Below are 56,180 nucleotides of genomic sequence, written 5' to 3' on the forward strand. Positions count from 1 at the left end.
TCGCGGGAGATGGACGAATCCTGGAACTCCTGGGGTGTCGCGGGCAGGTAGATGCCGAGTTTCTTGGCAACTGTTGCCGGCTTCATGGACTGGGAGTTCGAGGACGTCATGCTTCAAGGGTATCTGGCCGGTACTGTGAGTGTGTGCCAGCCGCTGAAGAATCCACTGAAATACCCGAGACGCTCGTCGAGCTCCGCTTCGCCTATGTTGCGGGTGTGACCCCTGGGAAGTGGATCCGACGCTGGGAGGAACGCATGCCTGACGTTCCGCTGCACGCTTTCATGTCCGACGACGGTGCACAGCTTTCGGTCCTGCGTGACGGTTCCGCGGACCTTAGTTTTGTTCGGTTGCCGGTGGACCGCGAGGGCCTCAATGTCATCCCCCTCTATGAAGAGCAGCCCGTAGTGGTCGCTCCCAAGGGGCACGAGATTTCCGTGTTCGAGGAAGTCGCTCTGGAGGACTTGTCCGAGGAGAACTTCCTTGACGTCGAGGAAATGGGTGGACCGGACATGGCCCTGCAGGTGGTGGCGTCCGGTGCGGGCCTGGCCATCATGCCCATGTCCGTTGCGCGCCACCTGAACAACAAGCAAACCGTCATGCGCCAACTGACGGGCGCGCCTGGGACGCAGATCGGCCTGGCCTGGTTGGCCGGAACAGACAGCCCGATTATTGAAGAGTTCATTGGGATCGTTCGCGGGCGGACGGCCCAAAGCTCACGCCAGCCGTCGGCCCAGCAGGAGAAGCCGAAGAAGGTGCCCAAGCCGGATCGTCGTGGAACGGGTGCCAAGAAACCAGCAGTTGCCCAGCGGTATGCGCCGAATCCCGACAAGGGTCGCGGTAAGGGATCCCGCAAAAAGGGCAAACGCTGACGTTCCTGCCCGGTTAGTGGGTGGATTTGCCCTTCTGGGGGCCTGAATCGCCGCGTTTTCCTGCTGCCGGGCGGAGTAACCGGGAAGGAGCGCTGCCTATCCCGGGCTACTCGCCGTGAATCGCGGCCTGTTGCTGCTCGGAACGGTTGAGGTAGGCCAAGAGGAGGTCTCCGGCGCGTTCGAGTTCGCCGGATTCCAACGCTGAGCAGATCTGCTCGTTCTCCGCGAGCCAGTCGCTGTAGAAGTGCGCGTTGACAGTGGCCTTGTGAAAGTACAGGCGCATCTCCGCCAGGATTTGGGCCATGATCGTGTTCAGTCGGTTGCTCTCCGCGAGACCAACGATTGCGCCGTGGAAATGCTGGTTCGCGCTGCCCAGTCCGTCGTTGTCCTCGGCCGCGGCTGCGCGCTTTCCCTCTTCGACGGCGGCCCTGACGGCGGCGATGCGTTCGGCGGAACCGCCCCCGCGGATGGAACTGACCTCGATGGCACGGCGGACTGTATAGACGTCGTGGATATCGCCGGCTTCAAGAGTTGCTACATACACGCCGCGGTTTGGCTGCCGAACAAGCAACCGCTCGCTGGCCAACTCGGCAAACGCTTCGCGGACGGTGTTACGGGAGACGCCCAAGTCCTCGGCAATGGTGGCTTCCGTGAGCTTGGCGCCCGGAACCAGGAAACCCTCGGCCAACTGGTAGCGCAACTCTTCCGCCACACGTTCTGCAACAGAAGGGACCCGCATGCGCATCCGGGCACTGCTGATGCCAGCGTGTTCGCTTAATCCCTGATCTGCACTGGCCATGATTCAAAATTTACACGATCGCCGAAAATTAGGATTGCTGAATTGTTGAACAATCCAACACTTTGGTGCATCCTAGATGTAACGCACTTCATGAGACAGGGATCACACCATGGCAATCATCGACCTGAACAGCGACGTAGGTGAGTCGTTCGGACGCTGGACTCTCGGCGACGACGAAGCCATGTTCCAGTCCGTCTCCAGTGCCAACGTTGCGTGCGGATTCCATGCTGGCGACCCCACCGTCATCCGCGCCACCTGCAAAAAGGCGGCCGAGGCCGGCGTCGTCATCGGCGCCCACGTCGGCTACCGCGATCTGGCGGGCTTCGGCCGCCGCTTCCTGGACATCGATCCCGTGGAACTGGCTGATGACGTCGTCTACCAAATCGGTGCGCTGCAGGCGCTGGCCGCAACAGCCGGCGCAACCGTCCAGTACGTCAAACCCCATGGCGGCCTGTACAACGCGATCGTCAAGCACACCGCCCAGGCACGTGCCGTCGTCGACGCCGTGAAATCGGTTGACCCCAACCTGCCGATCCTCGGTCTCCCCGGCTCCGAAGTCTTGCGGCTTGCAGACGAGGCCGGCCTTCGCGGCGTGGCCGAAGCGTTTGCCGACCGCGCCTACAACCCGGACGGAAGCCTCGTCTCGCGCTCCCAGCCCGGCGCCGTCCTTCACGACCCCGCCGAAGTGGCGGAGCACGTGCTGCGGATGGCCACCGAACAGTCCGTCAGGACGATCGATGGTTCCATCCTGAAGATCCGCGCAGAAAGCATCTGCGTGCATGGTGACTCACCGGGGGCCGTTGACATGGCCACTGCAGTGAAGTCCGCTCTCGGCAACGCCGGTGTCAGCATCGGCTCGTTCGTCCAAACCCGTTGAACCAGGCTCAGCAACATCCCTCATCCCCCCGGAGGAAACCATGACCAGCACCAACAAGGCAGCAAAGGCCGTGACAAGGAAGCCACCGGCCGGCGCCCTCAAGGCGTACATCGCCAGCCTCACCGGCACCTCGCTTGAGTACTACGACTTCGCCATCTACTCGGTGGCATCCGCACTCGTGTTCCCCAAGATCTTCTTCCCGGGCAACGATGAGTTCGTCTCGCTCATTCTGTCCTTCTCAACCTACGCCGTGGGCTACTTCGCCCGCCCGATCGGTGGCGTGATCTTCGGCCGCCTGGGCGACAAGATCGGCCGCAAGTACGTCCTGGTCTTCACCCTGCTTCTCATCGGCGTCGCAACCGTCCTGATCGGTGCGCTGCCCGACTACTCCGTGATCGGTATTGCGGCCCCCGCCATCCTGGTCCTGTTGCGCCTTGCCCAGGGCATCGGCGTCGGCGGTGAATGGGGCGGCGCCGTCCTGCTGTCCAGCGAGTTCGGAGACCCCAACAAGCGCGGCTTCTGGTCCTCCGCTGCCCAGATCGGCCCGCCTGCCGGCAACCTCATGGCCAACGGCGTGCTCGCCATCCTGGCTGCTTCACTCAGCAACGAGGCCTTCCTTTCCTGGGGCTGGCGCGTAGCTTTCCTGGCCTCTGCACTGCTGGTGGTCTTCGGTTTGCTCATCCGCCTCAAGCTGGAAGAAACCCCGGTCTTCAAGGCCATCCAGGCTCACGGCGACCGTCCCAAGGCACCCATCAAGGAAGTCTTCACGACCCAACCCAAGGCCCTGGTTGCTGCTGCACTTTCCCGCATTTGCCCTGACATCCTCTACTCGCTGTTTACGGTGTTCGTCGCCGTTTACGCCACCAAAGAGCTGGGCATGACCACCGGTAACGTCCTTTCCGCCATCTTGATCGGCTCCGCGTTCCAGCTCTTCCTGATCCCGCTGGCCGGCGCAGTCACGGACCGTTTCAACCGTCGCCTCGTCTATGGGATTGCTGCAGCAGGAACGGCGGCCTACATCCCCGTCTTCTTCCTGATGATCCAGGGCAAGTCCGTTGTCATGCTGATCATTGGAACCGTGATTGGCCTGGCCTTCCACGCGTTCATGTACGGTCCGCAGGCCGCCTTCATCACCGAACAGTTCCCGGCCCGCCTTCGTTACGCCGGCAGCTCCCTGGCGTACACCCTGGCTGGCGTGATCGGCGGCGGATTCGCCCCGGTGATCTTCACCTTCCTTTATGGTGGCGGTTCCGGCGGCTGGTACCTGATCGCCGGGTACATCCTCCTGGCGGCCATCATCACGATCGTGGGCATGTTCCTCGGCCGGGATCCGAAGCCTGAAGAGGAAGAGCGCCTGCTGCAGGAGTCGCGCGCCTAAACGGCCGCGCACTGGAAAATGGAGACCGTGATGCAGACGACCACCGCGAAAAAGGTCCGCTCCGTGCGACCCGTTGGCACCCGTGCCGTCCTCGCCGAGCTGGACGGACTGCAGGACGTTCTCGCCCTGCAGGACATGCTCTACAAGTCCCCGCTACCCGGCCAAGTGGACGTGCTTGCCGCCGCAGAAACGGTGATGGTGGTGGGCGAGTCCGCTGCCGCCACCCGAGCCATCGGCACACGGCTGCTTGAGTTGGAACTCTCTGCCCCCGAGGTGGGTGACTCCGCGCTGGTGGTCATCGACACCGTGTACGACGGCGACGACCTCGCCGACGTCGCGGGGCTCACTGGACTGAGCGTGGAAGGCGTCGTGGCCGCCCACACCGGCCAGATCTGGACCGTGGCCTTCGCCGGCTTCGCCCCCGGATTCGGCTACATGGTGGGCGAAAACGAAGTCCTCACGGTGCCTCGGCGCTCCTCTCCGCGCACCGCAGTTCCAGCCGGCTCTGTGGCGCTTGGCGGCCAGTACTCGGCCGTCTACCCGCGGCGTTCGCCGGGTGGCTGGCAGCTGATTGGCCGGACGGGAGCCCGCATGTGGGACCTCGACCGTCCGCAGCCAGCGCTGGTCCGCCCGGGCAACCGGGTCCAATACCGGGCGGTCCGAGAGGTGGTGACGGCCGCATCGGCGCACGTTGCCGACGCCAATGATTCGGACAGCGCGGGTGCTGCAACTCCGGGCTCCGGTCTTCGGATTCTGAACCCCGGCGCCCAGAGCCTCATCCAAGACCTGGGCCGCCGGGGCTACGGTCCACTGGGCGTCTCCGCGGCGGGCGCCTTGGACCGGGCATCACTGCGCAGGGCCAACCGACTCGTCGGAAACAGTTCGTCCGCCTCAGCCATCGAGTCCGTCAACGGTGGCCTGACAGTGGAAGCCGTCGGCGATCAGGTGATTGCCGTGACCGGTGCGCCGACCACGCTGACCATCCAGTCGCCGTCGTACGTTTTGTCCGTTGAGTCTGACGCCTATGGTGAGAACGACCCAGAGTTCGACGGCGGCGTTCAGCCGGGCGCGCGGCGCACCGTCCCGATGGCCGCACCGTTCGCGTTGCTCGACGGCGAAGTGCTGACCATCGGCGCGCCGGAGTCCGGGTTCCGCAACTACTTGGCTATCCGTGGCGGAGCGGACGTCCAGGAAGTCCTGGGCAGCCGCTCGGCGGACACGATGTCCGGCATTGGACCGGCGCCCTTGGTGATGGGTCAGATCCTCCCGGCTGGCGACGCGACAGCGTCCACCGCGGTGGGTAGCCCGGAACTGCAGCCCGAGTTCCCCGGCGACGGCGTGACCGTGCTGGACATCGTCCCCGGTCCGCGTGCCGACTGGTTTGACCAAGCCGCGATCGACTCGCTGTGCAGCCAGGAATGGCTGGTTACGCCGCAGTCCAACCGAGTGGGCATGCGCCTGGACGGTACGCCGCTCCAGCGCACCCGCGAAGGCGAGCTTCCCAGCGAGGGCACCATGGCCGGCGCCCTCCAGATCCCGCCCGCGGGACTGCCGGTGCTCTTCCTCGCCGACCACCCCATCACTGGCGGCTATCCGGTGATCGGAGTGGTGCGCGACGAGCATCTGGACCTGGCCGCCCAAGTGCCGATCGGTGGCAAGATCCGCTTCCGGCTTGATTCAACAGACTTTCCCCAGACCCCAGAAAAGTGAGTATTTGATGCGCAAGGTCCTGATCGCGAACCGCGGAGAAATCGCCGTCCGCGTCGCCCGAGCCTGTGATGACGCCGGGATTTCCTCGGTAGCTGTCTACGCGGACATCGATGCCGACGCCATGCACGTTGGCGCCGCCGACGAAGCCTACAGCCTGGGCGGTAACTCTCCGGCTGACACCTACCTGAACATCGGCAAGCTGCTCGCAGTGGCGGACCAATCGGGCGCTGACGCCGTCCACCCCGGGTATGGCTTCCTGTCCGAGAACGCGGACTTTGCGCAGGCAGTGCTCGACGCCGGACTCGAGTGGATCGGTCCCTCGCCGGAGTCGATCCGACAGCTGGGCAACAAGATCACGGCCCGCGAAATCGCGGTCCGTGCCGGTGCGCCCTTGGTGGCCGGCAGCGACGGACCGGTTGCCACGGCAGCCGAAGCACGCGCTTTCGCTGAGGAGCACGGGCTCCCAGTGGCCATCAAGGCTGCGTTTGGCGGCGGGGGCCGGGGACTCAAAGTGGTCCGCGAGCTCGTTGAGGTGGAGGAAGCCTTCGATTCCGCCGTGCGCGAGGCCGTTGCCGCCTTCGGTCGCGGGGAATGCTTCGTGGAGCAGTACCTTGATCGGCCCCGGCACGTCGAGGCGCAGGTTATCGCGGACATCCACGGCAATGTTGTTGTGGTGGGCACGCGCGATTGCTCGCTCCAGCGCCGACACCAGAAGCTTGTTGAAGAGGCGCCCGCACCCTTCCTTAGCGACGCGCAGCGGCAACAGATCTACGATGCCTCCAAGGCGATCGTCCGCGAGGCCGGCTACTACGGTGCCGGAACCGTCGAATTCCTGGTTTCGGCTGACGGCGCCGTGGCCTTCCTTGAGGTCAACACCCGGCTCCAGGTTGAGCACCCCATCACCGAGGAAACGGCGGGAATCGACCTCGTCCAAGAGCAGTTCCGCATCGCCGCCGGGCTTGCGCTGAGCATCTCCGAGGACCCGGCCCCGCGGGGGCACTCCTTCGAATTCCGGATCAACGCCGAGGATGTGGGACGCGGCTTCCTGCCGTCCCCGGGAACTGTTGCCGCGTTTGAAGCGCCCACTGGACCTGGCATTCGCCTGGACACCGGCGTTCGTTCCGGCTCGTTCGTGGCACCCCAGTTCGATTCGCTGCTCGCCAAGCTGATCGTCACCGGCGCAGATCGGCAGCAGGCCATTCGCCGCGCTCGTCGCGCCCTTGCTGAAATCAACATCACCGGCCTCGCGACGGTTCTGCCGTTCCACCGGGCCGTGCTTGAGTCCCCTGACTTCACGTCCCCCGTGGGCCTGAGGGTCCACACCCGCTGGATCGAGACCGATTTCGCAGACCGGATCCCGGTGGATTCCGAGTACAGCGTCGCGGCTCCGAGCGGCGAACGGCGCACCATCACCGTGGACGTCGATGGCAAGCGGCTGGCTGTGGGACTTCCGGCAGACCTCCTCGATGGCTGGGCGCGCTCCGGCCAGGGATTGCCCTCCGTGTCTGAAGTTAGCGGGCTGCCTTTGGACGGTTCCGATGGTTCTGCCAGCGCCGCTGCCAGCGCCTTGGTCTCCAGCATGGCCGGCACCGTGGTGAAGTGGCTTGTTGAGCCCGGCGCTTCGGTGGCCGTCGGTGATCCCCTGGTGGTTCTCGAGGCCATGAAGATGGAGACTCAGGTATCGGCACATCGGACGGGCACGCTCTCGTCCATCCTCTCCGCTCCTGGTGGCGTGGTGACGGCGGGCGCCGTGCTGGCGCACATCGAGTAGCCCGGCTGACTCAGCCCGAACGGCGGTCCGGTCCCAGTGCGGGGAGCCGGGCCGCCGTCGTCGTCGTTCCTGTCTTTTTGACAGCCAATAAGTTGCTGGTCCGCAGTTGCGTTGCTGCCCAGCGATGAACTAGCGGCCCAGCAACGACGTTGCTACGCAGCCCTGGCGGCACCCAGACCCAGAACGCTGTCCAGGAGGCCGTTCCGGAACTTCCCCGTGGGGTCGCTCGCTTGGACGAGGGCGCGGAAGTCCTCGAAACGAGGGTAGAGTGCGGCGAAGTCGTACAGGCCGGGCGTGAAGATTTTGCCCCAGTGCGGGCGTGCGCCGAAGGGGCGAAGCGCTTCCTCGAGTTCCGGGAGCACCGCTTCCACGTCGTCTTGCAGCGGCTTCCAGGTGAAGTGCAGCGCGACGCTTTGCTGCTGGTAGAAGGGGCTGAGCCAGTATTCGTCGGCGGCGATGGTGCGTACCTCCGAGATGAACAGCAGCGGAGCGAGCTTGTCGGCGAGACCGCGGACGGCCTGCAGCGCGGCTGGCGCGTGATGAATCGGCAGGATGAATTCGCTCTGCAGCTCCTCACCATTGCTCGGCGTGAACTCGTGGCGGAAGTGCGGCAGGCGGTCGAGCCATTTCCCAACGACGTCCAGCTGCTCCGTGCAATTCTCGGCGGACATTCCGGGGAGTGGGTGCAGCGCGACAGTGGCGGCCGTGGCATTGAACAGATCCGGCAGTGCAGGCTCGGAGTCCAGGGCTTTGAACCAGACCTGGGGGATGGCGTTTCCGGTGTAGTCGGTGAAGAAGCTGACGCTGTACGCGCTGGACGCAATGTCCTCGAAGTTTGCCAGGGTACGGTCCCACGGCAGATCGGTGAGGACGCGCTGCCGCATTCTGAAGCTCGGGCGGACTGCGAGCTCCAAGCCGGTCACGATGCCCAGCGCACCGAGACCCACCACGCTGGCGAGGAATTCGTCGTCGTCCTTGGTGATGGTGACCAGCTCGCCGTTGGCGCGCACCACATCAAGACTGACGACGGCGCCGGCCAGGGAGGGATTGTTGACTCCACTGCCGTGCGTGCCGGTTTGGATCGCTCCTGCGACGGAGATGTGGGGGAGGGAGGCGAGGTTGTGGATGGCGTACCCCTGCTCTTCCAAGGCTCGGCAGAGGGCGCCGTAGCTGATGCCGCCGCCGACTTTGACGGTGCCCTTGTCCGCATTCAGCGAGATCTCCTGTGCGAACGCGTCCAACAGGATGTGCGTGCCGTCGGTGTCGGCGACCTTGTTGAAGGAATGGCGGGACCCGAGGGCCTTGATTCGGGTTGCGTCAGCCACCAGCTGTTGGAGCTCCTCAACGGTTTCCGGGCGGTGGACTTCAGCGGACGAGTACTCAAGGTTTCCTGCCCAGTTCTTCATTGAATGATCTTCCCACTATCGGTGTTTGCGTCTGTTTGAGTCTTTGAAGCATTGTGAGCGCTCACAAATGGCGACGTCAAGGGAGGTCCATTGGTTGAAGATAGAGTGCTAGAAACCCGCCAACCATCAGGAGCAGCACGTGAGCAAGGGATCCAAGCCCACTATCCGGGACGTTGCCCTGGCGGCCGATGTTTCGCTGACCACGGTGTCGTACGTCCTGTCGGGCCGGCATGGGGGCACCACGCGGATTAGCCAGCCAACCCAGGATCGCGTCCTGGCGGCCGTGAAGGAACTGGGCTACGTGCCGAACCAGGCCGCTCGGGGTATGCGGCGGGGCAAGACTGACGTCGTTGCAGTGGCTATCGGTAACCTCGAATGGCCGTGGGACCGCGCACTCGCCACAGCTGCCGCCCGCATCCTCCCTCAGCACGGCCTCCAACCAGTGATCCTGCTGGGTGACGATTGGCGGAAGTTCATGATGTCCGGGGGAGCAGACGGTGTCATCATCGGCTACTTCCCGGAGGCCAAGTCCGCTGACGAAACGGTCACCGAGCTCGCCCGACGCGGTGTAGCACAGGTAGTCATTTCAGAAACCATGGAGCCTGCAGGATTCGATGTCCTGGCACCGGAGTCCACCGCTGGTCTGGCGGAATGCATGGACTTCCTGACCTCTTCGCACAGCAGGATTGCGTGCATCCGACGAGCCTCTCCCGCTGGCCGGCCTTCCAGCCGTTATGGGGCCTATACGGCCGGGTTGGAGAGGGCAGGCATTCCACTGGATGAGGATCTGGTCCGGACCTCGCACCACCGGCGTGACACCGCCTATCAGTCGGCCCTGGAATTGATGCAGCTTCCTGACCGGCCCACTGCAATCTTTGCCACGGACGACATGGAGGCATTGCAGGCCATCCGTGCCGCTTACCGTTTGGGCCTCCGCGTGCCCGAGGACATCCAGATTGTGGGCGTGGGCAACTCTACCGAGGGCCAAGAATACGATCCTGCGCTGACAACCGTGGGGCCGGATCCCATCTTTGAGCAAGTGGTGGGCGTGTTACTGGACCGATTGGCCGGCGCCACACCAGCCGAAGGCCTGCGGATTCCGTCGCCGTGGAAGCTGCATCGCCGCGGGACCACGCTGGGGTAGCGGCGCTAGTCCTTCAACGGGCGCCGGGCCAGGAAGGCCGCCACGATCGCGCCGGAGATGTTGTGCCACAGCGAGAATACTGCCGACGGCAGGGCGGCCAGCGGAGTGAAATGGGCCGTGGCCAACGTTGCGGCGAGGCCGGAGTTCTGCATGCCGACTTCGAAGGCCAGGGCACGGCGTGCCTTGTCGTCCAGCCGACCAAGTTTGCCCGCCAAGTAACCAAGTCCTAGCCCGAATCCGTTGTGCAGGACCACTGCCAGGAACACGATGCCGCCGGCGGCAATGATCTTGCTGGCGCTGCCAGCCACAACGATCGCCACAATCAGCGAAATCACCACAGCGGATGCCCACGGAAGGGCCGGCAGCACCTTCGCGACGAGATTCGACAGGAAGAGGCGCGCAAGGAGGCCCGCAATGACGGGCAGCAGGACAGTCTTGACGATGTCCAGAACCATGGCACCGGCGTCGATGTGAAGGAACGAGCCAGCCAGAAGGAGTGTCAGCGAGGGGGTGACGATCGGTGCAATCAGCGTGGACACCGAAGCGACGGCGACGGACAGGGCAACATCACCCTTGGCCAGGAACGCCATGACGTTCGACGCCGTGCCGGACGGAGCACAGCCAACCAGGATCAAGCCCACCGCCAACTCGGGTGGCAGTTGGAGAAGGACAGCGATCAGCCACCCTGCGCCGGGCATGATCACGTAGTGCGCCACGATTCCCAGTGCTACAGCCCAGGGCCTGCGGGCTACGGAGGCAAAGTCCGGCGGTGTCAGGGTGAGGCCCATGCAGAACATGATGACGCCGAGAAGGTAAGGAACCGCGACGCCCATGGGCTTGAACAGATCGGGAATAAGGAACCCGAGGACTCCGGCAACCACCACCAGCAGCGGGAACACCGTGACGGCGATGCGCGCAATTTTGGCCTCGGCGGCGAGAGCGGCGTTGACAGGGGCCGCGGTGGACTCCTGGGTTTCTGACGGGGAATTTGTTGCCTCAAGCATTCATCCATGCTCACACTTAGTCCCGAGCCGCACGAGTTCGTTACATTCGCAATCGTGTATATGTCAGATGACTGTTGTTTCCCCGCCCAAGCAGGGGACAACAAACGTTCCATGGGGACAGGTGTTGTTGTCCAGTTTGGGAGAACTGAACGGGTTAGCCGTTGAGCTTGCCCGCCAAACGCTCACGCATCCGGATACTCGCCTCGTTGAGACCGATCAGCTCCACCTCTCGGCCGTGGTTCCGGTACTTCTCGGTGACCGAATCCAGCACCGCAATGGTGGAGGCATCCCAAAGATGCGAGGCATGCAGGTCAATAACAACGCGATCTATGCCGTCCGAGGAATCCTTCGCGTAGTCGAACTGGGTGTACAGATCATTGGACGACGCAAAGAACAGCTCACCATCCACCGTGTACGTCGCCACCGTTTCGCCGTTGAGCTCAAGCTCGGCCCGCTCCACCGTTGCGAAGTGGGCTACCCGGCGCGCGAACAGCACCATGGCGGTCAAGACGCCGACGCCGACACCCACCGCCAGATTGTGCGTCGCCACCACAGCAGCAACAGTAATGAGCATGACCGCGGTCTCCGACTTTGGCAGCCGCCGCAACGTGGACCAGCGAATCGAGTGCCAGTCGAAAGTAATGAGGGAAACAAAGATCATCACGGCCACCAAAGCAGCCATCGGAATCATCCCTACGACGTCGCCCAGTACCACCACCAAAATCAGCAGGAAGACGCCGGCCAGGAACGTTGAAAGGCGGCTCCGCGCACCGGATCCCTTCACGTTGATCATGGTCTGTCCGATCACCGCGCAGCCACCCAGTCCACCCAGGAAGCCCGTGACAATATTGGCCACGCCCTGACCCCAGGAAACCCGGGTCTTGTTGGAGCGGGTATCAGTGATGTCGTCCACCAGCTTGGCCGTCATGAGTGATTCCAGCAGTCCAACCAGCGCCATGGACAGCGCGAACGGGGCAATGATCTGGAACGTCTCCAGGTTCAGCGGAACATGGGGAAGGAAGAACCCGGGAAGGCTGTCTGGCAGTTCGCCCTTGTCGCTGACGGTTGGAACGTCGATGTTGCCCAGCGCGGTGATCAACGTGATAGCGACAATGGCCACCAAAGGGGCCGGCACAGCGGTGGTCAGGCGTGGCAGCCCGAAGACAATGACCAGCCCAACCGCCACGATCGGGTAAACCATCCACGGCACGTTGAACAGCTCCGGCATCTGGGACATGAACACCAGGATGGCCAGCGCATTCACGAAGCCGATCATCACGGACCGGGGAATGAACCGCATGAGCCGTGTGACGCCAAGGACCGCCAGAATGATCTGGAAGACGCCCGCCAAAATGATGGTGGCGATCAGGTAGTCCAGGCCATGCTCTTTCATCACTGGAGCAATCACCAACGCCACGGCACCCGTAGCTGCGGAGATCATGGCGGGCCGGCCGCCGACAAGGGCCGTCACGACGCCCATGGTGAAGGACGCAAAGAGCCCGATCCGCGGGTCCACGCCAGCGATCACTGAAAACGCGATCGCCTCAGGAATGAGTGCCAGTGCTACCACCAGGCCCGCAAGGGACTCCGTCAGCAGACGGCGGGGCGAGCGGAACGTCGCCCGCAGTGACATGAGTTGCTCGGGAGTCATGGGTCCTTAGAATGCAGTCTGGCGGTAACGCTCAATCTGCTTAAGACGCCGCAGGAGGCTGTCGCGCCGCGGGTGCGGAACGACGTCGGGCGCCTCAGCGGTGAGATCGATGTGTTCGGTTCCGTACTGCCACAAAAGGAGGTCATCCAGCAGGCGGTCGGGACCGGGGGAATAACGATGGTCCAAGGCTTTGCGGACCTCTGTAATCCTGTTAGCGCTGAGCAGTCCGGCAAGCTCCACGGTCTTGGTGAGTCCGTGGGCCGCAAGAAGCTCGGCAGCCCATCCCCAGTCGTCGTCAACTTTACGGTCAACGTGCGGCAGGAGCGTACGCCAAACGTCACGAACCCGGTTGGGGGTAAGTGGCATTCCGCCCTCGCCTTCCAGGTCCCAGTATCCGCGGACTTCCTCGTAGCGCTCGTGAAGATCCGCGAAAGCGCTCTCCACGGTTTCCAACATTGCCGCTGTGGCCGTGAACTGGCGGTCGAAGTGCGGCGTCCAAGCGCGCGGGTCCTCGGCCTTGAACCGGATGTCGTGCTCGATCTCGCTCCACGCGTGAGCGAAGACAGTGCGAATCTGGCATTCAAAGAAATAGCTGCCGTTGGCGGGTAGATCAGGGTTGAAGGCCTGCTGGTACTCCTTGACGGCCTCGTTCTGGATAGTGCGCAGGATGAGGTGCCGGCTGGAATATCCGTAGGTTCCGGATTCGATGGAGCCGATGTCCTTCTCGCGGTCTCCCCGGCAATCGAACAACTGCCGCTGGCGCTTGATGATGTTGGCCACCGCGGCGTTCTCAGCAGGCAGCTTCGTGATGACGCGGATACCCACCATGTCATTCAGAGTGCGGAAGGGATCCGGGAACTTCAGCACGCGCGGGCCGCCGGGCTCCAAAGGCTCGTCCGTGCGGGAGATTTTTTCGCGGAAGGATTCCACGGTTTTGGTGCGGCCGGTGACGAACAAAGGAGTGACTTCAGCATCGTTCAACATGTCACGCAGGGTCAGCAGGACATCCCGTGTGACCCGCTTCAGGGCAGGGCGAACACGCTCGTAGAGTGCCACGTTCGCTTCTACCGCTTCGCGCTGATCAGGGTCCAGGCTGTCCCAATTGCTTGCCATGCCCCCAGCTTACGGGGCGGGTCCGACACTTTAGCGGGGCACCGCCGTCGGGTTCCCCTGGCACCGCCGTCGGGGTGCCCCTACCCGAACTTCTGAAAGCTCGCGATAGGCTCGGTACAAAGGAGGGCGCAATGTTGCGGCACAAGTACTACTACGGTGAACACCCCAGCCAGTGGGGCGAACTCTTCATTCCTGAACCGACGTCAGGAAACCATCGCGGCGCGTCAGCGCTTGCAGGCGGAATTGCAGTAGTGATCCATGGCGGCTATTGGCGCTCTCAGTACGGTGCCGAGCTTGGCGAACCCCTTGCCCGCGACCTCGCGGCCCACGGAATCACCACCTGGAACCTCGAATACCGGCGCGCCGGAAACGGCGGTGGTTGGCCCCATACTTTCGAAGACATCCTCGCGGGCATCGACCATCTATCCGAAATTGCGGAACAGCACGACCTCAAACTCGGCAAGGTGGTGGCACTCGGCCACTCGGCCGGTGGGCACTTGGCCGTGTGGGCTGCCGGCCGTCAGCGGCTTGCGACCATTGGAACGCCCGATGCAGACCGGCAACTCGTGCGCGGACCGGAAGAAACGGCTGTGCACCTCACCGGTGTGGTCAGCCAGTCCGGTCTCTTGAACCTGGCGGCCGCGGAGCGCCTAAACCTCAGCAATGGCGCCGTCTGCAACCTGATGGGCGGCGATTCCGCTAGATTCCCCAAACGGCATAAGTATGCGGACCCCATGAGTTCGCTGCCGATCGATGTTCCCGTGTATGCCGTTCATGCCACGGAGGACGAGGATGTTCCGGCGAGCCTGTCGGAGGCCTATGTGGCAGCCTCCACGGCATCCGGTGGGGCGGCCCAGTTGCTGCGTGTACCCGGCGACCACTTCGACCTCATTGATCCCAAGGCCGTCGCCTACAAGAAGTGCCGCGAATTGGTGCAGCGCCTGCTCTCCTAATCTCTGGTGGGCGGTACCTCTCCTCTGGCAGAGTGGTCCCATGTTGACTGTGATTGGCGAGGCCTTGGTTGACGTCGTGCAGCGCCCCAACGGAATCGAGGCACATGTTGGCGGCAGTCCGCTCAACGTTGCCGTCGGTTTGGCGCGCCTGGATCACGCGGTCCAGTTCATCGGCCGCTTCGGGCAGGACGCGTATGGCGATTCAGTGGCCGCGCACCTCCGCTCCAGTTCGGTGATGGTGCCGTTGCCGCCCGACGACAAACCCACCAGCGTGGCCACTGCACTGATCGACGACGCCGGCGCCGCCACCTACACATTCGATCTCGACTGGGAATTGCCCGGACTTGGGGCGCGGTTGTCCCACATGCTGCAAGGCGCCACCATGCTGCACACCGGCTCCATTGCCACCGCGTTGGCGCCCGGCGCCGCGGACGTGCTTGCCGCCGTCGAGCATGCCCATCCGAGCAGTACCATCAGCTTTGACCCCAACTGCCGGCCCAGCATCATTACTGATCCCGAGTTTGCCCGTCGGCAGGCTGAGCGGTTTGTGGTGCTCTCGGACGTAGTGAAGGCCTCGGACGAGGACCTCGAGTGGCTCTATCCGGGTGTCGATCCCCTGGAGTCCGCCAGGCGCTGGCTTTCCCTGGGCGGCACGGAGGGGCCTGCGCTGGTAGTGGTGACACGTGGTGCGCGCGGACCGTGGGGAATCACGTCCGCGGGCGAAACCCAGGTTCCCGCGCCATCGGTGACCGTGGTGGATACCGTGGGTGCCGGCGATTCGTTCATGGCCGGGCTGTTGTCCGCGATTGTGGACCGGGGCCTGGACGGGGCGCAGAACCGTGAGGAACTGCGCGCCATGCCTGCTGAAACGCTCGCGGCGATCATGGAACACGCAACCCGGGCGGCGGCGGTCACGGTATCACGGGCCGGCGCCAATCCACCCACCCGGGCGGAGCTCAACCACAACGCGGCATCCTAACCAAAAGATCGGATGGTTGCCATGAGGGGCACGGATCCCTACGCCTCGAACCCTGTACCCGCGTTCCAGGTCACCAGCGAGTCCTTCAGGGACGGTGACACCTTGGCCCCGGACCAGCGAAGCGGGATCTTCCGTGCCGGTGGCAAGGACATTTCGCCTCAGTTGAGCTGGATGGGCGCCCCACCGGACGCCCGGAGTTTCGCTGTCACCATGCTGGACCCGGATGCTCCCGACCCTGGTGGTTTCTGGCACTGGGCTGTAGTCAATATTCCGGCCAAGGTATCGAGTTTGCCGGCAGACGCCGGAACGGCGGATGGCCGCTTCATCCCTGCAGGCGCCTTCCAGTTGAAGAACGACGGCGGTTACGTCGGGTACTTGGGGGCGGCGGCGCCGAGAGGCCACGGACCACATCGATACATGGTGGCAGTACATGCATTGGACGTTGCCGACCTGGGTCTCACCGTGAATTCCGCACCGAGCATACTTGCCTCAACCCTCCCGAAACACACTCTGGCACGGGCCCTCATTACCGGTCTGTTTGAACGCTAGTTGTGGCTTTTGGGAAAAATGGCACATCGTAGACTGACATGATGCGGCTCGTAGCAAGTGACATTGACGGAACCATCCTCGGACACGACGGCAAGATCAGTGACCGGACCATTCGGGCGTTCCAGGCGTGCCGCGACGCAGGCGTGGAGCTCGTTTTTGTCACGGGCCGTCCGCCGCGCTGGTTGTACCCGTTGCAGGAGCAGCTCGGCCACAGCGGGATCGTCATCTGTTCCAACGGTGCCGTTGTCTGGGACCTTGAGACCGAGAAGCCACTTACGTCTTGTGCGTTGGACATGGAATCGGTTTTTGAGGCCCGCCGCATCATCAAGTCCCTCCGTCCGGACGCTTTGTTCGGGGCCGAGACACTCACCGGATTCCACCTTGAGCCGGGTTTCATCGAAAACGAGACCAGCGAGCTCCTGGCCGAGTTCACCCCCGCGCCGCTGACCGACACGCTCACGGCGGATGACGCCGTCATAAAATTCCTGGCCATCACGCGCAACGGCACGCCGGACGAATTCCTCGCCGAGGTCCAACCGGCCGTGGCGCATTTGGTAGCCACAACGCATTCGGCTCCGCGGACTGCCCTGCTGGAGATGTCAGTTCCAGGCATCAACAAGGCGGTGACGCTCGCCAAATACGCCGAGTCGTTGGGGATTGAGGCCGCTGACGTTGTGGCATTCGGGGACATGCCCAACGACATCGAGATGCTCCGCTGGGCCGGGCACGGCTACGCGATGGCAAGCGGCCACCCTGAGGCCATCATCGCAGCTGGCCAGCAGGCCCCGCACTTCGACGACGACGGTGTGGCGCAGATTCTTGAGGCGAAGATCGCGGAGCAGAAAGTTTAGGAGAGCCTGGGGATCCAGCAACGAACGGTTTCGCGGTATCGCTGGAATTCTTCGCCGAACCGTTCCCGGAGATCAGCTTCCTCGAGCGGTCTCACCGCGTAGTTCCACAGCAGCGAGCCAGCAATGGCGTACGTGACCACGAGCCATGACCCCATGATGAGGCCGATCGCAGCGCCCTGGGCTATGCCAGCTAGGGCCATCGGATTGCGGATCCAGCGATACGGACCCGCGATGACCAGCCGGTTCGGCATCGCCGATGGCAGCGGTGTCCCGTCTCCCCTTGTTGACATCGTCAATGCCGAGGAGATGCCAAGAGCGCTGGCGAGCACGAGGATCACTGTGCCGAGGGGATGCGTAAACGGGGGAAGCGGAAGGTCCACGGCCCAGCGCTGTTCGAGTACCACGATGGCCAGCGGGATGACCACGAGGAACAGCCCCCAGAAGACGGCGAGTTGCGCGAAAGTTGTCACAACGTGGGTTGCGGCGGTCGGGCGCTTGGGCGCGGGGCGGAACGCGAAAGGACCGTTGATGATCCACGCCGTCGGAACGTGCCCTAGCCAGACGATGCAGAGCGCGATCACCGAACATACGGTGGATGCCGCCATTGCCAGGACGCCCCAGCCGGCTTCGGTGGTGACCGTTGCATGGATCGCCAGTGCAACCGTGACCAGGCCGGTCCAAACCGTGGCCAGCTTCGCGGCAGCCCTTCCGCCGCATGCTGCAACGGCCGAAGCGATGACGAACAGCGGAATGTCGAATACCGCGATCACCGTCGGGTTGAGACCTCCGAGGGTGGCTTCGCGCACCGCGGGCGAAAGGAAAACTGCAATCCACCAGAGGAGCCCGGCCGCCGCTTGAACGGCAAAATAGGCCCGACCCCACCAAACCAAACCGAACCTTTTGATGCGTGCCCCCTTGTTTCCTTGAGCGTACAGTTCGTACCGTGATCCGGACGGCCTTTGGGCCGGTCGCGGGTGTCACCCAACTCCCAGCTTCCATACAACCCGCGTTCAACTGGCGCCCGTAGGCTTTCAGCCAAGGACCCGTTTGCGCGTTGTATTTGTAGGGGAAAATCATGGCTAAGCGTCGGATCATCAATGTGAATACTGCGCCCCTGCGGCGCATCGAACCGGACCATCACTGGCGCTCACTTCGCCAGGGCGACCGCGTCAGCATTACGCTGGCGCCCGGGTTCGAGTCTGCGGGTGTTGTGGACGCCGTTACCGTCGACTCGACTGCCGTCTGGGTAGAGCTCGACGGCGGTCGCGGCCGAACGCTGGTCCACGTCAGCGATGGCGTTGCGATCGTCCCGAAAGACGCCTGACCTTTCCTGGCGGGGTTCGGTTACGCTACGGATGTGACGCTGCCCTATTTCCACCGTAACGACGGCTCATTGGGCCCATTGGCGCTCGCTCATAGAGGTCACTCCTTGGACGGCTTGGAAAATTCCATGGCTGCGTTTCGTGCGGCCGTTGAATTGGGTACGTCGCATCTTGAAACCGACGTGCACACCACGGCGGACGGAGTACTGCTGGTGTTCCATGACAGCTCGCTGGACCGCGTCACCGATTCCTCCGGACGCGTCTCGGAGCTTTCTGCAGCGGAGGTGGCGAAAGCCCGAATCGGCGGCGTGGAGCCTGTTCCGACCTTTGCCGAGCTGGTGTCAGCTTTCCCCCAGGCCCGCCTGAATCTGGACGTCAAGGACTGGAACTCCGTTGAACCCATGGCCTCCGCGATCGAGACCCAGGGAATCCACGAGCGGGTGCTGGTCACGAGTTTTTCCGACCGAAGGCGGCGGGCCGTTCTCAAGCGACTGAGCCGCCGCGTTGCATCGTCAGCCGGCAGTTCGATCACCGCACTGTTCGTGGTGTTGGGGCCAGTGCTGCCCACCCCGTTGTTGCGCCGGTTGCTGCTGGACGTCGATGCTTTTCAAGTCCCCGTTCGCTATGGGTGGGTCCGTGTGGTGGCCCCTGGCTTTATCCGCCGCGCTCATCGTTTGGGCATCCAAGTGCATGTCTGGACGGTCAACGACCCCGTGGAAATGGGACGACTGTTGGACCTGGGCGTGGACGGGATCGTGTCCGACCGGCTGGATCTGCTGAAGGAAGTCCTGGAGCGGCGCGGGGAATGGGTCTAGGGCTCCGGACGGGCCGTGTGATCTGGGTGAGGGTTGCCCCAAAGCGGGTGTGATCTGGGTGAGGGATGCCCCGAAGGGTGTGTGATCTGGGTGAGGGTTGCCCCAAAGCGGGTGTGATCTGGGTGAGGGTTGATAGGGCCTGGATGCTCTCTCACGTCCCGCGGGGTTTTCCTGGACGCTCTGTCACGTCCCGCCCTCATCCGGGGCAAGCCTGCGGTGCTCTTGCCGGAATTGACTGGGTGAGTAGCCGGTCTTCTTCGTAAAGAGACGACTGAAGTATGCGGGATCGTCGTAGCTGGTCAGTGTGGCGATCCGCTGGATGGGCAGGGCTGTGTCCGCCAGGAGTGACTGCGCGCGGGACATCCGGAGCTGCAGGATGAACTCCTTGGGTCCGACGCCGGTGGCCGCCTGAACGGAACGACGAAGGTGGGGCACGGAGACCTTCAGGGACGCGGCGATCTCGGAGAGGTTCAGTGGCAGGTGCGCGGTGTCGCGGATCCCGACCAGGAACCGCTCGTGGGGGTCCCGGTGCGCGTCGACATCTGAGTCTCCGCGCGTTCCGGCCTCCAGGATGACCCGCTGGCTTATCACGGATGCCTGCAGATCCCCTCTGGAGCCTCCAGCGGTCAATGCCTCTCGCAGGTCAGAGAAAAGTCCAAGAATACCGGCCAGTCGTGGCTCGGAAGGGCCCTCAAGATGTGCCAGGGTCCGCTCGCGATGGAAGCACCCCAGCTCTTCAAGGGCTCTCGCCATCGGCCCCGTGAACAGGATCCAGTGCTCCTTCCAGCCTCCGGAATCCGGCCCGTAGCCGTGGCTTACGCCGGGGTACAGCCAGATGATTGCAGGAGCTGAGACGGTGTAAGACCTGCCGCCAATAGTGAATGTTCCGGATCCTTCGGACACCAGGACCATGGCGTGGCTGCTGAGGGTTCGGTCGGCGAACGAGGGCAGGCGTCCGCTTTGTTCCCCGGCGCCCAGGCATGCGAGGCCAAAGTCCCGCAGCACGGGGGCCGGTTGCCGGTAGATCGACCAATCATCCATGGACTCCTATGGTGCCGCCGTATGACCCCTGACGCAAACGCACACAAAAGTCCAAGTGCCAAGGCATGAGAGTCCATTCACAGACCCGAGGATGACTGTCAGGCTGTGAACATGTTGACGTCGAATGGATATGTCTTGGATGAATCGCCTTCCAGACTGGCCGAACTGGAGCCCGTACCCTCCTCCGAGCGGCATGATCGTGATGCCTTGTGGGCGAGACTTCGCCGCGACGGCTACCTGTACCTGAAGGGGCAGTTGAGCCCGGAACACCTGATGAGCTTTAGGGAGTTCTATTTTGGCTCCCTCAGGGCGGCCAACGTGTACGCTCCGGACACGGATCCCCGCGATGGCATTGCGGCGCCGGGGGACGTGGACCGTGCTGCGTTGCGCCGGGGCCTCTTCGACGTCGTCGTGCCAGGGCCGGAGTACCAGGCGCTGTGTACGGCTGATGGAATTGCCGATTGGTTCGCTTGGTTCCTGACCGACGACGTCCATTTGCACCGGCGAAAGATTATCCGGCATACCAAGCCCGGAGAGGCAGGCATTGGCACGGCCACGCAGGCGCACTATGACCTGGTGTACCTGCGGGAGGGGAGCGACCGCGTGCTCTCCATGTGGATTCCCGTTGGTGATTGCCCCCGTGAGAGGGGTGGACTTGCCTATATGGAGGGCAGCCACCATTGGGTGATGGCCGAAGAGCGCGAGGGCACGCTCAAGATGCCGGCTGCGTCGATCACTGCAGATCTGCCGGGCCTGGCTGAGGAACGTGACGCGAGGTGGTTGGTGACCGACTACGAAGTTGGCGACGTGGTGGTGCACTCAGCACATATCGTCCACGCCGCACTGGACAACACCGACCGCGATGGCATCATGCGCCTGTCCACGGATATCCGTTACCAGAGGCTGAGCGAACCCATCGATTGGCGATGGCAGGAGCATTGGAATTACGACGACGGCCTTTAGGCACAGCGCGTTGGGCAGAACGCGCCGCGGTCGCATCCACACCCCATCCGAGCGACAATATCGGCGTCGCGTGCTATTTCGGCAAACTAGCCCAACGAACGCAGGCGCCCTTCAAGGAACTCCCGTTCCGCGGCGTTGTCCGTGAGCTCCAAGGCAGCTTGGTAAGCAGCCCGCGCCTCAGCGAAGCGTCCGAGCCGACGTAGAAGGTCTGCCCGCACGGCGTGCAACAAGTAGTACGTACCCAAGGGGAGTTGGTCCACGGCGGTGAGTGCCGCCGTCGGCCCTTCCACCTCGGCCAGCACCACTGCGCGGTTGAGCAGGACCACGGGCGTGGATTGGAAGACCAGCAGTTGATCGTAGAGCGCCAGAATTTGTGGCCAATCGGTGTCGATCGCGAAAGACGCGTCGCTGTGGACTGCTTGGATGGCGGCCTGGATTTGGTATGGACCGGGCATGCCGCGGCGCAGGCAACCACGGACCAACGCTTGTGCCTCACGAACATACGGGCGATCCCACAATCCGCGGTCCTGATCCGCCAAGAGAACCAGCTGACCAGTGTCCGAAGTGCGGGCGGGCCTCCGCGATTCGCTAAACAGCATGAGCGCCAGCAGTCCTTGGATCTCGGGCTCGTCGGGCATCAGGTCGGCCAACAGGCGGGCAAGACGGATCGCTTCCGTGCACAGTTCCGGGCGAAGCAGTGCAGATCCCGAGGTGGCTGTATGGCCTTCATTGAAGATGAGGTAGACGACGGCGAGAACGCCGCCCAGCCGATCGCTCAGTTCAGCACCGCTCGGCACGCGATACGGGATGCGGGCGTTCCGGATCTTCGACTTCGCCCTGACGATCCGCTGGGCGACCGTTGGCTCGGGGACCAGGAACGCCCTGGCGATTTCGGGCGTCGTCAGGCCGCCGAGGAGGCGAAGCGTGAGGGCCACACGGGCTTCCATGGAGAGCGCCGGGTGGCAGCAGGTGAAGATGAGCTTGAGGCGGTCGTCCTGCACGGAATCCTCCTCCGTTTCGGCGTCCAGAGAAGTTGAAGCAGCTCCATAAAGCATGGCTGATTCAGCATATTTCTCACGCCCAGCCGCCTCCCGCCGGAGACGATCGATGGCGCGGTTGCGCGCTGTGGTGATGATCCAGCCAGCCGGGCTTGGTGGGATTCCCGAAGTTGTCCAGTGCTCAATCGCAGACGCGAAAGCATCCTGAACCGCGTCTTCAGCGGCATCGATGCTTCCCAGCATCCGGATCAGGACGGCGAGGGATCGTCCATACTCCTGCCGGAATATGTGGTCAATCTCTGCCGTCCCGATCTTCGCCACAAGTTTCAGGACCCTTGGAAGTGGTCCAGCGGGCGAACCTCAATGGGCAGGGTGGTGGCGGTTGCGGCCTTCCTGCCCCAGTTCAGCGCGGCGTCGAGGTCCTCGGCCTGGATCACCCAGAAGCCGCCGATATGTTCTTTTCCTTCCACGAACGGCCCATCAGTGGTGAGGACTGTGCCGTTGTCAGGTCGGAGCACCGTGGAATCACTGGCGGGGTGCATGCCTCCTGTGAATACCCAGGAGCCAGCGGACTTGATCTCGTCGTTGAGCGTCTCGACGTCGGACATGATCCGATCGAGTTGCTCTGGCGGTGGAATGGTGCCGTCCGGCTGGTAAATGTTCAGCATGTAGTAGGTCATTTCGGGTTCCTCCATGTCTGCGGGCCGGCCCTTGTGCCTTGCCTTCACCCTTCATACGAACGGCGGGCCGCATAATCGACAACCTGGCGCCGAAAAGTTTGTGGTCCAGTAGCTTTGTACCAAAGCTGCAAGCCTCAGAACAGGCTTCAACGCCGCCGCGAGGAGAGATTGACGTGACTCAATACCGTTTGGCCATCCTTGACGACTACCAGCAGGTTTCAGGGGATTATGCCCCGTGGGATTCACTGCCCGACGACGGCGTCAAAGTCTCGGTGTTCAGCGCACCGTTCGTGTCGGCAGACCAAGCGGTGGCCGCGTTGGGGCCGTTCGACATCATTGTGGCCATGCGCGAACGCACGCGCTTCTCGCGCAAGGTCCTGGAATCTCTGCCCAACCTGAAGCTCCTGGTGACAACGGGCATGGCCAATGCGGCGATTGATCTCGAGGCCGCTTCCGAGCGTGGGGTAACGGTGTGCGGGACAGCTGGCTCGCCGTCCGCCGCCCCGGAGATGACATGGGCACTCCTTCTGGCCTTTGCCCGCAACTTGGTTGTGGAGGAGAACTCGCTGCGAACAGGCGGCTGGCAAACCGCCGTCGGATTTGAACTGGCAGGCAAGACGCTCGGAATCGTTGGCTTGGGCAAAATCGGAACCCGGATCGCTGGATATGCCAAGGCTTTCGGCATGGATGTCCTCGCGTGGAGCCAGAACCTGACCGGGGAGGCGGCGGAGGCCGCCGGTGTGCGGAGAGTGACCAAGGAGGAGTTGTTCCGGGAGTCTGACGTCGTTACGCTCCACCTGCGCCTGTCGGAACGGACCGAGGGAATCGTTGGTGCGGAAGAGTTGAGGCTTCTGGGCCCCGACGGCGTCCTGGTTAACACTGCCCGCGGGCCGCTCGTGGACGAGGCGGCGCTCATTCGTGCACTTGAGGAAGGCTGGATCCGCGGGGCCGCTTTGGACGTTTTCGATCAGGAACCCATGGCCGGCGGGCACGCACTGGCGCACTCGCCGCGGACCGTCCTTTCGCCGCATATCGGGTACGTGACGCACGAGAGCTACCGGCAGTTTTATGGTGGTGCGTTTGAGGATGTGAAGGCATGGTTGGGTGGTGCGCCGGTGAGGGTGCTGAACGGGTAGAGCGTCCGGGTGGTTTCCGCGCACCCTTTCACGCCGACCGCCCCCCTACTCGCCGGCCTCGCACCAGTTCGCGCCTACCGCTCCCGCGATTACTGGTGCGCGCGGCGGAAAATGGTGCGAGCCCCGCAAACCCCGGCGGCGGGACGGTGGTTAGCTGTGCCCGGGGTGGAAACCCCGGGAAAAGTTCGCTGAAACCACCGCGCCAGCGCTCACAATCTGTCAGATTACGTCGCGGGCAAGCGCTTTCCGAGTAAAGCTGGCAAGATGGAACTATGCGTATTCTCATTGCCCCGGACAAGTTCAAGGGTTCCCTGACCGCTGCGGAGGCCGCCTCTGCCATGGCCGAGGGTGTGCTGCGGGTCTATCCGGATGCGGTGACCACCCAGTTTCCGGTTGCCGATGGTGGTGAGGGCACGTTGGATGCTGCGATTGCTGCCGGGTATGAGGAGCGGAACACCGCTGTTGTTGGCCCGATCCTTCACCCTGTGGGTGCTTCGTGGGCGATCCGTAAGGATGCGTTTGGTGGTGCCACGGCGGTGATCGAGACCGCGCAGGCCTCCGGGTTGGAGCATATGGAGCCCACGCCGGAGAATGCGTTGCGGGCCCACAGCTATGGGTGCGGCCAGCTGGTTGCCGCGGCCCTGGATGCCGGGGCCACTGAGATCGTGCTGGGCCTGGGGGGTTCGGCCATGTCCGACGGCGGCAGCGGCGCGTTGCGGGCGCTGGGGCTCAAGCCCCTTGATGCTGCCGGGAACGTGGTGCCCCTCGGTGGTGGTTCCTTGGCCGAGGTGGTTGCCCTGGATGTCTCGGAGCTGGATCCGCGGCTGTCCACGGCGAGGTTCCGGATCGCTGTGGATGTGCGCAACCCGCTGTTCGGTGCCGAGGGTGCCGCGCATGTTTTCGGTCCGCAAAAGGGCGCGGACGATCCCGCGGTGGAGAAGCTCGACGCGGGCCTGCGGAACTGGGCCTCGCTCCTGCGCGAAGCCACGGGCCGGGATGTCAACGTCCCCGGAGCCGGGGCGGCAGGCGGGTTCCCGGCGTCGTTCCTTGCCTTGACGGACTCCGCGCTCGAAGGCGGGTTCGCTCTGGTCGCCGGGCTGACCGGTCTCGCCGAGCACTTGGGCCAGGCCGATCTGGTGATCACCGGTGAGGGGTCCATGGACGAACAATCCCTCACCGGCAAAGCGCCGATCGCGTTGGCCGACGCCGCGAGCGTGCAGGGCATCCCCGTGGTGGTGGTCGCCGGCCGGATCCTGGTCACACCCGAAGACCTCGCCAAGCACGGCATCGTGGCCGCGGCGCAACTGCTGGACATCGTCCAACGCAACGACGGCGTCCCGGACATCGCCGACGCCGTCGCCAACGCCGCCAAATACCTCACCCGGGCCACCAGCCAAGTGCTCGAAGGCGCCTAAGACCGCAGGCATACTGGGGGCATGGAGTTCACCACCACCATCCAGGGCGATGGCAATAAGGCCGGCATTGAAGTTCCAGACGAGATCGTCGAGGCGCTGGGTGCCGGAAAGCGGCCACCGGTAGTTGTGACCATCAACGGAGAAAGCTATCGGAGCAGCATCGCCGTGATGGGCGGTAAGTACATGGTGGGCGTCAGCGCGGCCAACCGTGAGCTGACCGGCGCATCGGCTGGTGACACTGTGGAAGTTGGTCTCGAAGTCGACACTCAGCCGCGCGTGATGGAAGTGCCGGAAGACCTGGCCGTGGCCCTTGAAGCTGAGCCCGAAGCCAAGGCGTTCTACGCGACCCTGAGCTACAGCGCTCAGCGGCGCTACGTCGAACCGATCGGGGACGCCAAGACCGAGGAAACGCGTGCGCGTCGGATCGCGAAGGTTGTTGCGGACTTGAAGGGCGGGAAGAAGTAGGCGGCCCCAGGCCTATTCCGGCTTGTCCATCAACAAACTCCGGCACGCCAGCTGCAGCGCGAGCCGTGCTTCCGGGTCTTCCAGATTGATGGCGATCAGCGATTGGATTCTCCTGATCCGGTCGCTGACCGTATTGCGGTGGACATTGAGGATGGCTGCGGTCTCGGTCAACGATGACTCACAGTCCAGGAAGGTCGTCAGGGTCTGCAGGAGTTCCGGGCCGGCTTTGAGGAGCGGCGCCAGGAGTTCCCTGGCAGCAGGCCGGAACGTATCCGTACGGGTCCAGATGAGCAGCAGTTGGGCCATGTCCAGCCGGTCCACGTGGACAAAGTAGCCCGAGTTTTCCCTTGCCCCAGCGATGCGGGCGGCGTCGTTGGCTTCCTCCAATGACCGGACGATCCCCTCGGGCTGCGCCTGCATGCGGCCCACTCCGAATTGTGTGGCGATGGTGGCCGCGAGCTCGCGTTGAGCTCTCCTCAGCGCACTGCTGGCGCGGCTGACCTCCGCAGGTCCCGGCTTTGAAGGGAAGGAGATCCATCCTGCCCAGCCGTCCGACTGTTCAACCGTGGCCGCCTCGATCTTTTCATGCAGCAGCGCGCGGTCCAGGTCCGGCTTTCTGGCCACCAGGTCCACGGACTCCCGGGTGATCACGCGGAAAGCCATGTGATAGCCGTCCAAGGGCCAGCCCAGTTCCAGAGCTTTTGCCCTGAACGAAGGACTGACGTCGCCAGCGTGGTCGATCAACTGTCCCAGCAGCGCGATACGGTGTCGGGCGTCGCGTTCCCTCTCCAACCGTTGGCGCGACAGCAGCTCTGAAACTGCGATGGCCGCCACTTCCAGGGCCGAGCGGATGGCGGCCTTCTCCTTGTCCAATGCACCACCGACGACCACCCTGAGCCGCGGACTGCTCTCCTGCCCCCGGTGGACCGGTGCCAAGATTTCGATCGCCGCGGCAGGCAAGGTCGCTGCGCCAAACGCGATCCCCGTTCCGAGCTCGGTCGCCGTGGCGTCCGGCTGCGGTGCGGGCCCAGTGTCTGTCGATTCAGCAGAAATCAGCATGCCAGAGGGATCCACCAGCGTCACGTGATGCCCGAGCGCGACGCCCAGCCGCTGCAGCAGATGGCTCAGGGATCCATGCGGGGTCCGGCACTCGGCCGCCACCCGGGAGATCAGCAGGCCCTGACGGTGGGCGGCGCCAGACAGCAACTCCTGCGCCGCCATGCCGAATTGCCAGGTGTTGTGCACTGACAGCACCACGAGCCCCAAGCGTTCGGCGAGCCTTTTGACGTTAGGCGGCAACGCGCCGTCGTCGTTCGGCAGTTTAACTGCAAGAGCCACGACGCCGGCGGCTGACGCCAGCGCCAACAGCGCCTCGACGTCCCACGACACGCCGGATGGAAGTGGTTCAAGGGGGAGCAGGATTGACCCCTCCAACAAGCAGGGGTCGCCGTCGAGGTTGCGCTGCTCGCGGACCTGCCGGTTGACGTCGGCGAGAGAACCGGCCAAGGCGATCAGCGACGATACCGACTCGGCGTCCGGCTCCCCGACGCCCTCGATCACGCCCGCGGGGAGGTGGTTCGTGACGGACCACAGAGGGATCGGGGGAATCATTGTGCTACTCCGGTTCTCCTCGATGTCTACAGTCTCATGATGCCACCGCCGCGCCGCCAACTGTCGTTGGAGGCGCGGCGGTTAGGCGCGGCGGCAGGGCAAATGTTCGACGGCGGTCAGGCGCGGTAGCGCTCGATCGACTCGGTGTGCTCCTCGGGCGTCCCATCCCATCGATGCGAAGGGACGCCGTAGCCGAAGTAGCCCGGTCCGGCCAGTTGGAGCCCCTCGGTGGTGTGCCATCGGGGGTCGCTAGGCGCGGTCAGGATGCAGACGCGCTGCCCGTAGCGCAGGTTCTCGGTGGTGACCGGCTCTGCGGATTCTGCGTCAACCACGATGATGAGGTCCGGGGTTGTGGTGACCACGGTGCCGTCCTTGGTGGCGAGCAGGTGTTCGTTCTGGAAATGCAGCGAAAGGACTGAACCGGAGTCCGGGCCCATGCCCTCGATCAGGGCCTGTCCTTTCGCGAAGCCTCCGGTGGTTTGGCGCTGCAGGTCAGTGACCTTGCCCAGGTGGACCACGCGGCCGCGGAGCGTTTCGGCCAGAACGTCACAGGGATTGAGGTTCTCGTGTTGCGCGTGGGCGACGGCGTCGCCGATGGTGATGGCGAAGGACATCGAGCCGGCAACGAAGCACTCGCGGGCTTGGGCGCCGGTCATGGCATAGGTGCTGTTGAAGGCATTGCATCCCATTTCGATGGAGGCCTGCCGGGCAAAGCGCTCACCCCAGAATGAGTCGATGGCTTCGATGACCAGCGAGTTGCCCTTCTCGTCGGCCAGCGCCATGGGCGACGCCTGAATTCCGTACAACGGGGCCATGCCCATCTGGATTTCCGGGAAGGCCCGTCCGATCAGGTCGCCGTCGATCAGCGGGATTCCGAGCTGGGCGGCGGCCACGATGGGCAGCATCGAGTTCGAACCGCCGATTTCCAGGCAAGCGGTATGGGTTGCGTCCCTGTTCAATGCCGCTGAGAGCTTCTTGATGGTCAGGGAGAGGTTCTCTACAGTGTCCAGCTTCTCGACAGCCACCGTGGGTGCGCCGATGGCCGCGATCGGAACAATGAACGCGTCGTCGGGCAGGTCTTCAACGGAGACGAGCTCCACGGGGCCGAACTCTTTGATTGCTTGTTTCGCCAGGAGCGCGCCAATGTAGGGATCGCCGCCTCCGCCCGTGCCGAGGATGGCTGCCCCACGGGCCAGGGAATCGATGTCATCCACGGTGATCCGCTTGAGCCGGCGGCCGTGCGCTACTTCCAATGTCATTTCGTCACTTTCCTAACGTGAGGTTGCCGGCTGCCTTGACCCGAACACGCATGGCGTTGCCGGGAAGATACGGGATCGGGATGGCTTCCTGCTCAACGATCGACACCGTGTCCGGGCTGGCGCCGGCAGCTACGGCACGGTCCACGGCTTCCTGCCGCGCGGATTCCATGGCGCGCTTTTGGTCGCCATCGGCGATGTAGGACACGCGGTCCACTTCACCGCTGATCTGGGCAATGGCGGCGCCGTACGCGTTGGCGACGTCGAAGTTCTCGGGACGGTGGATGGTACCCAGGCCGTCCAGTTTGTCTGCCAGCAGGATGGATCCACCGCCGACGGCGACAACCGGCAAGGCTGCGGATGAGGTCCGGATCCGGTCCGCAATGTCCGCGATGGTCCGGTCTATCTGTTCCAGGGCTGACCGGACCACGGCGTCACTGATGTGGCCTACCAAAGCAGCGTCTCCGACGTCGGCCCTGCCGCTGCGGACGGCGATGTCAGTGGCCGTAAGGATAGACCCGCCGAACACGAGCGATTCGTCGGTCAGGCGGTATCCGACCGAGTCCGGGCCCACCGTTCCTTGATCGGTCCGCACTCGGGAACCGCCGCCGAGGCCAGCCGAGAGGACGTCCGGCATCCGGAAGTTGGTGCGGAGTCCCGCAAGCCGGACGTGCGTGCTGGACTCGCGGGGGAACCCGTTGATCAGGACGCCGACGTCGGTGGTGGTGCCGCCGATGTCCACGATCAGGCAGTCGGAGAATCCGGAGAGGGCCGCAGCTCCGCGCATGGAGTTGGTGGGACCTGAAGCGAACGTGGCTACCGGGTATCGGCGCGTGTATTCGATGTCCATGAGGGTGCCGTCGTTCTGGCTGACGTACAACGGCGCGGTGATGCCCTGCTCGAGGACGGCCTTGGCGAGTCCATCAACAATCCGGTCCGCCATTTCGGCGAGAGACGCGTTGACGATGGTCGCGTTCTCGCGCTCCAGTAGCCCCACCCGGCCGATCTCATGGGACAACGAAACGGGGAACTCCGGGCCAAGCTCCTCATGCAGAATGGACAGGGTGCGCTGCTCGAATTCATCATTGACCGGCGAAAAGACGCTCGAAACCGCCACTGAGCGGATGCCGTTCGCGGCAATATCGGCTGCGTGGCGCCGGATTTCGTCGGGGTCAAAGGGGCTGATGGGCCGGCCATCGAACTCATGCCCTCCGTGAGCAAGGTACGCGCGGCCCTTCATCGCGGCGGTCAGCGACGCCGGCCAGTCGGTGAATGGCGGCAGCGACGCGGTGGCGGGAAGTCCAAGCCGGATTGCCGCCGTGGGGCAGAGATCCCGTGCCTCAATAAGGGCGTTGATGAAATGGGTGGTTCCGATCATCACGCCCCGGATGTGATCCGGGCTGAAACCGTTCAGGTCCTTCAGTGCGGTGAGCACCTGGGTGATGCCGCTGGTGACGTCCTTGGTGGTGGGGACTTTGGTGGAAGCGAGCACCCGCTCGCCGTCCAGCAGCACGGCGTCGGTGTTGGTGCCGCCGACGTCAATGCCGATTCTCAGGCTACTCATGGTGCGGGTACCGATTCTTCCTTTGTGGTGGTTTCGATTGTTGGTTGGTTATCGCCGTAGGACCGCAGGAGGTTCAGTTTGCCGGCGATGATGTAGAGGATGAACGCCGCGGCGAGGGAATTAAGGGCAGGGAGTCCCCAAGTGACGAAGTAGCCGAGGGCAGCGGATATCGCCCAGATGACGAAGGTGGCGGGGATCCAGTTGGGTGACGCGGAAGGCGGAAGTCCCGAGTCACGGCTGGCTTCCAGGAGGGGCCGCCACTTCTTGACGACGAAGTACTCCGCCATGATGATTCCGGCCACCGGCGGAAAGACGACGCCCAACACCATGAGGATGTCGATGAACTTGTCCAGGATGCCGACAGCTGCCAAAACAGTTCCGACGACGCCAAGCAGCAGCGTCACATGACCTCGATTCAGCCGCTTGTTCATGGCGCTGTTGAAGAAGGACACGACGCCGAGGCCTGCGCTGTAGAGGTTCCAGTCATTGATCTTGGACGTGCCCAGCACAATGATCAGGATGCCCACCCAACCCACCGAGGAGAAGATGATCTGCGTGACGTCCGCGGACTTCACGGCGTGGGCCAGCAGCACGCCGATCATTCCGATGGTGTAGTTGCCCAGCGTCATTCCGACGACGGTTTGCTTGACGACGTCGCCAGCGGTCCTGTTGTAGCGGGTCATGTCGGGCGTAATGACTGCCCCGAGAACGGCGCTCCCAGCAACGATGGTGGTAGCTGTGACGAAATCAAGGGGGGCTCCAGGAGGAGCCTCGTTGATGAGTTGGCTGATGGAGTGGTTGCTCAGTTCGGCCCATGCTGCCCAAGCGATGAGGACCATGAACAGCGGCACCGTGATGTTGGCCAGCCACTGCATTGATTCAAAGCCGCGGACCACGATCAGCGTGACCACCAGACCAAAGGCCAGCGACCACGCCCAAGTGGGAATTTCCGGGACGATTTGGTTCAGCCCAGCGCCGGAAATCCCCGACTGAATGCCGAACCAGCCGATGAGGCTGATGCAGATGGCGAGGCCGAGTACCGACGCACCACCGCGGCCGAAGCCTGTCCAGCGGGCGAGCATGGATGTTGTGAGGCCTTGGCGCATGCCGGCGATGCCGACGAATATCATGAGTGCTTCGACGATCCACGCGCCAACCGTGAACGCCCAGAAAGCGTCCCAGAAGGTCATACCGAAGCCAAAAGTTGCCCCGAGGAGAAACTGGCTCAGGTCGGAAGTCTGACCAAAGCGCTGGACCGCGATGCCGAACCAGTGCTTCCGCTTCGTTGCGGGAACCCTGGTGATGGGGTAGTCATCGTGCCCTGTTTCGGATGTGGACATGACATGCATTCCTTTCGAGTGATTCACTTCACAGTATGCGCGTGGTCATGCCGAGGTCATTGGGCGATGTGCAGTGCCGAGTGGCTTGAAGGGTGCGTGTTGCACATGTTAGGCGGTGGGCGGCGTCATCTAGTTTTCGCAGGAGACATGTACGTGGGCGCCACCGGGACCTCGTCGCTGGGGATGAACTGGCCGGCGATCGCTCAATATCCTCTCCAGGCCCTGGCCCACGGCAGAATTCGACCCCGATCAATACGCTGTATGGCCCGCTCCGAGCACTCATCGCTCCTGGATGGAGAAATCATCGACCTCGGCGACCGTCAGAACCGTATATCCAGGGCACGGAGAGAGTTACTCCAGGACGTTGCTGACGGAGGACCCTGGTCCGCCCGCGCCGCAGGGCCGACCATCCGCCGTCGAGCGTTTCAGTCCTTGCGCAGGCTGTACGTGCTCACAACGTTGCCCTTGCTCGTCGCATACTGGTTCTCCAGCACGAGCCGGTTCAGCGGATCGCCCTCTTCGAAGAGGTGCCGGCCACTGCCCGCTACCACCGGGTGTGTCATGAGGGTCAATTCATCGAGGACGCCCGCGAACAGGAGTTGCCGCACGAGTGAGATGCTGCCGCATACGGCGATTTCGCCGCCTTTGCGGGTTTTGAGGTCTGTAACGAACTCTTCCAGTGGTCCGTCGATCAGGTGCGAGTTTTCCCATTCAAGGGGCTCGGACAGCGTGCGCGATGCGACGAACTTCTCCACCGGATTGATGAAGGCGGCGAAATCCTCGTCCCGGGAGGCGTTCGGCCAATATCCAGCCCACTCCTGATAACTGACGCGCCCCAGAATCACGGTATCTACCGTGTTGATCATTTTGGTGAGGCCTTTGCCCAAGTCCTCGTCGAAGCTGTCGAACTGAAACTTGAAAGGATCCTGGACCACGCCGTCCACGGAGTGGAACAGCCCGGCGGTAACTTTGCGCATAGCTTCTTCCTCCTGTTATGCGGCCCGGGTGGCCGTCTGGAGTTCGCGGGACGGCAGGGCCGTGACGTTGTCGAGGTCCGGGTTGAGGCGGACGGGCATTTCGTGGAGTTCGGCGTAAACCTGAAGTTGCCGCAGGGCATCAGTATCAATCGTGGCTTCCGAAAGGTCCATCTCAACGGCGAGGCCGCCGCCAAGGCTCTTGGTGCGTTGAACCACGGGATAGAGCCCTTGGAGGCTCTTGGCGGTCACTCGACCGGTCGCTGCGATTTGGATCTGGTCGCCGTCAAGGTCGACGCGAACAACTACGGAGAGCTTGTCGCTGGCCACTACGCTGCCTTTCATCGGGTTGCTGCCACGCTGCAGCGTCCCCCAGCGTATGTGCCATGTGTGACCTACGCAACATTACGACGGCGGTACTCGCCGCGTGCAGGTCGTCCGCGCGACGCAATCGGGCAGGGTGGCCGGCGTGCAGTCCTTGGAGATTTCCTCCACCGGCTTGGTGTTGAATGCCTAAGGCGTCGCTTTCGCGATTGTCATGTTTGCCCCGATGAAACAAGCTTGAGCTTCATCACCATAGGGGTCAAAGGGCAGTCGATCCTTCAAACCACCTTCTCCGCTTCCCGCCGAGCCGATGGCCTTCCGAAGATCCTCGACCGCGAAATTCGAACCAATCATGCCTTTCACTTCAAGGCACTTGTGCACGATTTGAAGTTGTTCGCGATGTGTTGGCGCCCGGAGCCTCCTTGGTTGCCGCCTGAGCAGGCGACAAGCATGGGGAGCAAGCATGCGACGAAAAGCGCAGATGCGAAAGATTTGGTGTTCGTCGACGTTATCAAGCCCAGTCCTCGTTAGGCGCCCCGTGATACCAAGCGTTGCCAAGGGCAACGGACTGAAGCCGCGGACTGAAAGTTTCTACGTCGGCGTGAGCATTCCAACAATCAGAGTTCAAAGTATTCCCCATGTTCCGCCAAGGTATTTCCCCGGGTGAGTAGTGCCTACCAGGGAATATCGAGCAGAGCAATGAGAAATTGCGGATTACCGGGAATGCTACGTTGCGGCGCGGCTGATTGGTTCATGAAAGTTTTCTTTCGTGCTACGGTCGCTGGCTTCCAGCAGATCGAGGACCGAATAGCCCGGATTTATGATTTGCATCACGTTACAATGGATTCTGGGTTTTTTGTTTGCCAGCGACCACGGTTTGCTGAGGCCATAAAGTGGGGCGAAAACCACCGTCGTAACGACGGACTGGGGGTTAAATGCAATCTAATGTGGAAATCCTGGACGCAACGCTGACGTCCCTCGGCGGGAGGCCGAACCATAGGGACGTTGAGGGATCTCTGCTTGAGAAGGGCTGGATTCGCTGCGGCGCAGGTGACTGGGCAATTGCTCTCCGCTCCCCGGACGGTGCTGCCGTGGCGCGAATCAGCCCTTTTGATCCGGTCGGTCCATTTACGGCCGCGCTATACCGTGAAGCCGCTGACACTGGATTGGTCCCGGAACTTTATGCGCATCGAGGGCTGGATGGGGGAGGCGACCTTCAGTTGATGGAGTGGCTTCTCCCTGTGCCAGTGAACGAGGCCGTTGGTTTTTTGCAGATGATCGCGACGGAAAAACCTGAAGTGGCTGCCCTTGTCCGCGCATTGCGAAACATCCACAACCAAGCCCAGAAACGGCTGCCTTGGTGTGGGCCTCTGGACGACAATCCACACAACGTTATGCGTACGCGTGCTGGTCGATTAGTCCTCACCGACCCCTTCTACGCCGATGGGCCGAACCTATATAAGGCAGCCGCTGCCACCCCCGATCTCGTGGCAGCGAAGATTCCGAAGGCCCAGCGGCGATTCATGACCGAGATCCCTCTTGCTGGTTCGGGCGGTTGGGACCAGACGATCAGAGAAAGGATCCGGGAAGGCCTTGAAGCGGCGGACGCTGCATTGGATCGGCGCTACTAGGCAAATCACCATCGCAAGTGCCCCCGCAAGAGTTGAGTGCCGTCGTCGTGCTCTGCTCTTTGGAAAGTTTTCCAGCGAAGGCTACTTCAAGACACAATGCCGCAAGTACGCATGGAAGGCCCCTGAGTTGTTCCACGCGGCGGCGGTCATTGTGTCTTTGATTTTGCCGACGTAGCCGGACACCTTGGCCAGGATCTTGACGGAGAGCCCGGAGAGGTCGACGACACGGCGCGCCGCCGACAATTGAAAATCCGCGGCAGCGATGCCGGCATTGAGCTCAGCCAGAACGCTTTGTTGCGTCGGCGCCTGAAATCCCACGGGCGACGGAAGGCTTGGCGCCGGGGCAAGGGTCCATGTCTGCCCGGATGCTGATGACATCTCGTCGGCGAAGGACGAACACAGTGTGTCCTTCAATAAGGACTGGGTCGCGGAATCGAGGTGTTCCCTAAATGCCTTGGATGGGGTTTGCAGTATTGATCCGCTTACGAGCGTTACTGCGTCCTTGCTGATCAAACCGACCACGTCATCGGAGGCGCCATACATGCGGGCAAGTTCCTTTAACACGGCGGTGCGCTGCGCCGCCAGGTCCACGGCCGCCTGTTCACTGGCGCTGAGGCCGGATCCTTTGGGGACTTCGGAGATCAAGGTGTCCAGCTTCGAGGCCATGCTGTCCAATTCTGCGGCGTTTGCGGAGCGTGACAGAAGTTTCGCTGCGTCGTCGCTGCTGCTGCTCAGGCCGGAAAGCGCTGACTTCGCGCCACCACATCCGGAGCCCGCGACCAGCAGCGCCGCTGACGTGTAGACGACAATCAACAAGCGGAGAAGAGCCGTGCGCCAGGTCTTCATGACACTCCAACCTCAGGCGAGTGATGGCATTGGTTTAACAGCTGAGGTGATTGGAGTCAATGACCTCCCGTTAGGCCGCCCCCACATTGCCCCTCAGTAGGGCGCTCGATACACGCAGGCCGGGCCTCAATCAGTTCGAAAGCTCCAAGGCGTGCAAACCGGTCCCCGGAATGCCGAGGAGCCCCTACTTCCCCTTCTTCCCGCCCCTCTTAGCCGCAGCATTCATCGCCGACTTCACCGCAGGCGGCAGCCCCGCCGTCTCAGTCTCCGGTTCAGCTACGGTCCCGCGCCACCGTGCCAGCCCCTTCATGCCGTGGTAAATCACCAGTGCTGCAGCAGAACCCAGCGCAATACCGGTGAACTTCAGCTCGCCAATAGTCCACGTGTAGTCCGCAATACCGATGATCAGCGCAACAGCCGCCGTCGTCAGGTTGATGGGGTTGGAGAAGTTGACCTTGTTCTGCACCCAGATCTTTACGCCGAGCACGCCGATCATGCCGTAGAGCATGGTCGCGGCGCCGCCCAGGACACCGGCGGGAACGGTCGCGATCAGTTCGCCGAATTTCGGGGAGAAGCTCAGCAGGATGGCGAAGACACCGGCCACCCAGTAGGCCGCCGTCGAGTAAACCTTGGTGGCGGCCATGACGCCGATGTTCTCCGCGTACGTCGTCGTGCCGGAACCGCCGCCGAACCCGGCAAGTACCGTCGCGGCACCGTCGGCCATCAGCGCACGGCCGGAGACGCCGTCGAGATTTTGACCCGTCATCGCTGCCACCGACTTCACGTGCCCCACGTTCTCAGCCACCAGCACCAGCACCACCGGCACGAACAGGCCCACCACGCCGATGTGGAATTCGGGCGTCTGGAACAGCGGCAGGCCCACCCACGCGGCGGCGTCCATCTTTTCGTAGGAGACCTCGCCGCGCATCATCGCCACGAGATACCCCACCACAACGCCCACCAGGATGCTCAGGCGTCCCAGAATTCCGCGGAAAAGGACGCTGACCAGGATGATCGTGACCAGGGTGACCAGCGCGGTGACCGGAGCGGCGTCGAAATTGTTCTTCGCTGCAGGCGCGAGGTTCAGGCCGATGAGCGCCACAATCGCGCCGGTGACGATCGGCGGCATGAGCCGGTTGATCCATTCGGCGCCAAACTTCTGCACGACTGCACCAATAAGCGCCAGTACGACGCCGGCAAGCACCACGCCGCCCAGGGCGCCGGCAACGCCGTACTGCTGCTGGGACGCCAGGATCGGTGCGATGAACGCGAAGCTCGAACCAAGGTAACTGGGCACGCGGCCCTTGGTGATGACGAGGAACAGCAGCGTGCCTATTCCGGAGAAAAGCAGGGTGGTGGCTGGCGGCATGCCCGTGATGATCGGAACCAGGAAGGTCGCGCCGAACATGGCAACTACGTGCTGCATGCCGATGCCAATGGTCAGGGGCCAGGCCAACCGCTCGTCGGGCGCCACCACGTGGCCGGGGCGAATGGACTTGCCGTTGCCGTGGAGCTTCCATTTGATGCCGAGCATGCTCATGGCGGGGCCTTCCTCAGAAGAGTATTTGGGATTCGGTGCAACATTACCGCCATTGCGGACCCGATTGCGGCGCCCTCCACACTGCGTCCAGGCTTACCGGGGGACCAGCTGGAAGAGGAACTTTGTTTTGACCATCACCCAGAGTGTGGCGAGCAGGGCAATGTAGACGGCGGTGTTCAGCCAGAGATTTCCGTCTCGCAGCGCAGGGATATTGGCGATCGCCACGATGAAGAAGACGTGCATGATGAACACGTACAGAGTCGCTTGGCCCAGTGGAATGAAGAACCAGCCCACAGCGCGGAACAACGGCTTCCAGAAAGCGCTCAGCATTGAATACAAAGCGATGGTGATGAGGATGACGTTGAGCACCCGCCCCGGCCCAAGGTAAGTCCGGCTGAAAAAGGTGTCGTAGATGTACCTGAACGTGCTTTCCGGGATTAGGGCGAGCCGAACATCCAACTGATTGGTCAGATATGGACCGCTCCACGAGAACAACGCGCATGCGGCTGCGAGGAAAATGCAAGCACCGAGGAGCAGGCGTTGCCGTGGAGCGGCGAACCACGCGATGATCTGATGCCGATAAAACCCTGCTGTCATCCCGACTACGAACAAGAGCTGCCAGACCAGAAAAGGGAACGAGTCTTCGAACTGCGAGGGAAGCAGCCGGAATCGGAAAATCGATCCGGCGGCGTAGAGGCCCAGACTGAGCGTGAGGACCAGCCAAGTGAAACCGCGGGACAGCGCCACGAGGATCAGAGGGCTGATCAGCAAGAGGACGACGTAAAGGCCCATGATGTTGAACTGCCAAGGACCTACTTGCAACAGCAGCAGGGCCGGGATCAGGCCTTGCGGGACCGGGAACTGCAGCAGCCCTTCCATGCCGGCGTACAGGTCATAGGTTGTACCGGCGGCCGCGCGCCCGGCGGCGCCAGTTCCTTGATCGGTGAAAGTGGTGACGGCCGCTGCGTTGACGAAGGGGAGCAGGCTCAGCACGTACACGATCAGGACCACAGCAAGGGCAGTGAAGTAGAGTTTCCCGGCGCGCTTGGATGTCCCGTCCACCACGTCTCCCAATTCCGAGGCGATCCTTGGCCCGTAGACCATGCCTAGGACAACACCCGAGAGCATGACGAACAATTCGGCGCCGGAAACCACACCCAGGGTCTCTTGACTGAGCAGCTGGAACACTGAGTTGATTCCCACGTGGTTGACCACAACGAACACGATTGCCAGGCCCCGGAGCATGTCGATCCGCGCATCACGCTTACTGGTACCGGTGTAGGCCCATTTGCTGGCAAACGCCCGGGATGACAGGATCCACAAAGCCGCGACGGCCACCAACACAGACCCGGCGGACGCCCACGCTGCCCATCCCTGGATGACCGTTCCAGTCTTCGGCTGAGGAACCTCGACGCCCGGCACATCGTCAAGGCCCTTCTCAGTGACAGGTCCTGTCGCGAGGCCAGCGGAATCCAAGGCGGCACGGAAGGGGGCCGATAGTGAGGATTCTGCGGTGACCCGCCAGTCGATGGATACCTGTCCCTGACTGCGAACATCAGTAGTTTCGTTCCAGACCACAGCACGGACGTCCGCGTTTCCGGGCTCCCCAACCGCGGTGAAGACCTGTTGCCACCACGTCTGTTTCACGTCCAGCTCGGCGGCACCCCCCGCTGTTGGCGAGTAAAAGGCGCCGGTTTCGACAAGGATCGGTTTGCTGCGGGCTTCACCATAGTTGGCATAGAAATCTTCGCTGCTGGTTCCAGCGCCGGAAGCGTGCAGAGCGTCGTTGAATTCGCCGGTTGTGGGGACGGTGTTGCTGGCTGTCCCGGCGCCCGTCGAGTCGTGGTAAACGGACAGGCCAACCCAGTCGACGGCCTCATCGCCGGGATAGTACGGCGAAAACGCGGAGTCGTCCTGATCCCAGATCCCGTTCCCGCTGGTGTCCACTGAGCCCAGAGGAACGCCCTTGGGAGGAGTAGATGTCGCCTCCCGGAACGGATAGTCCTTTTCCGCGGTAGGCGACCAGACCATCACAGGATCAGTCAGGTTGGCCCGCAGCGCTGAAGCCACTGTGCCAAACGCCGCCCGGTATGCCTCAGGTTCCTGCCCCCAGCGAACCCACGGGGCGTTCATCTCTGGAGCGAAGCGGACGAAGACCTTCCCCCGGAAGCCCGCCGCCGCCGTCGTGATTTGACGCCCAAAATCGGTGGCGACGTCCTCACTGATGTCCTTCAAATCGATCCCGGGCCGGACCGTGAGCAGTGCGTGGGAGCCTTGGTCTGCGACTTGTGAGAAGTACGCCTTCAGGTAGGCGCGGCCGCCTTCATCCATGGGAAGGGCTACGTTCTGCCCGTACAGGGCCGCGGGTTCGCCCAATCTTTGGGCAAAGTCAGCTGCTGAGTCCTTGTCCCAATTCAGCAGCGCTCCAAAGAATCGTGACCCGGAATCCTTAACGTCGGGCTGCTGGGCCGATGCCCAGGCCTGCGCGGTTGGCAGGATAAAAGTCAGGAGCAGCAGGACAAGAACGGCCGGCATCCGTCGAATGGCCGCAAGAGGGACGGTTGGCATGGGGACCCTTCAAGTCGTTCCTTCGGCTTGACGAGACGGCATGTCCCCCAAGCGATGCAGCGTGTATCCATGATGCTACCCAGTGAAAGGCTGTGCGCAACGTCACGGGCCGTCATGGGAAGAGGACAAGGGAACTTGAAGTTGCAACTATGGAAAGCAGAAGTGCCCGGCCGTCCACAAGGCACGGGCCCAGCGAAAGGTTTACGAAATGACGATCGCCCACGAAGAAGCAGTCATTGACGCCGCAGCAGTCGACGCCATTTTTGCCGAAGCCCGTACCGCCAACAGCTTTGCCGGTGAGGTCACCGACGAACAGGCCCGCGCCATCTACGAGCTCACCAAGTTCGGCCCCACCGCTTTCAACTCGCAGCCGCTCCGCGTGACCTACGTCCGCTCAAGCGAAGCACGCACCAAGCTGGTTGACGCGCTCTCCAAGGGCAACCAGGCCAAGACCGCCTCGGCACCGCTGGTCGCCATCCTGTCCTACGACACCGACTGGCAGGGCCAGTGGGACAAATTCCTGCCCGCCTACGGCGCGCCCAAGGCCATGTACGACGCCGACGCCGACCTCGCCGCCACCACCGGCAACAACAACGCACACCTGCAGGCCGGGTACTTCATCCTCGCCGTCCGCTCGCTCGGTTTCGCCGCTGGCCCGATGACCGGCGCCGACTTCTCCGCCATCGACGCTGAGTTCTTCCCGGCAGGCGACCAGAAGAGCTTCCTGGTGGTAAACATCGGCCAGCCCGGCCCCGACGCCTGGGGCGAAGCGAAGCCGAAGTTCGCTTACGACGATGTAGTCCGCACCGTCTAGTCTTCCCTGCTGTTCCGCCGATGCTCTCGCACGTGATGTGCGAGAGCATCGGCGTTTAATGGCCACGATGTGAGCGAGGATCCGGGGGTTTGGATGTTCTCTCACTTCCTGCGGCTCTTTCGGCATCCCTCTCGCAGATCCCGTCAGTTCCGACAAGCCGGGTGGCAAACTATGCGTATGCGGAACCTCATCTGGGTGGCGTTCACGGAGCCAGTGCAACCGAGCCTGGTTTTTCCGCGCAGCGACTGGCCGCTTCATATCACGCTGTTAAGGTTCGACGCCGGAGCCCAGGTGAGTGCCGACGTCGAGAATGTCCTGAGCCGGCTGGCCGAAGCGCCAGTCAAGGGCGCTCTCGGCACTCAGCTGAGAGTGGGCGAAGAGGCGGGCTTCGGGCACATGGGATCCATTCCTGTGAGCCTGATCGACCACAATCCGCTGCTTCAGGGACTGCACGAAGAACTCGTTGAGGCGGCTGTCAGCGTTGGAGCCAGGATCGCCACGCCGAACTACGTCCTCGGAAGCTATCGTCCGCACATCTCGCACCACGACGGCAGGCGCCCCAAGCCCGGAGACGTCGTCGTGCTTGATCAAGTAGCGCTGGTGGACATGGCGCCGGAGGGCGATCACACCATCCGGCGCATCCTCAGGCTCTGGACGCAGGACGCCCAGAGCCACTCAGCAGCCAACTAAGCAATAACCGCGTCAACAAGCGCTTTGGCCTCTTGCTGAACCTGAGCTAGGTGGTCGGCCCCTTTGAAGGACTCGGCGTAGATCTTGTAGACGTCCTCGGTGCCGGAGGGGCGGGCTGCGAACCAAGCGTTCTCCGTGACAACCTTCAAGCCGCCGATCGAAGCGCCGTTGCCCGGGGCCTCGGTGAGCTTGGCCGTGATCTCCTCGCCCGCCAAGGACGTAGCGGTGACATCGGCGGCGGAGAGCTTGCCCAGCTTGGACTTCTGCTCCCGGGTGGCGGCTGCGTCGATACGGGCGTACACGGGTGCACCGAACTGGTCGGTAAGGCCCTTGTAGAGCTGTGAGGGAGAAGACCCGGTGACGGCCGTGATTTCCGACGCCAGCAGTGCCAGCAGGATGCCGTCCTTGTCCGTGGTCCACACGCTGCCGTCGCGCTTGTTGAAGGAGGCGCCGGCCGATTCCTCGCCGCCGAATGCACCTTCGCCGGACAGCAGCCCGGGCACGAACCACTTGAAGCCGACGGGAACCTCAACCAGCTTGCGGCCAAGTCCAGCAGCAACGCGGTCGATAATCGAGGACGAAACGAGCGTCTTGCCAACCACCGACTCGGGGTTCCAGCCGCTGCGGTTCCGGTACAGGTAGTCAATCGCGACAGCGAGGTAGTGGTTCGGGTTCATGAGCCCACCGTCAGGCGTGACGATCCCGTGGCGGTCAGCGTCGGCGTCGTTACCGGTGGCTACGTCGTACGCGGCGGTGCCGTCGGCACCCACAGTCATCCGCCTGATCAGTGACGCCATGGCCGACGGTGACGAGCAGTCCATGCGGATCTTCTCGTCCCAGTCGAGGGTCATGAACGCCCACTGCGGATCGACGGTCGGGTTCACGACGGTCAGGTTGAGCTGGTGGCGTTCGCCGATCTCGCCCCAGTAGTCCACGGACGCGCCGCCCATGGGGTCGGCGCCGATGCGCACGCCGGCGTTGCGGATCGCATCCAGGTCCAACACGGACGGGAGATCGTCAACGTAGCTGCTGAGGAAGTCGAACTTGCCGGTGGTGTCGGCGTTCAGGGCGTCGTTCAACGGAATACGCTTCACGCCGCGGAGGCCGTTTTCAAGGAGCTGGTTTGCGCGGTCAGCGATCCAACCGGTGGCATCGGTATCGGCCGGGCCACCGTGCGGGGGGTTGTATTTGAAGCCGCCATCGCCGGGAGGGTTGTGGCTGGGCGTGACCACAATGCCGTCAGCCTGGGGCGTGCCAGGCGCAGCTTCGCTGTTGTACTTGAGGATCGCGTGGCTCAGGGCCGGCGTGGGAGTGTAGCCGTGGCGGGCGTCAACAAGCACGGTGACACCGTTGGCGGCCAATACCTCCAGCGCGGAGTTCTGCGCCGGCTCACTGAGGGCGTGCGTGTCGCGTCCGATGAACAGCGGCCCGGTAATGCCCTGACGTCCGCGGTACTCCACGATCGCCTGCGTGATCGCAAGAATGTGCCCTTCATTGAAGGAGGCCTTCAGGCTCGAACCGCGGTGGCCCGATGTTCCAAACGCTACGCGTTGCGCGGGATCGCCCAAATCCGGGGTGACGTCGAAGTACGCGTCCAGCAGGGCTGTGATGTCAACAAGGTCCTGGGGAAGGGCAACTGTGCCCGCTCGGCTAGCCATTTGACCAGCATGCCAGACCGTCGCGCCAGCAGATAGGAAATGTCCGCGATCCGGCCCCCTGTGACGCCGAATGGCGGCGATTTGCCGCAGGATGGGCCAAAGATTTACCTCGCGTTTACGTGCGGCGGCTTTGGTGGGAGGATTCGCCGTCGGCTCCCGCTCGGTTGCTGCTCGCCATGGCGAAACGACGACGACGGCGGCACCACCGAGCGCACGACGCCACCTCACGCCGAGCTACCTTATGCGCCGGACCCACCGGCGGTAGTGTGGGAAACAAAGACCAGCAAGGGGGAAACTCATGTCAGACCAGCCATCCAAGGGCAACGAGGACAAACCGGCAGGCTACGAACCGCCGCATTACGTTCCGCCGGCCGAATTCAGTGCGCCGGAGCAGGGCGCACCCGTTCCGCCGCCGCCCTTTGAGCCGCCGACGTCCACGTTCGAGCAGCCTCCAAGCCTCGACCAGACGGCACACTTCGACAAATCGGGCAGCCAGGACCAACCGGGTACGTTCCAGACGGGCGCCTACCCGCAGGACCCGTACTACACGCAGCCTTTGCCGCCTTATGACCGGAGCGCCTCGCAAGGCCAGCAGCAGCCGTACGGCCAACCGAGCCAACCTGCCCAGTCGGCCCCGTCCAGCTCGTACGGCCAGTCGGGCTCGTACGGCCAGCCCACCAACCCCTATGGCCAACCGCCGGTGCAGCCCCCGAGCCCGTACCAGCAGCAGCCCTACGGCCAGCCGAATCCCTATGGCCAGCCCGCCTACTACGGAATGCCGGCGCAGCCCAAGGGCTTGAGCATCGCCGCCATGATCTGCGGCATCGCCATCTATATCGGCTTCGGGTTCATCATTCTGCCGCAGATCGCGGCCGTGATTCTGGGCCACTTGGGCCTGAACCGCGAGCCCGCAGGAAGGGGCATGGCGATTGCCGGCCTCATCATGGGGTACGTCGGTCTGGCCATCACAGTAGTTGTTTTGATCGTCTTCTTTGCTGCCATCGGGGCATCGACCAGCAGGTTCAGCTACTAAACCAACGCGAACGACGGCGACCCTTGCGCCAGGTGGGAATCCCACCCAACGCAAGGGCCGCCGTCGTTGGTTAACGCTCAAGCGCTCAAAGGGAACCTACCGCACGCCGCCCATCAGCTTCTTGATGGAGGGCGATGCTGCAGCCAAGCCGATGGCCAGGACAACTGCCGTGCCGCCGATACCCAGGAAGTAGGGCAGTTCGTCGTCCGGGTTGTAGAGCCCTGCGAGGATGCCTGCCAGCGTTGTGCCCAGCGAGACCGACAGGAAGAACAGCGCCACCATCTGGGTGTGGAAGGCCTGCGGGGCGAGCTTGGTGCTCACGGACAGGCCTATGGGGGATAGGAAGAGCTCCGCCAGCGTGAAGAGGAACAGGATGCCCACGAGTGCCAGCAGCGGGGTCTTGCCGTCGCCGGCCAGTGGAATGAAAGCGAGGAAGGCCAAGCCCATGATGAGGAGGCCTGCCGAGAATTTCAGCGGAGAGCTCGGCTGCTTGGAGCCCAGTTTGGTCCACAGCGCTGCCATGACGCCCGCAAAGATGATGATGAACACCGGGTTGATGGACTGGACCCAGGCCGCCGGCATTTCCCAACCGAACAGGTTGCGGTCCAGCTTCTCTTCGGAGTAGACGGCGATGAACGTGAACTGCTGCTGGAACAGTGCCCAGAAGGCAGCCGAGGCGATGTACAGCGGGATGAAGGCGAGCACGCGTTTGCGTTCCACGCCGGTCACCTTGGGGCTGCGGAAGATCAGGAACAGGTAGATCACCGAGGCCCCGATGGCTGCGTAGGCCATGCTGCGGGCCAGGTTGTCGGCGTTCACGATGCCCGTGCCGAGCAGCACGCCGATCACGATCACGATGCCCAGGAAAATCAGGCCATAGCGCGAGCGGTCAGCAGCAGGGAGCGGATTCGGAACGCGGTGCGCTTCCTCGGGGAGCCTCTTGCGTCCCAGCGAGTAGATGACCAAGCCGATCGCCATACCAACGGCCGCGGCGCCGAAGCCCCAGTGGAAACCGTTGCTTTCCTGCAGCCAGCCGGTGACCAACGGGCCGATGAGCCCACCGATGTTGATGCCCATATAGAAGATGGAGAAGCCGGCGTCGCGGCGTTCGTCCTTTTCCCCGTAGAGGCTGCCAACCAGCGCGGTGGCGTTGGCTTTCAGGCCGCCGGAACCGATTCCCACCAGCACCAAGCCTGCGATCAGTCCGGGAATGCCGGGCAGGAGCGCCAGTGCGATGTGGCCGGCCATGATCATGAGGGCCGAGCCGAAGAGGACCTTTTCAGAGCCGAAGATTCGGTCGGCGAGCCACGCGCCAAGGATGGTGGAGAGGTAGACGCCGCCACCGTACGCGCCAACCAAGCCGGCCGCGAGACCCTTGTCGATGGACAGGCCACCCTGGTCGGCCGTGAAGTACATGTAGTAAAGCAGGATGCCTTGCATGCCGTAGAAGGAGAATCGCTCCCACATTTCCACGGAGAAGAGGCTGGCCAACATCTTTGGGTGGCCGAAGAATGACGTATCGCCCGATGCTTTTTCGGGCACAGCCGTGGTTTGAGGTGTGCTCATTTCCACAATGCTGGCACTGACTGCGGGCATTGTCACATCGAAAGATGCTCCAGGCAAGCACTCTCCATATGTTAGACGTTCCGTTTAGCGCGTCTCCAGGGCCGCCGCGAGCTGGAGAAGTTGCAGTTCGGATCCCATCCGGCCAATCAGCTGGATTCCCATCGGCAGCCCGCTTGCAGTGACATGCACCGGCACGCTGATGGCCGGTAGCCCGCAAACATTCACCATGGACGACCACGGGGCGTACTCGCACTGCCTTTTGTAGTCCTCGTCAGCGTCGCCGGCCCATTCGCTGGGCCACGGTTCACCGCCGTGACCGCCGCCTGTGAACCAACCGATCGGGCGCGGAGTCTGCGCCAACGTGGGCATCAGGATGACATCCCACTGCGAGTACTGCGCGATGGTGTCGTGCTCGAACTGCCGTAGGAGACGCAGTGCCTCGTTCACCTTGGATGCACTGCGCTGTTGCGCACGACGCCGGAATGTCCGGGTCAGCGGGGTCAGCAGCGCCTCGCGCTGGGGTGCTATTCGGGCATTTCCGACGCCGGCAGTCCAGGCCGTGGTGAATGCTTCGGGATAGCGGTTGTCGTAGCGGACCTCCGCTTCGGTGACGCTGTGTCCTTGGTTCTCAAGCAGTGCGGTTCCTTGTTTGAGGGCGTCCAAGGCTTCCCGCTCCACTTCAAACGGAAAGACGCCGGCCCACGGACTATCCAGGCTCACGCCTATTTTGAGTGGCGGCGGCGCGAGTCCAACGTTGGCGAGATAGCCGCCGTCGGGCGCTTGATGACCTGGCACCAGCGCGTCCATGAGTAAGGCAGCGTCCGCAGCCGTCCTCGCCAGCGGACCGGCCACCACCAACTTGGCGCTATCCCCGGCGCTCGCTCCCGACGGCACCAAGCCCCGCCCGGGTTTGAGCCCAACCAACCCGCATGCGCCGGCCGGAATCCGAATGGAACCGCCGCCGTCGGTCCCGGGCGCGAACGGAACCATGCCCGCGGCCACCGCGGCAGCGCTCCCGCCCGACGACCCGCCGGAGCTTCTACTCAAGGAATGCGGATTGCGCGACGGCGATGCGATCCGGTTTTCGCTGTAAGCCGTCAGTCCGAATTCCGGAACCTGGGTCTTGCCCAGTGAGATGACGCCTTGGCCCTTCAAAGTTGTTGCGAGGGCGCCGTCCTCGGGGGCAGGCCTGTGCTCCAGGGCGGCGCTGCCGTGCGTTGTCGGAACGCCGGCTACGTCCGTGAGGTCCTTGAAGGCCAAAGGCATGCCGTGAAGCAACGGAAGTTCATCCGTTCGTCCCTCGCGGACAAACCGGGCGTGGACCTCATCGGCGGTCTTCGCATCGGCCATGGCTTGATCGGCCGTTACGGTGACGAAGGCGCCCAAATGTTTGTTGCGGGCCTCGATGACCGACAGGAAATGCCCGGCGACTTCCCGGGCCGAGAGTTCGCCCGACCCCAGGGCGTGGCGGAGCTCAACTGCGCTCATGATGGAGAGGTCCTGCGGTAGGGAATCAGCCAAGGAAGCGCGACTCCAGCCGTTCTTCCACGGCCACGGCGTCCACGCTTTCCCCCGCGCCCGCGGTGACACGGAATGCCGCTTTGTTCTTGACGTCGGAAACCACTTCCACAAGTTCGGTGCCCCGGTAAACCAGCCCCACGCCGTCGTCCGTGCAGTGGGTTTCGCCCAACGTGCCGTTGGCCACCAGCTTGTGGACGGTGGGCCGGCGACGCAGTTCGGAGTCGTAGTGGACGCCGTTGGCATAGGGCAAGAAGCCAAGCGCATTGGTGACCGGGCGCAGTTCAGGCCCGAAAGAATCCGTAACGCCACCCTTGAACCAACAAATGGAACCCGCAGAAACGCCCGCCAGCACAACGCCACCTTCCCAGACCCGGCGCAGGATGCTATCCAATCCGTGCGCGTGCCAGACCGCCAACAGGTTCACCACCGAGCCACCATTGACCCAGACAACATCTTGTTCCATCAGGTGCGCTTCGGGGTCCTCGACATTGGGCATGGTGAAAAGGTTGAGATGGCTGAAATCAAATCCCGCAATCCGAGCGGCTTGATCCATTTCCGCGGCCCACCAGCGCTGGTCACCGGACGCGGTCCCAATGTGTGTCACGCGCGGAGCCCTGCCGCTAACGCCGGATAACTCCACGGCGTAGTGCATCAAACCGTCAAACTCGATCCTGGTGCGGTTGCCTTGCTTGTATCCGCCGGATGTCGCCAAAATGGTGGGCTGCCCAGCCGCCATGGTCCTGCTCCTAACAGCCGATTCAGAAGTGCGCTCGGACCTAAGTCTTCGCGCCCCGGGCAGGTCAACGCAAGCGCGGCCTCGGGGACTAGGCTAGATGGAGACTCGAACCGATGGAAGGGACCGCCATGAGCGACTTCGATACCGTGCCTGTGGGCGACATTCCGGCTGACGCCAGCATTCTGGACGTTCGCGAGGACTACGAATGGGTTGCCGGCCACGCTGAAGGTGCACTCCACATCCCCATGGACCAGTTGCCAGGCCGTCTGTCTGAACTGGATCCGGACGAGGACCTCTTCATCATCTGCCGTACGGGAGGGCGCTCGCACCGCGTTGCGCAGTGGCTCGTGGCACAGGGATACTCAGCCACCAACGTTGCCGGTGGCATGGACATGTGGTTCGAGGCCGGCCGGCCCATGGTGTCGGACAACGGCCTCAAGCCAGTAGTTCTCTAGCCCGCATATAACTACCAAGGAATATTCCATGTCAGCAGCCGGTATCACCTACACGTTCCTCGGCCCCGAAGGTACGTTTACAGAGGCCGCGCTCATGCAGGTTCCCGGTGCTGGCGACGCCAGGCGCATTCCGTGCACCAATGTGAATACGGCATTGGAGCGCGTGCGTACCGGTGAAGCTGACGCGGCCATGGTCCCGATCGAGAACTCCGTGGAGGGCGGCGTCACCGCGACCCTGGACGCCATCGCCACGGGGCCGGAACTCCGCATCATCCGCGAGGCCCTTGTTCCCATCACCTTCGTGCTCGTGGCGAGGCCCGGCGTCGAAATTTCCGAGATCCGCCGGATTTCGACGCACGGCCATGCTTGGGCTCAGTGCCGGCTCTGGGTCGATGCGAATATTCCGAATGCCGACTATGTTCCTGGCTCGTCCACCGCGGCGTCGGCCATGGGCCTTCTGGCGGACGACGCCCATTACGACGCCGCCATTTGCGCGCCGCTGATCGCTGCCGAACAACCCGGCCTCAACATCCTGGCCGAGAATATTGGGGACAATCCGGATGCCGTCACGAGGTTCATTCTGGTGAGCCGCCCCGGAGCGCTGCCCGAGCGGACCGGCGCTGACAAGACCACGGTTGTGGTGCCCCTGCCCGAAGACCACCCCGGTGCGCTGATGGAAATCCTGGACCAGTTTGCCTCCCGCGGAGTGAACCTGAGCCGGATCGAATCGCGCCCCACTGGCCAGTACTTGGGCCACTATTTCTTCAGCATCGACGCCGACGGGCATGCCTCGGATTCACGCGTGGCCGATGCTCTCGCTGGACTGCACCGGATCAGCCCGGCAACCCGCTTCCTGGGTTCCTATGCGCGCGCCGACAAGCAGCCGGCATCGGTGGCCCCGCACACCTCCGACGCCGCGTTTGCTTCAGCGCACGCCTGGGTCGAGTCCATCGTGAAGGGCTGATCCGGCCGCTCCTGGCTTGCGTTCCCAGCCATTACCCGCGGGTCAATAATTGACGCTTCAAGCCCTTTCGGACTGATGCAAGTATGCGTATGCTTGCCTGATCCATAAACGATGGATGAATGCCCCTAACGGAGGGAGTGGCCATGTCAGTCCATAGCGATGACAAAGAAGGCCAGGGCATGATCGTCAATCCCAAGCCTTCAGGCGACAACAAGGACGATTGGGACGGCGACGAAGCTGATCGGGCGGACCGCCTGCGCTTCGAAGAAGAGCAAGCGATGATCCGCGAGCAGTCGGAGGCGCGCGCCGCAGCGAAGGCCGCGGCCGAGGCAGCCCAAGCCGAAAAGGACGCAGCCAGGTAGTCCCGCAACAGACCTGCCGCTATGGTGCCTTGGGCACCCGGACCAGCAGGGACCGCGGCTGGACCTGGACGGTGACTGTGGTCGCCTCACCTGAGGGGTCGCCGTCGATCTGCGTAGCCATCGGTTCCTGACTGCGGATGATGACCTTCCCGGAGCGATAGAAGTTCATGACCGGCAGGTTCCTGTTGTGCTTGAACAGGACTTTGGCGTACATCGCGAGCCATCCGAATGCGCTCCGGGGACTCATGACCACAATGTCCAACATGCCGTCGTCAATCATGGCCTGTGGGATGAAATCGATGCCGCCAGGGATCAGGCCACAGTTGGCGAAGAGCACGCTGCGGATTTTCCGGGACTGTTCGGGCTGGTCGTCCATGGCAATGTTCACACGCTTGCGGCGGCCCGGGAGGTGACGGACGCCCGCCTCGGTGTAAGCGAGCCAACCCACGGTTTTCTTAAGGTCTTCCTTGGTGTCGCCAACAACCTCGGCGTCCAACCCCATGCCCGCAATCACCAGGAATGCGTGCTGTGACGACTCGCCCGTGAGCTCGTTGTCGATGCCCATGGTTGCGGTATCGATGTAGCGCTGGTGGCCGAAGAGGGCCGTTTGGACGCTGCCCGGGATGTCGTTGACGTCCAACTCGACGTTGCGCGCCAGGAGGTTGCCCGTGCCCAGGGGAATGAGGCCCATGGCGACGTCCGTGTGCGCCAGCGCCTCAGCCACGACGCGCACTGTACCGTCGCCGCCGCCCACCAGAACGACGTCGGCCTTGTAGTCCAGCGCTTTGCGCGACTGCGCGTGGCCGGGGTCGTCAGGTGTGGTCTCGAAGAACCGCGGTGCGTCCCAGCCGGCCAGTTGGCAGGCGTCGATGATCGCTTGGCGGGCCTCGTCCGACTTGTTTTTCACGGGGTTCAGGATGACCGCGACCCTCTGCAGGCCTGGATGTGGCTTGTGGGCGTCCTCCCGTACCGCGCTCCTGGTGTGCCGGGCCTTCAATCGGCGCACACCCCACCAACTGGAGACGGCAAAAGCCACGCCCCCAGCGAGAATCACGTACAGGATCCAGTCGCTCATTGTGCTCCAACACTAGCGCCCCGTAGCGTGCATGATTTCCCCATCTCTTGCCGGCCCCGCCGGTTGCGGGTTCATTCGCTGGCCAGGACCGGGATTTTGCGGCCGATTCGATACTCTTGTCTGGTGATCGACGTAAAAGACCTCAGCGAAAATCCGGACAAGTTCCGTGCCAGCCAGCGCGCCCGTGGCGCCGACGAGTCCGTTGTGGACGCGATCATCTCCGCAGACTCCGATCGCCGTGCCGCTCTGATCCGCTACGAAACCCTCCGCGCCGAGCAGAACGTCTTCGGCAAAAAAGTCGCCCAGGCAAAGGGCGAGGAGAAGCAGGCACTGCTGGCAGAGGTCAAGGAACTGGCCAATGCGGTGAAGGCTGCTTCGGCGGAAGCGGACGTTGCGCAGGCCAAGCAGGAAGAACTGCTGCGCGTCATTCCCAACCTGATCGTGGACGGTGTTCCCGAAGGTGGCGAGGACGACTACGTGGTGGTCAAGACCGTCGGCACCCCGCGCGAATTCACTGATTTTGAGCCGAAGGACCACCTGGAAATCGGCGAACTAATCGGCGCGATCGACATGGAACGCGGCGCCAAGGTCTCCGGCGCACGCTTCTACTTCCTGCGCGGCGTAGGCGCCCGCTTGGAAATGGCGCTGCTGCAGATGGCCATGGATCAGGCCATCGAGGCCGGCTTCGTCCCGATGATCACGCCCACTTTGGTGCGTCCGGAAACCATGCAGGGCACGGGTTTTGATGTAAAGCACGACGCCGAAATCTACCGTCTCGCTGAAGACGACCTTTACCTTGTGGGAACCTCGGAGGTGGCCCTCGCCGGCTACCACGCAGACGAGATCCTGGACCTTTCCGCGGGCCCGGTCCGTTACGCGGGCCAGAGCTCCTGCTACCGTCGCGAGGCCGGTTCGCACGGCAAGGACACCCGGGGCATCATCCGCGTGCACCAGTTCAACAAGGTGGAGATGTTCATCTACACCACGGTTGAGGAAGCTGCCGCCGAACATGAGCGTCTGCTTGCTTGGGAAGAGGAAATGCTGGCCAAGTGCGAGCTCCCCTACCGCGTGATCGACACCGCCGCGGGTGACCTCGGCATGTCTGCGGCCCGCAAGTTCGACTGCGAAGCCTGGGTCCCCACCCAGAACGCCTACCGCGAGCTCACCTCGACCTCCAACTGCACCACATTCCAGGCACGCCGCCTCAACATCCGCGAACGCGTGATCAACGAGGAAGGCGTTGCCAAGGGCACTCGTGCAGTTGCCACCCTCAACGGCACCCTCGCCACCACCCGCTGGATCGTGGCACTCCTGGAGCACCACCAGAACCCGGACGGCTCCGTGAATGTCCCCAAGGCTCTGCAGAAGTACATCGGCGGCCTTGAGGTGCTCCCGGTCCTCTAGGGTCCCTGATTAACCCCGTCCAATGGACAATTCACCCGGGCATGCGCCGGTGAACTGTCCACTGGACGGGGTTAGTGTTTCCCGGCGAGTCCGGCAGCCGTTAGCTTCGCCAACAGCTTTGCAGGGTCGCTGGCTGTGGCCCAGTCCCACCGCACAACCTGGAAGCCCAAGGCGCGTAGCCTGTCCTCACGTTTCTTCTCGGCCACCACGGCCTCCCGGGCAGTTCGTCCGCCGAGGTACTCGTCGTTCAGATACTTTGCATCACCATCGAACTCGCCGATGAGCCGTTTCTGCCGCCAGAAAAAGTCAGACCGGGCCACAAAGCCTGACGCATCACTAAACTCGGACTGCAACTCGGGCGCGGGAAGGCCGAGCATGTGAATCTGAGCCCTGCTGAGCGATTCGCCGGCTGAACCGGACCTCTCATCGGCGAAATCCAGGATGTCGCCAACTCTCCTCCTCTTGGCGCCTGATTTCAGGTACTCCGCAGCAAACAGGAGCTCGTCCTTGCTCGTAGCGAGACCGGGAAACCTGTCCGTGCTAAGTATGTGGTCTGCGAGGACAACAGCCTTCGAAAACGAGACGCGCGACATAACGTCCACAGCAGTCCGGTGCAGTTCTGTGACCACCAGGCCGCCGAAGGGCGCGGTGTTCGCAGTATAGAGGTGCCGGTAGATGCCGTACGCTCGGATATTCTCAAGGCCTGTAGCCCCTGTTGAGGGCAGCAACGCGGCAGCCGTGGTGGGTGCACGAATCCCAGCATGGCCTCGTGAAGAATTGGCCAGGTGGATGTGCCGGGGAACACCCACAAGTTGAAGCCCCCAGATGAGAGCGGCAGTTTCGAAGCAGAACTGGGCCGCCGGCAGTTCCAGTGCCACTGCACGTATGCTGGCCCGGTATCGCTGCCAGGGCTTCAGCGAGAGCCACAGCTTCTTGTCCAGGTAGATGCCTTTCCTCACGCGCACTAGTTCGCCCTGCTGATACCGGCGGCTCAGTGTGCGTGTATCTCCCATGTCAAGGCGCTGCCTGGCCGCCACCAGAAATTCGTTCGTTCCGTTCATGGAACAACTCTCGTGCCGGTGCTCATCATCTGCTCGACGGAAGTTTGGCTATGTGGACAAAATGCCGAAAGTGTCCCCGTGATTTCGACAAGTCACCCCCGCGGGCGCCGATGAATTGTCCGTTGGGCGGGGTGCGCCGCGGCGGGGTGGCTGGTCCGGGGTGGGCGGTGCTCGGAGAGGTAAACACTCACACTGTGGACAACCCAGTGAGTATTCACCCTGCGTTAATCCTTTGCTGTGGCCCCGGTCCTAGTTGGTGTCGGAGGTGTCTGCTGTACTGGAGGCATGACTATTTTGACTGATACCCCAGTTGCTGGCATCGATGACCAGCCAAATTCAAACCACAACCTCATGGTCGCGTTGGATGTTGACGGCACTTTGGTGGACCACGACGGCCACATGTCCCCGACCGTACGCACCGCGGCCCAGGAGGTCGTCGCCAGCGGCCACGACGTCCTGATCGCAACTGGCCGATCCCTCAACGCCACGCTGCCCATCATCGAACAGATTGGCCTCCTACGGGGCTATGCCGTGTGCTGCAACGGTGGTGTGACCCTACGCTTGGACCCCACTTTGGAGGCCGGCTACGAGATCATCCACAAAGCCACGTTCGACCCCGCCCCTGCACTGAAGGCCCTGCGCGAACGCCTGCCCAACGCCAAGTACGCGCTGGAGGACGAGGATGGAAACTTCCTCTCCACGGAGCGCTTCCAGGACGCCAGCTTCGGCGTGGAGGCCATCGGTGTGGACTTCCAGACCATGCTGGATGCCACCGCCGTACGCGTCGTGGTGTTCAGCAGCGAGAACACATCCGAGGAATTCAACCAGGCCATCCGCCACATCGGGCTTTCCGGTGTGACGTACTCGGTGGGCTGGACCGCGTGGCTGGACATCGCCGCCGAGGGCGTCACCAAGGCCAGTGCACTTGAGGCCCTCCGCCAGCGGCTCGGCACTCACCAGGCCAACACAGTAGCAGTGGGCGACGGCCGCAACGACATCGAGATGCTCACCTGGGCCGGTCGCGGTGTCGCCATGGGACAGGCGCCGGACGAAGTGCTCGCTGTTGCAGACGAGGTCACCGCATCGGTGTACGACGACGGCGCCGCCCTGGTGCTGCGTAGCCTGCTGTAGCAGCGCCAAGCCACAGTTCGGCGCAACCGCGGGGGCGGCGTACCTGGCCTTGGATGGGTTGCGACCGCGCGCGGCGAGTCTGAACGACCTTACGTGAAGTTGGTGTGGACCGGTCCGCCTCCGGCAGATTCCACGATCGCCTGGGCAACTTCCCGGAGCTTGACGTTCCGGTTGCTCGAGGCCTTCTTGATGAGCTCCATGGCTTCGCGTTGGCTGCAGCGGTTTTGGGCGATGATGATTCCCGTCGCCACATCAATCACTGTGCGCGATTCCATGGCTGCCCGCAGGTTGGTGGCCGTCTGGCTGTGCTGGGCGATCAGGACTGCCAGCCGAAGGCCCTTGGATGCCTGCTGGACGTAGTCGGTGGCGCGCTGCACCGCGGCTTGATCGAATCCGAATGGGCGTTCGGAGTAGAGGTTAAGTCCTGCGCTGGCGGTGGCATCGGGGAGCGGGAACGGCACCGCGAGGATCGACCCTACGCCCTGCTCGCGGGCCACTTGGTTGTAATCGGGCCACGTGTTGTCATGCTCAAGATCGGTGATGTGGACCTGGACGCCCTCCTTGCAGCAGGTGAGGCAGGGCCCTTCCTCGAAACGGTATTGGAGCTCGTCGAGCATCAACGCCCTCTCGCCACTGCTGGCTACGGTGGCCGCAGCCCTGTGCCTCAGCAGCGTGATGCCGCAAAAAACATCGCCGGCCGGGCTGCTGAACATAGCGGCAGAATGCTTGGCCAGCTCGGTCAGGAACGCCTCGACGTCAGGTGTGTCAAGGAGCAGGTCTTGGATGTCCGCGGCCACTGGGTGCGCCTCGGTGAGGTTTTGGTCTTCCATCTGGATCTCCGATCCCCGGAACAGGCTAGGTTCCGAGCCTAGCCCCGTCCACCCGTTGAAAGCCAATAGTAAGTGTGCTTGGCTTTTCTTGGATCGCCGTTGAGGCGCGTCCCGATTTGACGCTGGATGACCCACCCCGGGAACACCGGGAATGATCCATAGCTTTCCGATCCGTCAGAGGAGAAGTCCATGCGCATCGCCATCGTCGGAGCAACAGGCCACGTCGGTTCTGCACTGTTGAAGCGACTCCAATCGGCCCGTTCGGAAGAGGGCGCTGACCTACAGCTCGTGGGCGTTGCACGACGATTGCCTGACCCCGGCGCCGCGCCTTACAACAGCGTGGAGTGGCACAGCGTGGACATCGGTGATGAGCAGTGCGTCCCCGCGCTGGAAAAGGCCTTCGACGGCGCCGATGCCGTAGTGCACTTGGCGTGGCTGCTCCAACCGAACCGCCAGCGGGAGATCCTTCGCCGGACCAACGTCACCGGAACGGCGAACATGCTCGCCGCGGCCCGTGAGGCGGGAGCGGGGCACGTGGTGTGCGCGTCCTCGGTGGGGGCCTATTCAGCAGCGCCAAAGGACCAACGCACCAAGGAGGGCTGGCCTGCCGGCGGTATCCGCGGATCCCACTACAGCGAGGACAAGGCCGCTCAGGAGGGCCTATTGGACAGCTTCGCCCAGGAGAACCCCGACGTGGTGGTTGCAAGGCTCCGCCCGGCCCTGACGTTCAGCGCCGAGGCCGGAAGTGAAGTGGGGCGCTACTTCCTGGGCCGGATCCTGCCACGGCTCGTCCCGCGGAAACCATGGTTACCCGTGCTCCCCATCCCCACGGAATTGACGTTCCAGGCTGTGCACACGGCAGATGTCGCCGACGCCTACTGGCGAGCAGTGCAGCGACGGGCCGAAGGTGCGTACAACATCGCCGCCGAACCGGTCATCGATCCCAACGCGCTCGGGTGGCTGCTTCACGCCCGGCGTCTGGTGCCGTTGCCGCTGCCGGTGCTCCGCGCCGTCGTCGACCTTAGCTGGCGCCTGCGCCTCCAGGCGACCGACGCCGGCTGGATCGATATGGCTGCCGGCGCGCCGATCATGGACACCGCCCGCGCCCGCGAACTTCTCGGGTGGACTCCGAAATGGTCATCGCTCGAAGCGCTGCGGGAGATCCTCGATGGCTTGGGTTCCGGCAAGGGACTGCAGGGCTCTCCGCCGTTGACGCCGCGGTAACACCCACTCGCGCGGCAGCACTCTCAACCAGCGTTCGAGACCGCCGTGATGATGCGGCGCAGGCTCATGGCCACAGACGCCGCCGCATTGACCGAAGCATCGCCTGCCGCGGC

Annotated in this window: 54 protein-coding genes (2 of these 54 running past the window's edge); 27 read left to right on the plus strand and 27 right to left on the minus strand. The window is 63.2% G+C overall.

The genetic code is table 11. The annotated features are described in order from the left end of the window. Positions 1-110, minus strand: the beginning of a protein-coding gene (locus ACIQC5_RS16005; RefSeq protein ID WP_400284306.1) for a DUF5997 family protein. It extends 340 nt beyond the left edge of the window; only the first 110 of its 450 coding nucleotides appear in the window; its start codon is at positions 108-110; its stop codon lies beyond the left edge, outside the window. A gap of 33 nt (positions 111-143) precedes the next feature. Here ACIQC5_RS16005 and ACIQC5_RS16010 point away from each other — a divergent pair, with 33 nt between their 5' ends. Next, on the plus strand, positions 144-869 hold the full coding sequence (locus tag ACIQC5_RS16010) for a LysR family transcriptional regulator substrate-binding protein (RefSeq protein WP_400284309.1): 726 nt from the start codon (positions 144-146) through the stop codon (positions 867-869). Positions 870-975: 106 nt separating this feature from the next. On the opposite strand, the gene ACIQC5_RS16015 is transcribed toward ACIQC5_RS16010, so the two are convergent. Continuing rightward, positions 976-1,668: a GntR family transcriptional regulator gene (locus ACIQC5_RS16015; RefSeq protein WP_400284312.1), complete on the minus strand. Its 693-nt coding sequence runs from the start codon at positions 1,666-1,668 to the stop codon at positions 976-978. A gap of 109 nt (positions 1,669-1,777) precedes the next feature. On the opposite strand from ACIQC5_RS16015, the gene ACIQC5_RS16020 reads away from it, so the two are divergent. Genes ACIQC5_RS16020 through ACIQC5_RS16035 form a run of 4 tightly spaced genes read left to right on the plus strand, consistent with a single transcriptional unit; the run spans position 1,778 to position 7,404 of the window. Beyond that, a complete protein-coding gene (locus tag ACIQC5_RS16020; protein ID WP_400284315.1) occupies positions 1,778-2,545 on the plus strand; it encodes a LamB/YcsF family protein in 768 nt (255 codons plus the stop codon). A gap of 40 nt (positions 2,546-2,585) precedes the next feature. Next, positions 2,586-3,923, plus strand: coding sequence for an MFS transporter (locus ACIQC5_RS16025; RefSeq protein WP_400284318.1), 1,338 nt, complete (start codon positions 2,586-2,588; stop codon positions 3,921-3,923). Positions 3,924-3,941: 18 nt separating this feature from the next. Continuing rightward, positions 3,942-5,633, plus strand: a complete 1,692-nt coding sequence (locus ACIQC5_RS16030; protein ID WP_400284320.1) for a carboxyltransferase domain-containing protein — start codon at positions 3,942-3,944, stop codon at positions 5,631-5,633. Positions 5,634-5,640: 7 nt separating this feature from the next. Beyond that, a complete protein-coding gene (locus ACIQC5_RS16035; RefSeq protein ID WP_400284323.1) occupies positions 5,641-7,404 on the plus strand; it encodes a biotin carboxylase N-terminal domain-containing protein in 1,764 nt (587 codons plus the stop codon). Positions 7,405-7,556: 152 nt separating this feature from the next. Here the strand turns inward: ACIQC5_RS16035 and ACIQC5_RS16040 are convergent, their stop codons facing one another. Then, positions 7,557-8,810 (minus strand): FAD-binding protein, encoded by a 1,254-nt coding sequence (locus tag ACIQC5_RS16040; RefSeq protein WP_400284327.1) that lies wholly within the window; start codon positions 8,808-8,810, stop codon positions 7,557-7,559. A 139-nt stretch (positions 8,811-8,949) separates the two neighbouring features. Here ACIQC5_RS16040 and ACIQC5_RS16045 point away from each other — a divergent pair, with 139 nt between their 5' ends. Then, positions 8,950-9,954: a LacI family DNA-binding transcriptional regulator gene (locus tag ACIQC5_RS16045; RefSeq protein ID WP_400284330.1), complete on the plus strand. Its 1,005-nt coding sequence runs from the start codon at positions 8,950-8,952 to the stop codon at positions 9,952-9,954. 5 nt (positions 9,955-9,959) lie between these two features. Here ACIQC5_RS16045 and ACIQC5_RS16050 read toward each other — a convergent pair whose 3' ends face one another. The 3 genes from ACIQC5_RS16050 to ACIQC5_RS16060 all read right to left on the minus strand — a co-directional run bounded on the left by ACIQC5_RS16050 (position 9,960) and on the right by ACIQC5_RS16060 (position 13,722). Beyond that, positions 9,960-10,958, minus strand: coding sequence for a bile acid:sodium symporter family protein (locus ACIQC5_RS16050; RefSeq protein WP_400284333.1), 999 nt, complete (start codon positions 10,956-10,958; stop codon positions 9,960-9,962). A 154-nt stretch (positions 10,959-11,112) separates the two neighbouring features. Beyond that, complete coding sequence (locus ACIQC5_RS16055) at positions 11,113-12,609, minus strand: SulP family inorganic anion transporter (protein ID WP_400284336.1); 1,497 nt, start codon at positions 12,607-12,609, stop codon at positions 11,113-11,115. A gap of 6 nt (positions 12,610-12,615) precedes the next feature. After that, entirely contained in the window at positions 12,616-13,722 is a 1,107-nt protein-coding gene (locus tag ACIQC5_RS16060) for a GTP pyrophosphokinase family protein (RefSeq protein WP_400284339.1), read from the minus strand. A gap of 131 nt (positions 13,723-13,853) precedes the next feature. Here ACIQC5_RS16060 and ACIQC5_RS16065 point away from each other — a divergent pair, with 131 nt between their 5' ends. The 4 genes from ACIQC5_RS16065 to ACIQC5_RS16080 are packed head-to-tail and all read left to right on the plus strand — an operon-like array spanning position 13,854 to position 17,054. Continuing rightward, positions 13,854-14,675: an alpha/beta hydrolase gene (locus ACIQC5_RS16065; protein ID WP_400284342.1), complete on the plus strand. Its 822-nt coding sequence runs from the start codon at positions 13,854-13,856 to the stop codon at positions 14,673-14,675. Between the two features lie 40 nt (positions 14,676-14,715). Next, positions 14,716-15,654: a carbohydrate kinase gene (locus tag ACIQC5_RS16070; protein WP_400284345.1), complete on the plus strand. Its 939-nt coding sequence runs from the start codon at positions 14,716-14,718 to the stop codon at positions 15,652-15,654. A gap of 21 nt (positions 15,655-15,675) precedes the next feature. Further along, a complete protein-coding gene (locus ACIQC5_RS16075; protein WP_400284348.1) occupies positions 15,676-16,203 on the plus strand; it encodes a YbhB/YbcL family Raf kinase inhibitor-like protein in 528 nt (175 codons plus the stop codon). 41 nt (positions 16,204-16,244) lie between these two features. Beyond that, positions 16,245-17,054, plus strand: coding sequence for an HAD family hydrolase (locus tag ACIQC5_RS16080; RefSeq protein WP_400284351.1), 810 nt, complete (start codon positions 16,245-16,247; stop codon positions 17,052-17,054). Here ACIQC5_RS16080 and ACIQC5_RS16085 read toward each other — a convergent pair. Continuing rightward, positions 17,051-17,959 (minus strand): methyltransferase family protein, encoded by a 909-nt coding sequence (locus ACIQC5_RS16085; protein WP_400284529.1) that lies wholly within the window; start codon positions 17,957-17,959, stop codon positions 17,051-17,053. The genes ACIQC5_RS16080 and ACIQC5_RS16085 overlap by 4 nt on opposite strands. A 170-nt stretch (positions 17,960-18,129) precedes the next feature. On the opposite strand from ACIQC5_RS16085, the gene ACIQC5_RS16090 reads away from it, so the two are divergent. Next, entirely contained in the window at positions 18,130-18,378 is a 249-nt protein-coding gene (locus tag ACIQC5_RS16090) for a hypothetical protein (RefSeq protein ID WP_400284354.1), read from the plus strand. A gap of 33 nt (positions 18,379-18,411) precedes the next feature. Beyond that, positions 18,412-19,191, plus strand: a complete 780-nt coding sequence (locus tag ACIQC5_RS16095; RefSeq protein WP_400284357.1) for a glycerophosphodiester phosphodiesterase — start codon at positions 18,412-18,414, stop codon at positions 19,189-19,191. A gap of 183 nt (positions 19,192-19,374) precedes the next feature. Here the strand turns inward: ACIQC5_RS16095 and ACIQC5_RS16100 are convergent, their stop codons facing one another. Further along, complete coding sequence (locus tag ACIQC5_RS16100; RefSeq protein ID WP_400284360.1) at positions 19,375-20,232, minus strand: AraC family transcriptional regulator; 858 nt, start codon at positions 20,230-20,232, stop codon at positions 19,375-19,377. 111 nt (positions 20,233-20,343) lie between these two features. On the opposite strand from ACIQC5_RS16100, the gene ACIQC5_RS16105 reads away from it, so the two are divergent. Further along, entirely contained in the window at positions 20,344-21,195 is an 852-nt protein-coding gene (locus ACIQC5_RS16105; protein ID WP_400284363.1) for a phytanoyl-CoA dioxygenase family protein, read from the plus strand. An 86-nt stretch (positions 21,196-21,281) separates the two neighbouring features. Here ACIQC5_RS16105 and ACIQC5_RS16110 read toward each other — a convergent pair whose 3' ends face one another. After that, positions 21,282-22,514, minus strand: a complete 1,233-nt coding sequence (locus tag ACIQC5_RS16110; RefSeq protein ID WP_400284365.1) for an RNA polymerase sigma factor — start codon at positions 22,512-22,514, stop codon at positions 21,282-21,284. Positions 22,515-22,519: 5 nt separating this feature from the next. Further along, the gene (locus tag ACIQC5_RS16115) at positions 22,520-22,873 is read right to left on the minus strand and encodes a YciI family protein (protein WP_400284367.1); all 354 of its coding nucleotides are present in this window, start codon (positions 22,871-22,873) and stop codon (positions 22,520-22,522) included. 173 nt (positions 22,874-23,046) lie between these two features. On the opposite strand from ACIQC5_RS16115, the gene ACIQC5_RS16120 reads away from it, so the two are divergent. The 3 genes from ACIQC5_RS16120 to ACIQC5_RS16130 all read left to right on the plus strand — a co-directional run bounded on the left by ACIQC5_RS16120 (position 23,047) and on the right by ACIQC5_RS16130 (position 25,889). Next, positions 23,047-24,009, plus strand: coding sequence for a D-2-hydroxyacid dehydrogenase family protein (locus ACIQC5_RS16120; RefSeq protein WP_400284370.1), 963 nt, complete (start codon positions 23,047-23,049; stop codon positions 24,007-24,009). Between the two features lie 272 nt (positions 24,010-24,281). After that, the gene (locus tag ACIQC5_RS16125; protein WP_400284373.1) at positions 24,282-25,424 is read left to right on the plus strand and encodes a glycerate kinase; all 1,143 of its coding nucleotides are present in this window, start codon (positions 24,282-24,284) and stop codon (positions 25,422-25,424) included. A gap of 21 nt (positions 25,425-25,445) precedes the next feature. Continuing rightward, positions 25,446-25,889, plus strand: coding sequence for a YdeI/OmpD-associated family protein (locus ACIQC5_RS16130; protein ID WP_400284376.1), 444 nt, complete (start codon positions 25,446-25,448; stop codon positions 25,887-25,889). A gap of 12 nt (positions 25,890-25,901) precedes the next feature. Here the strand turns inward: ACIQC5_RS16130 and ACIQC5_RS16135 are convergent, their stop codons facing one another. The 6 genes from ACIQC5_RS16135 to ACIQC5_RS16160 all read right to left on the minus strand — a co-directional run bounded on the left by ACIQC5_RS16135 (position 25,902) and on the right by ACIQC5_RS16160 (position 32,964). Next, positions 25,902-27,500 carry a PucR family transcriptional regulator gene (locus tag ACIQC5_RS16135; protein WP_400284379.1) on the minus strand — a complete coding sequence of 533 codons (1,599 nt, stop codon included), beginning with the start codon at positions 27,498-27,500 and terminating at the stop codon, positions 25,902-25,904. A gap of 116 nt (positions 27,501-27,616) precedes the next feature. Beyond that, positions 27,617-28,759 carry a DUF917 domain-containing protein gene (locus ACIQC5_RS16140; RefSeq protein WP_400284382.1) on the minus strand — a complete coding sequence of 381 codons (1,143 nt, stop codon included), beginning with the start codon at positions 28,757-28,759 and terminating at the stop codon, positions 27,617-27,619. 4 nt (positions 28,760-28,763) lie between these two features. Beyond that, positions 28,764-30,311, minus strand: a complete 1,548-nt coding sequence (locus tag ACIQC5_RS16145) for a hydantoinase/oxoprolinase N-terminal domain-containing protein (protein WP_400284532.1) — start codon at positions 30,309-30,311, stop codon at positions 28,764-28,766. A 5-nt stretch (positions 30,312-30,316) separates the two neighbouring features. Beyond that, positions 30,317-31,660, minus strand: a complete 1,344-nt coding sequence (locus ACIQC5_RS16150; protein WP_400284385.1) for a purine-cytosine permease family protein — start codon at positions 31,658-31,660, stop codon at positions 30,317-30,319. Positions 31,661-32,085: 425 nt separating this feature from the next. Continuing rightward, positions 32,086-32,637, minus strand: coding sequence for a dihydrofolate reductase family protein (locus ACIQC5_RS16155; RefSeq protein WP_400284388.1), 552 nt, complete (start codon positions 32,635-32,637; stop codon positions 32,086-32,088). Positions 32,638-32,652: 15 nt separating this feature from the next. Next, positions 32,653-32,964 (minus strand): hypothetical protein, encoded by a 312-nt coding sequence (locus tag ACIQC5_RS16160; protein WP_400284391.1) that lies wholly within the window; start codon positions 32,962-32,964, stop codon positions 32,653-32,655. Positions 32,965-33,195: 231 nt separating this feature from the next. Between ACIQC5_RS16160 and ACIQC5_RS16165 the strand changes: the two genes are divergently transcribed. Together ACIQC5_RS16165 and ACIQC5_RS16170 are read left to right on the plus strand one after the other, a co-directional pair. Continuing rightward, positions 33,196-33,489 (plus strand): hypothetical protein, encoded by a 294-nt coding sequence (locus ACIQC5_RS16165; RefSeq protein ID WP_400284393.1) that lies wholly within the window; start codon positions 33,196-33,198, stop codon positions 33,487-33,489. A gap of 560 nt (positions 33,490-34,049) precedes the next feature. Further along, a complete protein-coding gene (locus tag ACIQC5_RS16170; RefSeq protein ID WP_400284396.1) occupies positions 34,050-34,589 on the plus strand; it encodes a hypothetical protein in 540 nt (179 codons plus the stop codon). A gap of 81 nt (positions 34,590-34,670) precedes the next feature. Here ACIQC5_RS16170 and ACIQC5_RS16175 read toward each other — a convergent pair whose 3' ends face one another. The 3 genes from ACIQC5_RS16175 to opgC all read right to left on the minus strand — a co-directional run bounded on the left by ACIQC5_RS16175 (position 34,671) and on the right by opgC (position 39,543). Further along, complete coding sequence (locus tag ACIQC5_RS16175) at positions 34,671-35,435, minus strand: hypothetical protein (RefSeq protein WP_400284398.1); 765 nt, start codon at positions 35,433-35,435, stop codon at positions 34,671-34,673. A 184-nt stretch (positions 35,436-35,619) separates the two neighbouring features. After that, entirely contained in the window at positions 35,620-36,975 is a 1,356-nt protein-coding gene (locus ACIQC5_RS16180) for a uracil-xanthine permease family protein (protein WP_400284401.1), read from the minus strand. A 93-nt stretch (positions 36,976-37,068) separates the two neighbouring features. Continuing rightward, positions 37,069-39,543 carry an OpgC domain-containing protein gene (opgC, locus tag ACIQC5_RS16185; RefSeq protein WP_400284404.1) on the minus strand — a complete coding sequence of 825 codons (2,475 nt, stop codon included), beginning with the start codon at positions 39,541-39,543 and terminating at the stop codon, positions 37,069-37,071. 208 nt (positions 39,544-39,751) lie between these two features. On the opposite strand from opgC, the gene ACIQC5_RS16190 reads away from it, so the two are divergent. After that, positions 39,752-40,357 (plus strand): malonic semialdehyde reductase, encoded by a 606-nt coding sequence (locus ACIQC5_RS16190; protein ID WP_400284407.1) that lies wholly within the window; start codon positions 39,752-39,754, stop codon positions 40,355-40,357. A gap of 177 nt (positions 40,358-40,534) precedes the next feature. Then, positions 40,535-41,047 (plus strand): 2'-5' RNA ligase family protein, encoded by a 513-nt coding sequence (locus ACIQC5_RS16195; RefSeq protein ID WP_400284409.1) that lies wholly within the window; start codon positions 40,535-40,537, stop codon positions 41,045-41,047. Here the strand turns inward: ACIQC5_RS16195 and pgm are convergent. Further along, entirely contained in the window at positions 41,044-42,705 is a 1,662-nt protein-coding gene (pgm, locus tag ACIQC5_RS16200; protein ID WP_400284412.1) for a phosphoglucomutase (alpha-D-glucose-1,6-bisphosphate-dependent), read from the minus strand. The genes ACIQC5_RS16195 and pgm overlap by 4 nt on opposite strands. A gap of 298 nt (positions 42,706-43,003) precedes the next feature. On the opposite strand from pgm, the gene ACIQC5_RS16205 reads away from it, so the two are divergent. Continuing rightward, the gene (locus ACIQC5_RS16205) at positions 43,004-43,738 is read left to right on the plus strand and encodes a DUF4190 domain-containing protein (RefSeq protein ID WP_400284415.1); all 735 of its coding nucleotides are present in this window, start codon (positions 43,004-43,006) and stop codon (positions 43,736-43,738) included. A 96-nt stretch (positions 43,739-43,834) separates the two neighbouring features. Here the strand turns inward: ACIQC5_RS16205 and ACIQC5_RS16210 are convergent, their stop codons facing one another. Genes ACIQC5_RS16210 through ACIQC5_RS16220 form a run of 3 tightly spaced genes read right to left on the minus strand, consistent with a single transcriptional unit; the run spans position 43,835 to position 47,561 of the window. Beyond that, the gene (locus tag ACIQC5_RS16210; RefSeq protein WP_400284418.1) at positions 43,835-45,334 is read right to left on the minus strand and encodes a peptide MFS transporter; all 1,500 of its coding nucleotides are present in this window, start codon (positions 45,332-45,334) and stop codon (positions 43,835-43,837) included. Between the two features lie 54 nt (positions 45,335-45,388). Then, on the minus strand, positions 45,389-46,792 hold the full coding sequence (locus tag ACIQC5_RS16215; RefSeq protein ID WP_400284534.1) for an amidase: 1,404 nt from the start codon (positions 46,790-46,792) through the stop codon (positions 45,389-45,391). Positions 46,793-46,817: 25 nt separating this feature from the next. After that, positions 46,818-47,561, minus strand: a complete 744-nt coding sequence (locus ACIQC5_RS16220; protein WP_400284420.1) for a Type 1 glutamine amidotransferase-like domain-containing protein — start codon at positions 47,559-47,561, stop codon at positions 46,818-46,820. Positions 47,562-47,689: 128 nt separating this feature from the next. Here ACIQC5_RS16220 and ACIQC5_RS16225 point away from each other — a divergent pair, with 128 nt between their 5' ends. The 3 genes from ACIQC5_RS16225 to ACIQC5_RS16235 all read left to right on the plus strand — a co-directional run bounded on the left by ACIQC5_RS16225 (position 47,690) and on the right by ACIQC5_RS16235 (position 49,342). Continuing rightward, positions 47,690-48,016: a rhodanese-like domain-containing protein gene (locus ACIQC5_RS16225; RefSeq protein WP_400284423.1), complete on the plus strand. Its 327-nt coding sequence runs from the start codon at positions 47,690-47,692 to the stop codon at positions 48,014-48,016. Between the two features lie 28 nt (positions 48,017-48,044). Beyond that, the gene (gene pheA, locus ACIQC5_RS16230) at positions 48,045-48,980 is read left to right on the plus strand and encodes a prephenate dehydratase (RefSeq protein ID WP_400284426.1); all 936 of its coding nucleotides are present in this window, start codon (positions 48,045-48,047) and stop codon (positions 48,978-48,980) included. A gap of 143 nt (positions 48,981-49,123) precedes the next feature. Next, positions 49,124-49,342, plus strand: a complete 219-nt coding sequence (locus tag ACIQC5_RS16235) for a hypothetical protein (protein ID WP_400284428.1) — start codon at positions 49,124-49,126, stop codon at positions 49,340-49,342. A gap of 19 nt (positions 49,343-49,361) precedes the next feature. Here the strand turns inward: ACIQC5_RS16235 and ACIQC5_RS16240 are convergent, their stop codons facing one another. Further along, positions 49,362-50,417, minus strand: coding sequence for a diacylglycerol/lipid kinase family protein (locus ACIQC5_RS16240; protein WP_400284431.1), 1,056 nt, complete (start codon positions 50,415-50,417; stop codon positions 49,362-49,364). Positions 50,418-50,540: 123 nt separating this feature from the next. On the opposite strand from ACIQC5_RS16240, the gene serS reads away from it, so the two are divergent. After that, positions 50,541-51,821, plus strand: a complete 1,281-nt coding sequence (serS, locus tag ACIQC5_RS16245) for a serine--tRNA ligase (protein ID WP_400284434.1) — start codon at positions 50,541-50,543, stop codon at positions 51,819-51,821. A 71-nt stretch (positions 51,822-51,892) separates the two neighbouring features. Here the strand turns inward: serS and ACIQC5_RS16250 are convergent, their stop codons facing one another. Further along, positions 51,893-52,882, minus strand: a complete 990-nt coding sequence (locus ACIQC5_RS16250) for a hypothetical protein (protein WP_400284437.1) — start codon at positions 52,880-52,882, stop codon at positions 51,893-51,895. 285 nt (positions 52,883-53,167) lie between these two features. Here ACIQC5_RS16250 and ACIQC5_RS16255 point away from each other — a divergent pair, with 285 nt between their 5' ends. Then, the gene (locus ACIQC5_RS16255) at positions 53,168-54,013 is read left to right on the plus strand and encodes an HAD family hydrolase (protein ID WP_400284440.1); all 846 of its coding nucleotides are present in this window, start codon (positions 53,168-53,170) and stop codon (positions 54,011-54,013) included. A gap of 89 nt (positions 54,014-54,102) precedes the next feature. Here the strand turns inward: ACIQC5_RS16255 and ACIQC5_RS16260 are convergent, their stop codons facing one another. Continuing rightward, entirely contained in the window at positions 54,103-54,843 is a 741-nt protein-coding gene (locus tag ACIQC5_RS16260) for an ANTAR domain-containing protein (RefSeq protein ID WP_400284443.1), read from the minus strand. A 189-nt stretch (positions 54,844-55,032) separates the two neighbouring features. Between ACIQC5_RS16260 and ACIQC5_RS16265 the strand changes: the two genes are divergently transcribed. Beyond that, a complete protein-coding gene (locus ACIQC5_RS16265; protein ID WP_400284446.1) occupies positions 55,033-56,067 on the plus strand; it encodes an NAD-dependent epimerase/dehydratase family protein in 1,035 nt (344 codons plus the stop codon). A 23-nt stretch (positions 56,068-56,090) separates the two neighbouring features. Here the strand turns inward: ACIQC5_RS16265 and ACIQC5_RS16270 are convergent, their stop codons facing one another. Then, positions 56,091-56,180: the 3' portion of an aromatic acid exporter family protein gene (locus ACIQC5_RS16270; RefSeq protein WP_400284449.1), read on the minus strand. The gene runs 993 nt beyond the window's last position; 90 of the gene's 1,083 nt are visible here — the last part of the coding sequence; its start codon lies beyond the right edge, outside the window; it ends in the stop codon at positions 56,091-56,093.

This window comes from Paenarthrobacter sp. NPDC092416 (genome assembly GCF_044755025.1).
Lineage (GTDB): Bacteria > Actinomycetota > Actinomycetes > Actinomycetales > Micrococcaceae > Arthrobacter.

Bases quoted from the DNA above. Each gene is read 5' to 3' on its own strand.
- ACIQC5_RS16015 (WP_400284312.1), bottom strand. From the start codon at position 1,668: ATGGCCAGTGCAGATCAGGGATTAAGCGAACACGCTGGCATCAGCAGT.
- ACIQC5_RS16020 (WP_400284315.1), top strand. From the start codon at position 1,778: ATGGCAATCATCGACCTGAACAGCGACGTAGGTGAGTCGTTCGGACGC.
- ACIQC5_RS16025 (WP_400284318.1), top strand. From the start codon at position 2,586: ATGACCAGCACCAACAAGGCAGCAAAGGCCGTGACAAGGAAGCCACCG.
- ACIQC5_RS16030 (WP_400284320.1), top strand. From the start codon at position 3,942: ATGGAGACCGTGATGCAGACGACCACCGCGAAAAAGGTCCGCTCCGTG.
- ACIQC5_RS16035 (WP_400284323.1), top strand. From the start codon at position 5,641: ATGCGCAAGGTCCTGATCGCGAACCGCGGAGAAATCGCCGTCCGCGTC.
- ACIQC5_RS16040 (WP_400284327.1), bottom strand. From the start codon at position 8,810: ATGAAGAACTGGGCAGGAAACCTTGAGTACTCGTCCGCTGAAGTCCAC.
- ACIQC5_RS16050 (WP_400284333.1), bottom strand. From the start codon at position 10,958: ATGCTTGAGGCAACAAATTCCCCGTCAGAAACCCAGGAGTCCACCGCG.
- ACIQC5_RS16055 (WP_400284336.1), bottom strand. From the start codon at position 12,609: ATGACTCCCGAGCAACTCATGTCACTGCGGGCGACGTTCCGCTCGCCC.
- ACIQC5_RS16060 (WP_400284339.1), bottom strand. From the start codon at position 13,722: ATGGCAAGCAATTGGGACAGCCTGGACCCTGATCAGCGCGAAGCGGTA.
- ACIQC5_RS16065 (WP_400284342.1), top strand. From the start codon at position 13,854: ATGTTGCGGCACAAGTACTACTACGGTGAACACCCCAGCCAGTGGGGC.
- ACIQC5_RS16070 (WP_400284345.1), top strand. From the start codon at position 14,716: ATGTTGACTGTGATTGGCGAGGCCTTGGTTGACGTCGTGCAGCGCCCC.
- ACIQC5_RS16075 (WP_400284348.1), top strand. From the start codon at position 15,676: ATGAGGGGCACGGATCCCTACGCCTCGAACCCTGTACCCGCGTTCCAG.
- ACIQC5_RS16080 (WP_400284351.1), top strand. From the start codon at position 16,245: ATGCGGCTCGTAGCAAGTGACATTGACGGAACCATCCTCGGACACGAC.
- ACIQC5_RS16090 (WP_400284354.1), top strand. From the start codon at position 18,130: ATGGCTAAGCGTCGGATCATCAATGTGAATACTGCGCCCCTGCGGCGC.
- ACIQC5_RS16100 (WP_400284360.1), bottom strand. From the start codon at position 20,232: ATGGATGATTGGTCGATCTACCGGCAACCGGCCCCCGTGCTGCGGGAC.
- ACIQC5_RS16105 (WP_400284363.1), top strand. From the start codon at position 20,344: ATGTTGACGTCGAATGGATATGTCTTGGATGAATCGCCTTCCAGACTG.
- ACIQC5_RS16115 (WP_400284367.1), bottom strand. From the start codon at position 22,873: ATGACCTACTACATGCTGAACATTTACCAGCCGGACGGCACCATTCCA.
- ACIQC5_RS16125 (WP_400284373.1), top strand. From the start codon at position 24,282: ATGCGTATTCTCATTGCCCCGGACAAGTTCAAGGGTTCCCTGACCGCT.
- ACIQC5_RS16130 (WP_400284376.1), top strand. From the start codon at position 25,446: ATGGAGTTCACCACCACCATCCAGGGCGATGGCAATAAGGCCGGCATT.
- ACIQC5_RS16135 (WP_400284379.1), bottom strand. From the start codon at position 27,500: ATGATTCCCCCGATCCCTCTGTGGTCCGTCACGAACCACCTCCCCGCG.
- ACIQC5_RS16140 (WP_400284382.1), bottom strand. From the start codon at position 28,759: ATGACATTGGAAGTAGCGCACGGCCGCCGGCTCAAGCGGATCACCGTG.
- ACIQC5_RS16150 (WP_400284385.1), bottom strand. From the start codon at position 31,660: ATGTCCACATCCGAAACAGGGCACGATGACTACCCCATCACCAGGGTT.
- ACIQC5_RS16155 (WP_400284388.1), bottom strand. From the start codon at position 32,637: ATGCGCAAAGTTACCGCCGGGCTGTTCCACTCCGTGGACGGCGTGGTC.
- ACIQC5_RS16175 (WP_400284398.1), bottom strand. From the start codon at position 35,435: ATGAAGACCTGGCGCACGGCTCTTCTCCGCTTGTTGATTGTCGTCTAC.
- ACIQC5_RS16180 (WP_400284401.1), bottom strand. From the start codon at position 36,975: ATGAGCATGCTCGGCATCAAATGGAAGCTCCACGGCAACGGCAAGTCC.
- opgC (WP_400284404.1), bottom strand. From the start codon at position 39,543: ATGCCAACCGTCCCTCTTGCGGCCATTCGACGGATGCCGGCCGTTCTT.
- ACIQC5_RS16190 (WP_400284407.1), top strand. From the start codon at position 39,752: ATGACGATCGCCCACGAAGAAGCAGTCATTGACGCCGCAGCAGTCGAC.
- ACIQC5_RS16195 (WP_400284409.1), top strand. From the start codon at position 40,535: ATGCGGAACCTCATCTGGGTGGCGTTCACGGAGCCAGTGCAACCGAGC.
- pgm (WP_400284412.1), bottom strand. From the start codon at position 42,705: ATGGCTAGCCGAGCGGGCACAGTTGCCCTTCCCCAGGACCTTGTTGAC.
- ACIQC5_RS16205 (WP_400284415.1), top strand. From the start codon at position 43,004: ATGTCAGACCAGCCATCCAAGGGCAACGAGGACAAACCGGCAGGCTAC.
- ACIQC5_RS16210 (WP_400284418.1), bottom strand. From the start codon at position 45,334: ATGCCCGCAGTCAGTGCCAGCATTGTGGAAATGAGCACACCTCAAACC.
- ACIQC5_RS16215 (WP_400284534.1), bottom strand. From the start codon at position 46,792: ATGAGCGCAGTTGAGCTCCGCCACGCCCTGGGGTCGGGCGAACTCTCG.
- ACIQC5_RS16220 (WP_400284420.1), bottom strand. From the start codon at position 47,561: ATGGCGGCTGGGCAGCCCACCATTTTGGCGACATCCGGCGGATACAAG.
- ACIQC5_RS16225 (WP_400284423.1), top strand. From the start codon at position 47,690: ATGAGCGACTTCGATACCGTGCCTGTGGGCGACATTCCGGCTGACGCC.
- pheA (WP_400284426.1), top strand. From the start codon at position 48,045: ATGTCAGCAGCCGGTATCACCTACACGTTCCTCGGCCCCGAAGGTACG.
- ACIQC5_RS16235 (WP_400284428.1), top strand. From the start codon at position 49,124: ATGTCAGTCCATAGCGATGACAAAGAAGGCCAGGGCATGATCGTCAAT.
- ACIQC5_RS16240 (WP_400284431.1), bottom strand. From the start codon at position 50,417: ATGAGCGACTGGATCCTGTACGTGATTCTCGCTGGGGGCGTGGCTTTT.
- ACIQC5_RS16250 (WP_400284437.1), bottom strand. From the start codon at position 52,882: ATGAACGGAACGAACGAATTTCTGGTGGCGGCCAGGCAGCGCCTTGAC.
- ACIQC5_RS16255 (WP_400284440.1), top strand. From the start codon at position 53,168: ATGACTATTTTGACTGATACCCCAGTTGCTGGCATCGATGACCAGCCA.
- ACIQC5_RS16260 (WP_400284443.1), bottom strand. From the start codon at position 54,843: ATGGAAGACCAAAACCTCACCGAGGCGCACCCAGTGGCCGCGGACATC.
- ACIQC5_RS16265 (WP_400284446.1), top strand. From the start codon at position 55,033: ATGCGCATCGCCATCGTCGGAGCAACAGGCCACGTCGGTTCTGCACTG.